48 protein-coding genes (1 of these 48 running past the window's edge) are annotated in these 57,671 nt (G+C 57.0%); 13 read left to right on the top strand and 35 right to left on the bottom strand.

Annotation, left to right across the window (positions count from 1 at the left end; genetic code table 11):
- From R6W86_RS02480 to R6W86_RS02470, 3 genes are all read right to left on the bottom strand, one after another.
- On the bottom strand, nucleotides 1-1,016 hold the 5' portion of the coding sequence (locus tag R6W86_RS02480) for a TRAP transporter substrate-binding protein (protein ID WP_410327815.1). It extends 61 nt beyond the left edge of the window; only the first 1,016 of its 1,077 coding nucleotides appear in the window; the start codon lies at nucleotides 1,014-1,016; its stop codon lies beyond the left edge, outside the window.
- Between the two features lie 150 nt (nucleotides 1,017-1,166).
- Nucleotides 1,167-1,625, bottom strand: a complete 459-nt coding sequence (locus R6W86_RS02475; protein ID WP_410327814.1) for an ATPase — start codon at nucleotides 1,623-1,625, stop codon at nucleotides 1,167-1,169.
- Nucleotides 1,626-1,681: 56 nt separating this feature from the next.
- Nucleotides 1,682-2,764, bottom strand: coding sequence for an acyltransferase family protein (locus tag R6W86_RS02470; protein WP_410327813.1), 1,083 nt, complete (start codon nucleotides 2,762-2,764; stop codon nucleotides 1,682-1,684).
- Nucleotides 2,765-2,916: 152 nt separating this feature from the next.
- Here R6W86_RS02470 and R6W86_RS02465 point away from each other — a divergent pair, with 152 nt between their 5' ends.
- On the top strand, nucleotides 2,917-3,984 hold the full coding sequence (locus tag R6W86_RS02465) for a beta-N-acetylglucosaminidase domain-containing protein (RefSeq protein ID WP_410327812.1): 1,068 nt from the start codon (nucleotides 2,917-2,919) through the stop codon (nucleotides 3,982-3,984).
- 15 nt (nucleotides 3,985-3,999) lie between these two features.
- On the opposite strand, the gene R6W86_RS02460 is transcribed toward R6W86_RS02465, so the two are convergent.
- A complete protein-coding gene (locus R6W86_RS02460; RefSeq protein ID WP_410327811.1) occupies nucleotides 4,000-4,710 on the bottom strand; it encodes an SIMPL domain-containing protein in 711 nt (236 codons plus the stop codon).
- Nucleotides 4,711-4,808: 98 nt separating this feature from the next.
- On the opposite strand from R6W86_RS02460, the gene R6W86_RS02455 reads away from it, so the two are divergent.
- Nucleotides 4,809-5,333, top strand: a complete 525-nt coding sequence (locus tag R6W86_RS02455; RefSeq protein ID WP_410327810.1) for a macro domain-containing protein — start codon at nucleotides 4,809-4,811, stop codon at nucleotides 5,331-5,333.
- A gap of 4 nt (nucleotides 5,334-5,337) precedes the next feature.
- Here R6W86_RS02455 and R6W86_RS02450 read toward each other — a convergent pair whose 3' ends face one another.
- Together R6W86_RS02450 and R6W86_RS02445 are read right to left on the bottom strand one after the other, a co-directional pair.
- A complete protein-coding gene (locus R6W86_RS02450; RefSeq protein ID WP_410327809.1) occupies nucleotides 5,338-6,336 on the bottom strand; it encodes a ChaN family lipoprotein in 999 nt (332 codons plus the stop codon).
- Nucleotides 6,337-6,359: 23 nt separating this feature from the next.
- The gene (locus tag R6W86_RS02445; RefSeq protein ID WP_410327808.1) at nucleotides 6,360-6,542 is read right to left on the bottom strand and encodes a CopG family transcriptional regulator; all 183 of its coding nucleotides are present in this window, start codon (nucleotides 6,540-6,542) and stop codon (nucleotides 6,360-6,362) included.
- Nucleotides 6,543-6,662: 120 nt separating this feature from the next.
- Between R6W86_RS02445 and dauA the strand changes: the two genes are divergently transcribed.
- Nucleotides 6,663-8,393, top strand: coding sequence for a C4-dicarboxylic acid transporter DauA (gene dauA / locus R6W86_RS02440; protein WP_410327807.1), 1,731 nt, complete (start codon nucleotides 6,663-6,665; stop codon nucleotides 8,391-8,393).
- A 30-nt stretch (nucleotides 8,394-8,423) separates the two neighbouring features.
- On the opposite strand, the gene R6W86_RS02435 is transcribed toward dauA, so the two are convergent.
- Nucleotides 8,424-9,668 (bottom strand): hypothetical protein, encoded by a 1,245-nt coding sequence (locus tag R6W86_RS02435; RefSeq protein ID WP_410327806.1) that lies wholly within the window; start codon nucleotides 9,666-9,668, stop codon nucleotides 8,424-8,426.
- A gap of 67 nt (nucleotides 9,669-9,735) precedes the next feature.
- Here R6W86_RS02435 and R6W86_RS02430 point away from each other — a divergent pair, with 67 nt between their 5' ends.
- On the top strand, nucleotides 9,736-11,682 hold the full coding sequence (locus R6W86_RS02430; RefSeq protein ID WP_410327805.1) for a CASTOR/POLLUX-related putative ion channel: 1,947 nt from the start codon (nucleotides 9,736-9,738) through the stop codon (nucleotides 11,680-11,682).
- Between the two features lie 20 nt (nucleotides 11,683-11,702).
- On the opposite strand, the gene R6W86_RS02425 is transcribed toward R6W86_RS02430, so the two are convergent.
- Genes R6W86_RS02425 through R6W86_RS02415 form a run of 3 tightly spaced genes read right to left on the bottom strand, consistent with a single transcriptional unit; the run spans nucleotide 11,703 to nucleotide 13,940 of the window.
- Nucleotides 11,703-12,092, bottom strand: coding sequence for a CBS domain-containing protein (locus R6W86_RS02425; protein WP_343812219.1), 390 nt, complete (start codon nucleotides 12,090-12,092; stop codon nucleotides 11,703-11,705).
- Nucleotides 12,093-12,105: 13 nt separating this feature from the next.
- Nucleotides 12,106-12,456: a P-II family nitrogen regulator gene (locus R6W86_RS02420; protein WP_410327804.1), complete on the bottom strand. Its 351-nt coding sequence runs from the start codon at nucleotides 12,454-12,456 to the stop codon at nucleotides 12,106-12,108.
- Nucleotides 12,453-13,940, bottom strand: a complete 1,488-nt coding sequence (locus R6W86_RS02415) for a DUF1538 domain-containing protein (protein ID WP_410327803.1) — start codon at nucleotides 13,938-13,940, stop codon at nucleotides 12,453-12,455. The genes R6W86_RS02420 and R6W86_RS02415 overlap by 4 nt, the downstream gene beginning before the upstream one ends.
- A 300-nt stretch (nucleotides 13,941-14,240) precedes the next feature.
- On the opposite strand from R6W86_RS02415, the gene R6W86_RS02410 reads away from it, so the two are divergent.
- The 3 genes from R6W86_RS02410 to senA all read left to right on the top strand — a co-directional run bounded on the left by R6W86_RS02410 (nucleotide 14,241) and on the right by senA (nucleotide 19,292).
- The gene (locus tag R6W86_RS02410) at nucleotides 14,241-15,833 is read left to right on the top strand and encodes an isocitrate lyase (RefSeq protein ID WP_410327802.1); all 1,593 of its coding nucleotides are present in this window, start codon (nucleotides 14,241-14,243) and stop codon (nucleotides 15,831-15,833) included.
- Nucleotides 15,834-16,029: 196 nt separating this feature from the next.
- Nucleotides 16,030-17,826, top strand: coding sequence for an SLC13 family permease (locus R6W86_RS02405; protein WP_410327801.1), 1,797 nt, complete (start codon nucleotides 16,030-16,032; stop codon nucleotides 17,824-17,826).
- A gap of 119 nt (nucleotides 17,827-17,945) precedes the next feature.
- Nucleotides 17,946-19,292 (top strand): selenoneine synthase SenA, encoded by a 1,347-nt coding sequence (gene senA, locus R6W86_RS02400; protein WP_410327800.1) that lies wholly within the window; start codon nucleotides 17,946-17,948, stop codon nucleotides 19,290-19,292.
- On the opposite strand, the gene R6W86_RS02395 is transcribed toward senA, so the two are convergent.
- The 11 genes from R6W86_RS02395 to R6W86_RS02345 all read right to left on the bottom strand — a co-directional run bounded on the left by R6W86_RS02395 (nucleotide 19,262) and on the right by R6W86_RS02345 (nucleotide 31,932).
- The gene (locus R6W86_RS02395) at nucleotides 19,262-20,833 is read right to left on the bottom strand and encodes a cation:proton antiporter (RefSeq protein ID WP_410327799.1); all 1,572 of its coding nucleotides are present in this window, start codon (nucleotides 20,831-20,833) and stop codon (nucleotides 19,262-19,264) included. The genes senA and R6W86_RS02395 overlap by 31 nt on opposite strands.
- Before the next feature lie 30 nt (nucleotides 20,834-20,863).
- Complete coding sequence (gene purD, locus R6W86_RS02390; RefSeq protein ID WP_410327798.1) at nucleotides 20,864-22,150, bottom strand: phosphoribosylamine--glycine ligase; 1,287 nt, start codon at nucleotides 22,148-22,150, stop codon at nucleotides 20,864-20,866.
- Between the two features lie 152 nt (nucleotides 22,151-22,302).
- Nucleotides 22,303-23,883 (bottom strand): bifunctional phosphoribosylaminoimidazolecarboxamide formyltransferase/IMP cyclohydrolase, encoded by a 1,581-nt coding sequence (gene purH, locus R6W86_RS02385; RefSeq protein ID WP_410327797.1) that lies wholly within the window; start codon nucleotides 23,881-23,883, stop codon nucleotides 22,303-22,305.
- 120 nt (nucleotides 23,884-24,003) lie between these two features.
- On the bottom strand, nucleotides 24,004-24,321 hold the full coding sequence (gene fis / locus R6W86_RS02380) for a DNA-binding transcriptional regulator Fis (protein WP_410327796.1): 318 nt from the start codon (nucleotides 24,319-24,321) through the stop codon (nucleotides 24,004-24,006).
- Entirely contained in the window at nucleotides 24,318-25,316 is a 999-nt protein-coding gene (gene dusB, locus R6W86_RS02375) for a tRNA dihydrouridine synthase DusB (protein ID WP_410327795.1), read from the bottom strand. The genes fis and dusB overlap by 4 nt, the downstream gene beginning before the upstream one ends.
- 224 nt (nucleotides 25,317-25,540) lie before the next feature.
- Nucleotides 25,541-26,788: a DUF3426 domain-containing protein gene (locus tag R6W86_RS02370; protein WP_410327794.1), complete on the bottom strand. Its 1,248-nt coding sequence runs from the start codon at nucleotides 26,786-26,788 to the stop codon at nucleotides 25,541-25,543.
- 62 nt (nucleotides 26,789-26,850) lie between these two features.
- Complete coding sequence (gene prmA / locus R6W86_RS02365) at nucleotides 26,851-27,747, bottom strand: 50S ribosomal protein L11 methyltransferase (protein WP_410327793.1); 897 nt, start codon at nucleotides 27,745-27,747, stop codon at nucleotides 26,851-26,853.
- A 2-nt stretch (nucleotides 27,748-27,749) separates the two neighbouring features.
- Nucleotides 27,750-29,096 (bottom strand): acetyl-CoA carboxylase biotin carboxylase subunit, encoded by a 1,347-nt coding sequence (gene accC / locus R6W86_RS02360; protein WP_410327792.1) that lies wholly within the window; start codon nucleotides 29,094-29,096, stop codon nucleotides 27,750-27,752.
- Between the two features lie 18 nt (nucleotides 29,097-29,114).
- The gene (accB, locus tag R6W86_RS02355) at nucleotides 29,115-29,576 is read right to left on the bottom strand and encodes an acetyl-CoA carboxylase biotin carboxyl carrier protein (protein ID WP_410327791.1); all 462 of its coding nucleotides are present in this window, start codon (nucleotides 29,574-29,576) and stop codon (nucleotides 29,115-29,117) included.
- Between the two features lie 27 nt (nucleotides 29,577-29,603).
- Complete coding sequence (gene aroQ / locus R6W86_RS02350; protein WP_092003655.1) at nucleotides 29,604-30,044, bottom strand: type II 3-dehydroquinate dehydratase; 441 nt, start codon at nucleotides 30,042-30,044, stop codon at nucleotides 29,604-29,606.
- Nucleotides 30,045-30,315: 271 nt separating this feature from the next.
- Entirely contained in the window at nucleotides 30,316-31,932 is a 1,617-nt protein-coding gene (locus R6W86_RS02345; RefSeq protein ID WP_410327790.1) for a diguanylate cyclase, read from the bottom strand.
- Nucleotides 31,933-32,126: 194 nt separating this feature from the next.
- Between R6W86_RS02345 and R6W86_RS02340 the strand changes: the two genes are divergently transcribed.
- Complete coding sequence (locus R6W86_RS02340) at nucleotides 32,127-34,130, top strand: EAL domain-containing protein (RefSeq protein ID WP_410327789.1); 2,004 nt, start codon at nucleotides 32,127-32,129, stop codon at nucleotides 34,128-34,130.
- A 7-nt stretch (nucleotides 34,131-34,137) separates the two neighbouring features.
- Nucleotides 34,138-35,190, top strand: a complete 1,053-nt coding sequence (locus R6W86_RS02335) for a DUF2333 family protein (RefSeq protein ID WP_410327788.1) — start codon at nucleotides 34,138-34,140, stop codon at nucleotides 35,188-35,190.
- Nucleotides 35,191-35,265: 75 nt separating this feature from the next.
- Here the strand turns inward: R6W86_RS02335 and ppa are convergent, their stop codons facing one another.
- The 3 genes from ppa to rpiA all read right to left on the bottom strand — a co-directional run bounded on the left by ppa (nucleotide 35,266) and on the right by rpiA (nucleotide 38,210).
- A complete protein-coding gene (gene ppa / locus R6W86_RS02330) occupies nucleotides 35,266-35,793 on the bottom strand; it encodes an inorganic diphosphatase (protein ID WP_410327787.1) in 528 nt (175 codons plus the stop codon).
- 460 nt (nucleotides 35,794-36,253) lie between these two features.
- Entirely contained in the window at nucleotides 36,254-37,393 is a 1,140-nt protein-coding gene (locus tag R6W86_RS02325) for an acyl-CoA dehydrogenase family protein (RefSeq protein ID WP_410327786.1), read from the bottom strand.
- A gap of 136 nt (nucleotides 37,394-37,529) precedes the next feature.
- Nucleotides 37,530-38,210: a ribose-5-phosphate isomerase RpiA gene (gene rpiA / locus R6W86_RS02320; RefSeq protein WP_410327785.1), complete on the bottom strand. Its 681-nt coding sequence runs from the start codon at nucleotides 38,208-38,210 to the stop codon at nucleotides 37,530-37,532.
- Between the two features lie 65 nt (nucleotides 38,211-38,275).
- Here rpiA and ilvA point away from each other — a divergent pair, with 65 nt between their 5' ends.
- Together ilvA and R6W86_RS02310 are read left to right on the top strand one after the other, a co-directional pair.
- Nucleotides 38,276-39,883, top strand: coding sequence for a threonine ammonia-lyase, biosynthetic (gene ilvA / locus R6W86_RS02315; RefSeq protein WP_410327845.1), 1,608 nt, complete (start codon nucleotides 38,276-38,278; stop codon nucleotides 39,881-39,883).
- Nucleotides 39,884-40,282: 399 nt separating this feature from the next.
- Nucleotides 40,283-40,447: a hypothetical protein gene (locus R6W86_RS02310; RefSeq protein ID WP_410327784.1), complete on the top strand. Its 165-nt coding sequence runs from the start codon at nucleotides 40,283-40,285 to the stop codon at nucleotides 40,445-40,447.
- On the opposite strand, the gene R6W86_RS02305 is transcribed toward R6W86_RS02310, so the two are convergent.
- The 4 genes from R6W86_RS02305 to R6W86_RS02290 all read right to left on the bottom strand — a co-directional run bounded on the left by R6W86_RS02305 (nucleotide 40,417) and on the right by R6W86_RS02290 (nucleotide 45,051).
- On the bottom strand, nucleotides 40,417-41,064 hold the full coding sequence (locus R6W86_RS02305; protein ID WP_410327783.1) for a 5-formyltetrahydrofolate cyclo-ligase: 648 nt from the start codon (nucleotides 41,062-41,064) through the stop codon (nucleotides 40,417-40,419). The two genes, R6W86_RS02310 and R6W86_RS02305, sit on opposite strands and share 31 nt — an antisense overlap.
- A gap of 156 nt (nucleotides 41,065-41,220) precedes the next feature.
- The gene (locus tag R6W86_RS02300; protein ID WP_410327782.1) at nucleotides 41,221-42,330 is read right to left on the bottom strand and encodes a helix-turn-helix domain-containing protein; all 1,110 of its coding nucleotides are present in this window, start codon (nucleotides 42,328-42,330) and stop codon (nucleotides 41,221-41,223) included.
- 6 nt (nucleotides 42,331-42,336) lie between these two features.
- The gene (locus tag R6W86_RS02295) at nucleotides 42,337-42,981 is read right to left on the bottom strand and encodes a hypothetical protein (protein WP_410327781.1); all 645 of its coding nucleotides are present in this window, start codon (nucleotides 42,979-42,981) and stop codon (nucleotides 42,337-42,339) included.
- Nucleotides 42,982-43,275: 294 nt separating this feature from the next.
- Nucleotides 43,276-45,051: a retron Ec67 family RNA-directed DNA polymerase/endonuclease gene (locus tag R6W86_RS02290; protein WP_410327780.1), complete on the bottom strand. Its 1,776-nt coding sequence runs from the start codon at nucleotides 45,049-45,051 to the stop codon at nucleotides 43,276-43,278.
- Nucleotides 45,052-45,497: 446 nt separating this feature from the next.
- Here R6W86_RS02290 and R6W86_RS02285 point away from each other — a divergent pair, with 446 nt between their 5' ends.
- A complete protein-coding gene (locus R6W86_RS02285; protein WP_410327779.1) occupies nucleotides 45,498-46,133 on the top strand; it encodes a recombinase family protein in 636 nt (211 codons plus the stop codon).
- Nucleotides 46,134-46,154: 21 nt separating this feature from the next.
- Here R6W86_RS02285 and R6W86_RS02280 read toward each other — a convergent pair whose 3' ends face one another.
- The 7 genes from R6W86_RS02280 to R6W86_RS02250 form a co-directional block, all read right to left on the bottom strand.
- Nucleotides 46,155-47,045, bottom strand: coding sequence for an ADP-ribosylglycohydrolase family protein (locus tag R6W86_RS02280; RefSeq protein ID WP_410327778.1), 891 nt, complete (start codon nucleotides 47,043-47,045; stop codon nucleotides 46,155-46,157).
- A gap of 69 nt (nucleotides 47,046-47,114) precedes the next feature.
- Nucleotides 47,115-48,392 carry an HNH endonuclease gene (locus R6W86_RS02275; protein ID WP_410327777.1) on the bottom strand — a complete coding sequence of 426 codons (1,278 nt, stop codon included), beginning with the start codon at nucleotides 48,390-48,392 and terminating at the stop codon, nucleotides 47,115-47,117.
- An 84-nt stretch (nucleotides 48,393-48,476) separates the two neighbouring features.
- Nucleotides 48,477-49,187, bottom strand: coding sequence for a M48 family metallopeptidase (locus R6W86_RS02270; protein WP_410327776.1), 711 nt, complete (start codon nucleotides 49,185-49,187; stop codon nucleotides 48,477-48,479).
- Nucleotides 49,188-49,219: 32 nt separating this feature from the next.
- A complete protein-coding gene (locus R6W86_RS02265; protein ID WP_410327775.1) occupies nucleotides 49,220-52,354 on the bottom strand; it encodes a type I restriction endonuclease subunit R in 3,135 nt (1,044 codons plus the stop codon).
- Nucleotides 52,355-52,372: 18 nt separating this feature from the next.
- Nucleotides 52,373-53,578 (bottom strand): restriction endonuclease subunit S, encoded by a 1,206-nt coding sequence (locus R6W86_RS02260; protein WP_410327774.1) that lies wholly within the window; start codon nucleotides 53,576-53,578, stop codon nucleotides 52,373-52,375.
- Nucleotides 53,571-55,295, bottom strand: a complete 1,725-nt coding sequence (locus R6W86_RS02255; RefSeq protein ID WP_410327773.1) for a type I restriction-modification system subunit M — start codon at nucleotides 55,293-55,295, stop codon at nucleotides 53,571-53,573. The genes R6W86_RS02260 and R6W86_RS02255 overlap by 8 nt, the downstream gene beginning before the upstream one ends.
- A 162-nt stretch (nucleotides 55,296-55,457) precedes the next feature.
- Complete coding sequence (locus tag R6W86_RS02250; protein ID WP_410327772.1) at nucleotides 55,458-56,177, bottom strand: hypothetical protein; 720 nt, start codon at nucleotides 56,175-56,177, stop codon at nucleotides 55,458-55,460.
- Nucleotides 56,178-56,368: 191 nt separating this feature from the next.
- Between R6W86_RS02250 and R6W86_RS02245 the strand changes: the two genes are divergently transcribed.
- Complete coding sequence (locus tag R6W86_RS02245) at nucleotides 56,369-57,595, top strand: hypothetical protein (protein ID WP_410327771.1); 1,227 nt, start codon at nucleotides 56,369-56,371, stop codon at nucleotides 57,593-57,595.
- Nucleotides 57,596-57,671 lie beyond the last annotated feature (76 nt).

The raw sequence follows: 57,671 nt of genomic DNA, 5'->3' as shown, positions 1-57,671 counted from the left end.
CTCTGTTCCAGGTAGCTCTGCTGGGATTCGATGATCTTGGCAGCCATATCGCTGTCTTCAGTCGCTTCCTTGAGCAGCTTCTTGTTGGCGTCGTACATGGCCTGGAAGATGTCATCCGGGAACTGCTTGATCTGCACGTTTGGATAGTCTTTCTTGATGTTGGCCCAGGCTTCAGCATTGGCGTGCTGGGAATGAACCAGCATGTCGTAGGACGCAGTGCGCATGGCTACACGCATGATTTCCTGAAGATCTTCCGGCATCTTGTCCCAGACCCGCTGGTTGATCAGGAACTGCAGCTCGGTGGCCGGCTCGTGCCAACCGGTGTAGTAGTATTCAGCGATCTGCTGGAAGCCCAGACGCAGATCCAGGGCCGGACCTACCCACTCAACCGCGTCGATGGTGTTTCGCTCGAGTGCGGTGTACAGCTCGCCCGGGGCAATGTTGGTCGGGTTGACGCCAACCTCGGCGAAGACTTCACCGGCGAAGCCCGGGATACGCATTTTCAGGCCCTGCAGGTCTTCCAGGGAGTTGATTTCCTTGCGGAACCAACCGCCCATCTGGACGCCGGTGTTACCGCCCGGGAAGGACAGCATATTGTGCGGCTCATACACTTCCTGCATCAGTTCCATGCCGCCGCCGTGGTAGAACCAGGCGTACTGTTCCATGGCGTTCATACCGAAAGGCATGCTGGTGAAGAATAGGGTTTCGGGAACCTTGCCTTTCCAGTAGTAGGATGCGGAGTGGCCCATGTCGTACTGGCCGGCCTTGACCATATCGAAGACGCCCAGCGGTGCCTTGTGCTTATTGGCGGAGTCGATGCGAACGGTGATGCGACCGTTGGACATTTTCTCGACGGTCTCGGCAAAGCGCTTGGTGGTGTCGCCGAAGATGGGGAAGTTGGGGCCCCAGGTCTCTGCCAGTCTGAGGTTGAATTTTTCCTGTGCGTGCGCCTGTGTGGCCGCAAAGGTAGTTGCCACAGCCAGCACAGCCGCGGAAAGAACAGAACGGATCTTCATTGCTCTTCTATCCTCTTGTCATTTTTATCGGGTGTTTTGGGTGTTTTGTTCCCTGTAGGGATGAACAACTCCAAATGTTAGTTCACGGTAGCAATTATTGCGCCCGAACGGAATGAATTAGTCTGGATCATTATACTTAGGTCGTACCTGTCAGACGTCGCTCATCCGTCCTATCTGGCTGGCCAGACGCATTGCCTCATGCTCCTCCAGGGATTTCAGGTCTTCCAGCAGTGCCTTGGCCTCGGGGATTTCGGCCTTGCCGATCAGGGAGTCGTACAGGTCCATGACCTGATCGTGGAAATCGAAGATTTCCTTTTCGATGCCGGTGAAATCCAGATCCTTGTAATGGATATCGCAGGTGCGGTTTGACTCGATCGGCTTGTGGACACCGTAATCATACAGCCTCGTCTGCATTGCTTTCGGATCGGCCTGCTTTTCGTACTCGGCTACCGCTGTTTCAAGCAGACTTTCATGGGTGCTGACGTAGTCCAGCAGTGCGCTGGCCCGCTCGTTCGGGTGTTGCCCGGCGGATTCCTTCAGGCAGCGGGCAAGGTGGGCGTGCAGCTGGCGTGTCCAGTCAATCAGATCGGCAAAGGTCTTGATTTCCATGGGGAGTTCCTCTCATACAGGATGTCTTTATATGTCCATGAGTCTAGTAGAGATTCTCACCGCTCGCGCTCAGGAGAAGCTTGACCCATGTCAGGGAAAGGGGTGTCAGGACGTTTTGTCATACTGGTCCGGTAATCCCGGAACCAGGCAAGGCAGGGCTTTTCCACCCCATGGTGAATCAGGGCCGCCAGTGTCAGTGCTGTGGCCAGGGCGAGGCACACGCCGATCACTCCGTGTAAACCGTTGGCATAGGCCAGCTCAATGATCCCGTACCCGATGTTCTGGTGAACCAGGTAAAGGGTATACGACAGGCTGCCGAGCCAGAGCAGGGGGCGACAGGCAAGAAACTGCAGGCGACCGGAGGCCGCGAGGGCAAAGGTGCCATAGCAGCCCAGAACGAAGAAACTGTACGGCGCTTTGTAAGCCAGGAGGCTGTGGACGATGGCCAGCATGAGCAGAATCCGATCTCCGGCTGGCAGTGTGCCGCGGCTATGCCAGCGATACATGACCATGCCACTGATGAACAGCGGAGCGTATTTGACAAACAGCAGGTCCTTGACAGGAAACTCCAGGTATTCCGGTAGCGATTTCCACCAGATAACGCCGACGTAGCTGACTGCCAGCCAGAGCCAGAGCGCGATCCTCAGGTGGCGCCACTGCTTCAGCCCGTAAAACAGGGACCCGATCCAGGCGTAAAAAGTCACTTCCACCACCAGGCTCCAGTAGGCGCCGTCGACATGGGGCAGCCCCAGATACTCGTGCAAGAGCACCGTATTGAGCAAGGCATCAGAAAGGCCGACTGCGCGATCCTGAGGGCCGAGCACATGAATGCTGACAGAGGTCAGGATGATGCCGGCCCACAGAGCGGGTAACAGTCGCAAGGCTCGTGCAAGGGCAAACCAGCTGGCACTGCGAGTTCGCTCCAGGGTCATGAAAATCACGAATCCGCTCAGAATAAAAAACAGGTGGACGCCGTACCGTCCGAAATGCAGCGCGTTATCAAGACCTGTGGGAAGGATAAACTGGTGAGTGTAGAGCTGGTCGTAATAGGGCAGATAGTGAAAGAGTACGACTCCGAGCGCAGCAAGACCCCGGAGGGCATCAAGACTTTGAAGACGGGCTGACTGGTTGGTTGGCATCGCTGCCGGCTCCCGGGAAGTGTGGGTGCATCATAGCGCCGTCCCGGAGCCACTCCTATGGTGCTCGTATACCATTTGCTTGCCCCGGGTATACCATGTGGTAATGCAGAGCCATTCGGCAGATCCGGTTTTTGATCAGGAGAGGGATCACCATGACGACACCACTGGGCATTATCGAAGGGTTCTACGGTCCTCTCTGGACCTGGGCGGAGCGTCGCAGCCTTCTGAAGTCACTGGTTCCGCACGGTTACGAATTCTATTTGTATGCCCCCAAGGCCGATCCCTTTCTGCGCCGTCGGTGGCAGGACCCACATCCACCGGCAGAAGCCGCTGAGCTGGCTTCATTCGGGCAGTTCTGCCGGGAGCGCGGGGTGCGCTTCGGTGTCGGGCTCAGTCCCTACGAGGTTTTCAATCGGTTCGATGATGCGGCGCGCAGCGCTCTGGAACGGAAGCTGGTGGGCCTGGAAAAGCTGGGTCTTGACGAGCTCGCCATCCTCTTTGACGATATGCGCTCGGATACTCCGGATCTGGCACGGGTTCAGGCTGAAATCGTGCGCTGGGTCCGGGACCATACCGACATTCCCCGTCTGAGTGTCTGTCCCAGTTACTACTCCGATGATCCAGTGCTGGACCGGGTCTTTGGCGATCGGCCGGCCGATTACCTGGTTACGCTGGGCCGGGAGCTGGACCGGGACATCAATATCTTCTGGACCGGCGAGGAGGTCTGTTCCCGGGAAATTTCCCCCGGCCACCTGAAGCGGGTCGGTGACCTATTGAGGCGGAAGCCCGTGCTTTGGGATAACTACCCGGTCAACGACGGGGACCGGATGTCACAGCACCTGCACCTGCGTGCCTTCACAGGCCGGCCGGCCGCCAATGCCGCCCACCTCGCCGGGCATGGCATCAACCCCGCGCTGCAGCCCACCCTGACCGCCATCCCGGCGATCACCCTGGCGGAATCCTACCGGCGAGGGCCCGACTACCAGTATGGACAGGCCTTCTTGCAGGCCGCCCGGGAGCTTCTTGGGGTCGAGCTTGCCCACCAGCTGCAGGCCGATCTCCTGGTTTTGCAGGACGGTGGCCTCGGGCGGATCGGCGACGAGAAGCGCCAGAGTTTGCTGCATACCTATGACGCTTATGACCACCCCGCCGCTATCGAAGTGATGCGCTGGCTGATGGGGGAATACCGGGTCACTGACGAAATGGTGGCGACCCAGTGACAGCCACCGGCATCGTCAGCGCAGATAGTATTCGATGGTGGACACGACACGGACGGTTTTGACCGGCTGCTGATCTTCCCGGATGCCGGGTGCCTGGTCCCGGGCCAGAATCTGGAACACGCCCTGGTTGGCCCGGCGCAGGCTGCCCAGTTCGGTCTTGGCATCGCGCGCAAACTGCTGGGCCGCTTCACGGGCCGCCGCCGTGGCCTCGGCAATCATGGCCGGCTTGATCTCGTTTAGGCCATTGAACAGGTAGGTGGGGCCTCCGGGGCCGTAATCAGAGGAAAGCACCACGCCGGAGTCCACCAGGTCACTGACGTTCTGGGCGGCCTGACGGATTCGGTCGATGTCTGTGCTCCGCACCATCAGGGTCTGATTGATGATGAACTTCTGCTCGGTGTTATTGCCGGGATAGGGGTTGGCACGGGTATCGGTAACGTCCAGCCGTAGCAGCTCCACGGACGACTCGTCGACAGCCTGCAGTTTGAGAAAGGCCATGATGGCCTCCCGACTGCCCCGGGCCCGTTCCTGGGCTTCACTGAGGGTTCCCCCCGTGGCCACAAACCGAATTGGCCACAGGGCCAGGTCTGCGCGGACTTCCTGCTCCGCAACGCCTTTGACTGTGACGAAGCGGTCGGCCGTACCCAGGCCGGTTAATCCGTCACTCAGTAATGAGGCCGCGACAATGGCGGTAATGCCCAGAATCAATGCCGAGACAACTTTCATGCCTGCTCCTTGTATTCCGAGGCCCTCGCTTGCGGGCCTGCTATCCTGATTATCAGGCAAGACTACCGGGAACCGGAGAGCCGGAAAAGGGGAGTTTCATGACACAGGTTTCCATTGAATGTGTGCGGGGCAATATTGCCAACCAGCCGGATATTGATGCCATCGTCAACGCCGCCAACGCACGGCTGATGCCAGGCAGTGGCGTGGCCGGAGCCATTCATTCGGCTGCCGGCCCTGGTCTGGCGCAGGAATGCCGGCAACTTGCACCCATTGAGCCGGGGCAAGCGGTGATCAGCAGCGGCCATGCTTTGCCCAATTCCCATGTAATCCACTGTCTGGGTCCGGTTTACGGCGTTGATACGCCATCGGACGAGCTATTGGCGGATTGCTATCGCAACGCCCTTGAGTTGGCGGACCGGCATCGCCTGTCGTCCATTGCATTTCCCGCGATTTCGACGGGGGTGTTCGGTTACCCGATTGAAGAGGCCGCAAGGGTTGCGGTGAGCGCCATCCGAAAGGCCGTGCCCGGACTCACCTCAGTGCGCCTGATCCGGTTAGTTCTGTTCAGCGAGGACGATCTTGCGGTGTTCCGGGCGGCCCTGGTGGGCTCGCCCGGGACGTGAAGGATCACTTACAGTCGGCCGACTTCCGGTCGGTGAAGCGGGCCTCCATGGCCTTGCGCTCGCGCTCCGGGTCGCGGAATTCCTCGGGCAGTGGCTGGATGAAGTACAGATAGTCGCCTTTGCCACGGTTGGCCTCCAGCGGCACATTGTCTTCCTCATCGGGCCAGAACACCGGGGTGATCACAGCGATGGAGAGCTCGGGTGCGCGCTTCGCCAGCACGGCCACGGTGCCGAGCCGTTCTTCGCTGTGAAAGGTGCCGGTGGTATGCAGGATCTGGTGGCCCGGGTGGTTTGACTGTGCCTCCAGAATGGCCCTGGCCATAGTGTTATCGCGGAGCAGTTGGGCGTGATAGGTGTTGCGCATGCGCTCCGAAAGCTCGTCGGTCTCGGTGCCATGGCTGCCGCCGATGGCCTCGACAAACTTTTCCTTATAGGCCGGCGTGTCGAGAAAGGGAGTCTCGGGCAGCAGTGCCCGGGTTTCGGGGGGCAGGGCCTTCAGGTAGTCCGGGCCCTTGCGTCCGACGCAGCGCACCACATCCGCCGGGGCGTTGGCGGCAATCACCGGCAGCCGATTTTGCCGGGCAAACTCCATCAGCGGGCGGTAGGAGGCGCGGTAATTGTTCCAGGCTTCGGCGTCCTCGATCATTTCGGTCTCGCCAAGGTCTCCCGCCAGGAAACGGTTGAGAATGTCCTGATGATCCAAGTTGAACTGCTCCATGGTCAGAATCTGGCGGGGGGTCTGGCGGAACAGGGCCTGCTGGAGGCGAGCCTGCAACAGGTGTGAGGCATGATGGCCGTGATACTCGCCCACCACCACGACATCGGTGTTGGCCAGTTGCCCGGCCAGCTCCCGGACGGTCAGCGGTGTGCCGGTTTCCGCGTCGAACACGCGGGCGTCATACTGGCTCTTGGGTGGCGCAACGGGATTCTGTTCGGAAGGCATGGCAACACATCCGGTGACGGCTAGCAGTATCAGGGACAGGGCAGACAGGCGAAGTTTCATAACCAGAGTATAAGACCTTTGGCTCAGTCGGTTTTCTGCTGTTCCTGTTCCCGCCAGTCCGGCCCCAGTTTCGATTCCACGTATTCGCGGATGAACTGGCGGACCTTCTGCGATGGGGTGACGTCTTCCTGCTTGCAGAGGGCTTCAAACGTGGCCTTCTTTTCCGGATCGATCAGGAGTGTCAGCCGTGCGGTGCGGTTTTCCATGGTGTGTTCGGACCCTGTTTCAGCGATTGAATTGTTGGCATGTTAATTTGATTAACATTGAATGTACAGATTATGAGCATATAATGTAAACAATCCATTCCAGGAGTCGAGTTACCGTTCATGCCCCACCGCGCCCATCTGTTCTCCCTGCGAATTGCCCATGCCTTCCGCGAGGCCTGTGTGAACGAGCGGTATAACGGGCGACGCTTCGGCCGGGACGTGATGGCGGGCATTACCGTGGGGATCATCGCAATTCCCCTCGCCATGGCCCTGGCCATCGCCAGCGGCGTCGCGCCCCAGTATGGTCTTTATACCGCGTTCATTGCCGGTTTCATCATTGCATTGACCGGCGGTAGCCGTTATAGCATTTCCGGCCCGACCGCGGCGTTTGTGGTCATCCTGTATCCCATTGCCCAGGAATATGGTCTGGGTGGCTTGTTACTGGCGACCCTGATGTCCGGCATCCTCCTGGTGATCATGGCCATCATGCGGCTTGGCCGATTTATCGAGTATATCCCCGAGTCGGTCACCCTGGGATTTACCGGCGGCATCGCCGTGGTCATTGCGACCCTGCAGGTGAAGGACTTTTTCGGCCTGCCGGTGGCCCCGATGCCGGAACATTACTGGGACAAGCTGGCAGTGCTGGCGGAGGCGCTGCCTGCTGTGGATGGCATGAGCACCCTGGTGGCGGTTGCCACCCTGGCGGTCATGCTGATCTGGCCCCGGCTCCGCACACCGGTGCCGGCGCACCTGCCGGCGGTTCTGGTCGGTAGTGGCCTGGCCCTGTGGTTCAATGCCAATGGTGCGGGTATCGAGACCATCGGTTCGCGCTTCAGCTATCTGCTGCCCGATGGTACCGAGGGCGCGGGTATTCCACCGTTCCTCCCGGAGCTTGCCTGGCCCTGGCATCAACCGGGGCCTGACGGTCAGGCCCTGGGGTTTTCGTGGGATTTATTGCGGGAGTTGTTGCCCGCCGCCTTTGCCATCGCCATGCTGGGTGCGATCGAATCGCTGCTGTGTGCGGTGGTACTTGATGGCATGTCCGGAAAGCGGCACAGCGCCAATAGTGAGCTTATGGGGCAGGGTCTGGGCAATATGGTGGTTCCCTTCTTCGGCGGGATTACCGCGACCGCCGCCATTGCCCGGTCTGCCGCCAACTTCCGTGCCGGTGCCGAATCCCCGGTGGCGGCGATGATCCATGCCGGCGTGGTGTTGCTGGCGCTGGTATCGCTGGCGGGGGTTCTCGCTTACCTGCCGATGCCGGCGATGGCCGCCTTGCTGGTGATGGTGGCCTGGAATATGAGTGAGGCGCCCAAGGCGGTGCACCTGCTGAAAACCGCCCCCCGCAGTGATGTGTTGGTTTTCCTGACCTGTTTTGGCCTGACCGTGGCCCTGGACATGGTGATAGCCATTACCACCGGCGTCCTGCTGGCGGCGGTGCTGTTCATGCGCGAGATGGCGCAGATGACCCGGGTGACCGATATCACCAAAAGCGAGCGTATCGCCCGAGAGGAACTGCCCGAGGGCTGGCAGGTTTTCAAGATCAACGGCCCGCTGTTCTTTGCCGCTGCTGACCGGATTTTCGGAGAGTTGGCGGAGTTGTCACGCCAGGCCCGGGGCTTCGTTCTCTATATGGACGGTGTCACCATTCTGGACGCCGGTGGTCTTTCCGCACTGACCAAACTGATCGATACCTGCCGTGACAGTGGCAGCCAGGTGGTGATCGCCGACCTGCAGTTCCAGCCACTGAAAACCCTGGCCAGGGCCGGTATCAAGCCGGAGCATGGAGTCAGTCGGTTCTATCCGACCCTGGATGCGGCGTTGGCCGCGGTGCGGACCGAGCGGGGGTGATTGCGCTTTCGACCCGGACCGTGGTCGCGGTTACAGCGGCCAGTGCAGTTGCAGGTTGCCGCCACCGAATTGCGATTCGTGAAGGTAGAACGTCGGGTTCAGGGTCAGTACGGCCCCCTCTTGGCGGGAGAGAACCATCGCGAAGGGCAGTGCCAGCTTTCCGATAAAACCGTCAAAGTCCTTGTCGGTTTCCTCTTCAAAGGTCTGCCGGATATGGGCATGTCCCAGGTACACCGCCGGTCGCAGGCTCACGCCGGTCGTGAGAGGCAGGGAAAATTCCCCGAACACCGTCGGTTCACGCCGGCGAATCCGGCCCTCATCGTTCAGGGCCCGGCCGAAAAAGCCGTGTTCGTCGAGAGCCCGGTAGGCGAGCCCGAACCCCGGCTTCAGCCGGTGGGCGGTCCAGGTTGAACCGGCCAGGAGCTGAAAATGGTTCCGGTCGAAACCGGTGGTCTGGCCTTCGCCCTCGGCAAACAACCGGTAATCCCGGCGTGTGCGTTCCCCGTCCAGCTCCAGTGAGATCCGCCAGTCGGCAATCTGTTGACGGTGGCTGAAGGCGGCCCTGACACTTTCGCTGTCCACCTGCAGGCTTTCCTGCCGGCTGATAAAGGAGGATTCGGGCGTCAGGGTCATGGATGCCGTCGTGCCCAGTCCAGGTTCGCCACCACTGCGGTGCCACTGCAGAAACCAGGAGCGGGGGAAAGTCTCGAACGCGTCCGGGGAGTCGGTCTTGCTGTTGAAGTAGGCATCCGGGAGGATCCAGCTGGCATGAATCCAGTGGTTGTCCGCGAACCGGTGGCGGGCGCTGAAATAGACATCGGACACGGATTTGTCCGAATACACGTCGCCCTGCAGCCAGAGTTCGGTATCGTCGGTTACGGCTTGCCGGAATCCCACGAGCTGACGCTGATAGGCACCGTCCAGATCCTCGCTGCGCTGGATGTCCAGCAGGAAGCCGTTGCGGTCATTCCGGAACCCGAAATCCTGTCGGAAACGGAAGTCATAGTAGAGGCGCCGGCTGCTCACACTGCCGCCGGTACCGCGGATGCCGTTATCGACCGCAGCGGGTAGGGGCTGGCTGTGCCTGAACGTGAGTTCATTCAGAAACCGTTCCTTGTCGTAGGCTTCGTCCCGGCCCTCTACCACAGCGTCGGCCCGCCACGGCTGGGTAATCTGACCGCTATCCGCCCAGCCGATTACCGGCAGCATCACCAGAATCGACAGAAGGGATACCCAGCCTGTTGATTTCAAAGCGTGAATAGCTGAGGCTTCCATGGCTCACCTCCATGAGCGCTTTGCTCTATCCTAAGGGAGCATGACTGAATCAGGCAAAGGGAATCCCATGCTGCCATTTCGTGTTGTTGATCGCGTCAAGTTCATTGTAGAGCGCCAGCTGGTGAAGGGTGCGGGTTTCCAGTTGCTGGTGGTCGGGATTTTTATCGGGTTGATCTCGCTCATTGGCGGCATGCTGGTGGTGCCCCAGGGCGGCGAATTCGAGGATGCCGGGTCGGCGATCTGGTGGGCATTCCTGAGGCTGACCGATCCGGGCTATCTGGGTGACGATGTCGGCACCTGGCAGCGAATCGTTTCCACCCTGCTGACGGTGTCCGGCTATGTGGTGTTCATGGGCACCCTGGTGGCCATCCTGACCCGCTGGCTGATTGCCAAGATGCAGGATCTGGAGCGTGGGCTGACGCCCGTGACCCTGAAGAACCACATCGTCGTGCTTGGCTGGACCGCTCAGACACCGCCGCTGGTTGCAGAGCTGTTTGGCTCTTCAGGTCGGATGCAGCGCTTCCTGGAAAAGCACGACGCCCAGAAACTGCGCCTTGTGGTCCTGTCGGAGGAGGCCAGCGCCGGACAGGTCCACGAGCTGATCAATGAGCCTGGCGTCGGTCGACGAGCCCGGGAGGTCATCTTCCGAAGCGGGAACGCCATCCAGCCGGAAGCCCTTCACCGGGTCGCCTGCCTGGATGCGGCCGCGGTGATTGTGCCCAGTCAGGTGCAGGATACCGGTAGCCTGCTGACCCCGGATGTGGGCACCGTCAAGGCATTGCTCTCGATTGCTGCTGAAGCCCGCCACCTGGGGGGCTCACTGCCCTTCGTGGTGGCGGAGATCCAGGATATGCGTAAGCTGCAGGTGATTGAAAGGGCCTATCCTGGAGCAGTGGAGGTGGTTGCTGGTGATGCCACCATCAGTCGTTTGATGGTGCAGAATGTTCTGCATCCCAACCTGTCAGAAGTATACAATGAACTGCTCACCGCCGGAGAGGGCAATGAAATCTATGTGCGCGGTGGCGAGACCGCCGAAGGGCTTACACTGGGCGAACTGGCTTCCCAGCGGCCGCATGCCATCGTGCTGGGTCTTTTGCATCCTGGCGCAGAACATCGCTGGCAGGTCAACCTGATGGCGCCTTCGGACACGGTCATTCGGCCCGATGATCGCATCGTGCTGCTGGCCAGGGATTATGCCCACACTGGCCCCGATCTGAAAGCCGAGGCTCTGGCCAGGATTGAAAGAGCTGCTGGAGTACCGTCTGTCAGAACCGGATCCGGTTTGCACCGAGTGCTGGTGCTGGGCTGGAACCGACGGGTGGCCAGTCTGGCCGCGGAGTTCGCCAGCTACCGGGATCGAAGGTTCGAGCTGGATCTGGTTTCGGCCATTCCCATGGAAGAGCGTCAGCAGGAAATTGCCCTTTATGGCATTGATCTGGCAAGTGTGAACGGGCGCTTACTGGAAGCGGACTACATGGTTGAGGAGGATCTCAGGAAACTGGATCCGGCCTCTTATCACACGGTGATGTTGCTGAGCAGTGATCGGATTGGTTCGGGTGAGGAGGCGGACGCCCGGGCCATGGTGGGCTACCTTCAGCTGGAGGAGATCCTGGCCGAGTCTTCGAGTCGTCCTCAGGTAATCATGGAGCTCAGTGATCCGGACAACCGACACCTGCTCTATGGCCATAAAAGTGAAATGCTGATCAGCCCGATGATTCTCAGTCACGTACTTGCCCAGGTTGCGTTGCGCCGGGAATTGAGGGTAGTGCTGGACGAGTTGTTTACCGTCGGTGGTGCGGAAATCCAGTTCCGGGATCCAGCGGATTACCCGTTACCCGCAAGCACCGATTTCCGCTTGCTGGAGAAAATCGTGGCTGACAGGGGGGAAATAGCATTGGGCCTGTTCCGGGAAGAGCCGGATGAGCGCGGGCGTCATCTCATGATGAACCCTCCCCGCAAGCAGTATCTGGACATAAAGGCAGGGGACCGGCTGATGGTCATGAGCAAGACCTGAGGACAGGGAAGCGACTGTGGTCATTCGATGGTCTCCAGAAGTGCCTGCATGATGTCATCCATGACCACAAAACCTTTCAGCTCGTTGTCCGATAACACCAGCAGGCGCTTGACCCCGTGCTCGGTCATCAGGCTGGCGGCATGTCTGAGCGCCAGGCTCTCCCCCACACTGATGACCGGCTTGGCGCAGACATCGTAGACGTTCAGCAGGTCAATGTCCCCGTCTTCTGCCACTACCGCCTTCAGGACATTGGTGTAGGTGATCAGTCCCCAGGCGTCGTGCTCACTCTGGCGCTCAACCACCAGTGATTTCACGTCGTGGCGCTTCATCAGTGACAACGCTTCCCGCAGGGTGGCGAAGGGGGAAATCCTGATGATGTCGCTTATCATCACGTCTTTGACCAGTTTCATGATGTCTCTCCGATCAGAGTGAGTCTTTCAGGTGTTGTTCGAATTTCTCCACCTGGGCCATGTCTATGCCGCCCAGATGCTCCAGCGGTACCGTGAAAATCAGCCCCTGGGAGTCCTTGGGGTCGGGCATGACGACTTTTTGCAAGGCTTTCAGAACCTCCAGTGACAGCGCCCTCTCCAGCACCATGAGCAGCACACTCTGGCTGCCGTCGTAGGTCAGGCCAAAGAAGGTTTTTCTGGTCGTGTTGCTGATACCGCGACCGGAGAGCACGGTCATGCCACCGGCACCCAGGTCCCGTGCCGCATCAACGCATTCCTGTTCCAGATCCTCTGGAACGATTGCTACCAATGCCGAGAATTTCATTGGGTTACCTTCCTGCGATCAGAAATGAATTGGGAAACGATGGCATAGGCCATCACTGTAACAATAGGGAAGATCGAGGCGAATGCGATCAGGCCAAAGCCGTCAATCAGGACATTCCGACCGTCGATGCTCGAGGCAAGCCCGATACCCAGCGCTGTCACCAGGGGAACTGTGACCTCGGAGGTGGTGACGCCGCCGAGATCGTAGGCGAGGGCGACGATATACCGCGGCGCCAGTACAGTGAGACATATCACCAGCATATAGCCCGCCATGATGTAATAGTGGATGGAATCCCCGGTAATGATGCGATGCACGCCTATGGTAATGCCGACAGCAACGCCGAAGGCGACCAGTATCCGTATGACGTTGCCATCGAGTGCGCCGGCCGCGGCCTCTTCCGCCTGTTTTCCGATAGCGATCAATGCCGGCTCTGCCATGGTAGTGGCAAAGCCGATCATTAATGCAAACAGATAAATATAGGCATAGTCCCCACGCGCTGTCAGTTGCTCGGCCATGCTTGCACCAATCGGGAAAAGACCCATTTTCAAACCCACAACAAAGGCATACAGGCCGAGAATGACCAGGGTGAAGCCGAATACTACCTTGCGGGGATTGCCCAGTTTCCGGCGCAGCACCAGGTACTGGAAAATCAGGACGGTTAGAATGATGGGCAGCACGTCCCGGACCATTTCCACGAGATCCCGCAGAATTCCGGTTATGCCGGTTGATGCTGGTGTATCTGTCTCATTGGTGAGTATGAGTTCTCCGGTATCCGGATTACCCGAATAAACCAGCATGCCATAGACCTGAACGGTGATCATGGGCACCATGACCGCCAGGGCCACCAGCCCGAAGCCGTCGATCAGGGGGTTCCTGCCCCGGATGGAGGCGGCAAGTCCGATGCCCAGGGCTGCCACCAGCGGCACGGTAACAACGTTGGTGGTGACACCGCCGGAATCATAGGCCAGACCGACAATCTCTTCCGGTGCAAACCAGGTAACAATGACCACAATGATATATCCGGCGATCATGAACCAGTGGAGGGGATAACCGAAGATCGTCCGGAATATCCCCAGTGCCACCACCAGACCGACGGAAACCGCGACGAGTCCTCTCAGTGTCAGGCTGTCAATCCGCCCCCCGCTGATACGTTGAGCCTGTTCAGCGACTGCAATGAGGGCCGGTTCGGCAATGACTGCCGAGAAACCCATGGCAAATCCGAAGGCGAGCAGGACTGCGACCGATCCTTTTCTGGCAAACTGGTTCGACAGGCTCTTGCCCACCGGAAAGATGCTCAGTTCAAGCCCCTGGAGGAACAGCGCCACGCCGACAGCGACGATCAGCAGACCCAGCGCCATGCCGGCGAGATTATCCGGGATCTGCTGCAGGATAATCAGTTGAAAGAAGGTGACGACGACAACGATCGGAAGCAGGTTCTTGAGGGCATGCAACAACGAATGGGTAAACGCACGAAGATAGAACACTGAGAATTCCTTTTGCCCTGCGCTGCTCGTGGTACTGATCGTTCAGATCAATACTAGCATTCATCGACTGCGTGGTAATGACGGAACTCAACAAACTGGTGAGTTTCGGAGTGAGCTGCGACATTCACCGTAAAAATGCCGAAAATACATAATATAAATTTCAATTATAAAATTGAACGTACTAGAGTACTCCTCATCGCCAGCGAGCTGATCATAAAGTGAGCAGGAGGCTGGCTTCGGCTGACGCTGGAAAGCGTCTCCGCATATGATCAGAAAACCAACGTAGAAAGGATGAGACCCATGCCCTACGCACAAGACGTTGACCAGATCGCTTCCCTGTTGAAGCAGCACCCGACCTGGAATGCCATCAACCCGAAGCACGCCGCTCGCATGCGCGCCCAGAACAAGTTCAAGACTGGTCTGGACATCGCCAAGTACACCGCCAAGATCATGCGCGAGGACATGGCGAACTACGACAAGGACACCTCCCAGTACACCCAGTCCCTGGGCTGCTGGCACGGCTTTATCGGTCAGCAGAAGATGCTGTCCATCAAGAAGCATTTCGGTACCACCAAGCGTCGTTACCTGTACCTGTCTGGCTGGATGGTTGCCGCCCTGCGTTCCGAGTTCGGTCCGCTGCCGGACCAGTCCATGCACGAGAAGACTGCCGTTTCCAGCCTGATCGAAGAGCTGTACACCTTCCTGCGCCAGGCAGACGCATGGGAACTGAACCACCTGTTCCGCGCTCTGGAAGAAGCCGAGAATGCCGGTGACACCGCCAAGGCTGAAGAGCTGATCAAGCAGATCGACAACCACGAAACCCACATCGTGCCGATCATCGCTGACATCGACGCCGGTTTCGGTAACGCCGAAGCGACCTACCTGCTGGCCAAGAAGATGATCGAAGCCGGTGCCTGCTGCATCCAGATCGAGAACCAGGTATCTGACGAGAAGCAGTGTGGTCACCAGGACGGCAAGGTTACCGTTCCGCACGCTGACTTCCTGTCCAAGATCAACGCCGTTCGTCTGGCGTTCCTGGAACTGGGCGTGGACGACGGTGTTATCGTTGCCCGTACCGACTCCCTGGGCGCTGGCCTGACCCAGAAACTGGCCGTTACCAACGAGCCGGGCGACCTGGGCGATCAGTACAACAGCTTCCTCGATGGCGACTACATCGACGACGCTTCCCAGATCGATAACGGCGACGTTGTAATCAAGTCTGACGGCAAACTGATGAAGCCGAAGCGTCTGCCTTCCGGTCTGTTCCAGTTCCGTCCGGGCACCGGCGAAGACCGTGTTGTTCTGGACTGCATCACCAGCCTGCAGAACGGCGCTGACCTGCTGTGGATCGAAACCGAGAAGCCCCACGTTGGCCAGATCGCCGGCATGGTTAACCGCATTCGCGAAGTGGTGCCCGATGCCAAGCTGGTCTACAACAACAGCCCGTCCTTCAACTGGACCCTGAACTTCCGTCAGCAGGTATTTGACGCATGGAAGGAAGAAGGCAAGGACGTATCTGCCTACGACCGTGACAAGCTGATGAGCGAAGAGTACGACAGCACCGAGCTGGCACAGCTGGCCGATGAGTGGTGTCAGAACTTCCAGCGTGATGCGTCCCGTGAAGCGGGTATCTTCCACCACCTGATCACCCTGCCGACGTACCACACCGCGGCCCTGTCCACCGACAACCTGGCCAAGGGCTACTTCGGCGACGAAGGCATGCTGGCCTACGTTGCTGGTGTACAGCGCAAGGAAATCCGTCAGGGTATCGCCACTGTGAAGCACCAGGACATGGCTGGTTCCAACATCGGTGATGACCACAAGGAATTCTTCGCTGGTGAAGCGGCTCTGAAGGCCGGTGGTAAGGACAACACCATGAACCAGTTCGGTTAAACGACCGGTTCTTGTTGTCACGGTGAGGGTTCAGGTTCTCATCGGCCACAAAAACCCCGGGTAGCGAAAGCTGCCCGGGGTTTTTGTTTGTCTTCCCCATCGGCAATGCCCCTTTGTGCGAGGGGAGGTCCTGTCAAACCCCCTGATGTCGGGCTATGGTTGCTGAAAGGACTTTGCATCTGGATGCTGCTTATTCATGTTGTCTGAACAATGGCTGGTTTTTCTGATCCTCGGGATCACACTGGGCCTGTTCATCTGGAACCGGTTACGATTCGACATTGTCGCCATGCTGGCCCTGCTGGCGGTGGCCATAGCCGGCCTGGTGCCCGCCAATGAGCTGTTTGCCGGTTTCGGTCATCCTGCGGTGATTACCGTCGCGGCAGTGCTGGTGATCAGTCAGGGGTTGGTGAATGGTGGAGTGGTGGATGCGGTTGCCCGGTTACTGGCCCGGGTCGGTCGCAATATCATCCTGCAGGTGGTGACGCTGACCCTCGTTGTCGCCCTGTGCTCGGGATTCATCAACAACGTCGGCGCTCTGGCGCTACTGATGCCGGTGGCGGTCTGGATGTCCCGGCAGGCCGGGCGTTCTCCTTCTCTGCTATTGATGCCGCTGGCATTCGGTTCCCTGCTGGGCGGCACCATGACGCTGATCGGTACTCCGCCGAACATCATTATTGCCAGTTACCGGGAAGCCGGCTCCTTTGGCCTGTTCGATTTTGCGCCGGTGGGCCTGGCTATTACTGCTGCGGGTATCCTGTTCATCAGTCTCATTGGCTGGCGGCTGACGCCCAGGCGCGACGACCCTGCCGAGGGCGAGAAACTGTTCAGTGTGGGTGACTATGTGACCGAGCTGCAGGTTCCGCAAGGGTCCGACTATGCCGGCAGCACCTTACACAATCTACTGACCTCCGGAGATTCCGAGAAAAGCCTCGTGGTCTTGGCGCTGATCCGGGGCGACAAGACGTCACCGGCGCCCTCAACCTTTACCGTGCTCAGGGAGCACGATGTGTTGTTAGTGGAGGCGGATACCGAGAGTCTGCAGGAATTTGTCGATCATACCGGTCTGATACTGCCCCATGCCGTCCCTGAGGAAGAGGAAGGTGAGGGCAAGCGGGATCCCGAGATGCAGCTGGCCACCGGCGATGTGCAACTGGTCGAGGCGGTCATCAGCCCTTCGTCCCGGTTGATCGGCCACAGCGCAAACCGTCTGAACCTGCGTGAGCGTTATGGTCTGAATATTGTGGCGGTGGCGCGCCAGGGTCATCGGCTGAAGCAGCGCCTTGCGGATATTCGGCTGCGCTCCGGCGATATCCTTCTGGTCCAGGGTTTTGAAGACAGCCTGAACGGTGCCTTGCAGACCCTGGGATGCCTGCCGCTGGCGGAGCGTGGGCTGACCTTCGGACGGGAAAAGAATCTGATGCTGGCCGGTGGCCTGTTCGCCGTCGCCATCCTTGCCATCATTACCGGGTGGCTGACACCGCCCGTGGCGCTGGTGGCCTGTGCCGTTGCCATGGTACTTGCCCGCCTGATGGATGCCTCGGAAGCCTACCGTGCCATCGACTGGTCGGTGATTGTCCTGTTGGCGGCGATGATTCCCGTGGGTCGAGCCCTCGAAACCACCGGAGGGGCCGAGGTCATCGCCACGCAGATACTGGCGATAGCCCAGGGGCAGGCGCCCTGGATAGTGCTGACCATCATCCTGGTAGGCACCATGTTGCTGTCCAATGTGGTCAACAATGCCGCGGCGGCAATTCTGGTGGCTCCCATTGCGCTGGGCATCGCGGCCCAGCTGGGACTGGCCTCCGATGCCACACTGATGGCGGTGGCAATCGGCGCCTCCTGTGCGTTTCTGACCCCCATCGGCCACCAGTCCAACGCCCTGGTGATGGAGCCCGGAGGTTATCGCTTCGGAGACTACTGGCGCCTTGGACTGCCTCTTTCAGTGATCGTCACCGCAGTTGCGGTTCCAGTGATCCTCCTGGTCTGGTCTTAGGTCATCTGCAAGACATGAGCCTGTCGTATCGATAGTCAGCTGAATGCTGTTGGCTTTTGCCACCGGTAGTTTCATGTCTGTTATCCTTTTCCAAAGCATTTGCCCAGGGATTCGAATCCATGCGACCTGACGATGAAAAAGCCAAACTCCTGGCAGAACTGGAGCAGGCACGTTCCCGGACCGAGCGCCTGATCTGCACCTTGCCGGAAGATAAACTTGATGTGCCGTATCACCCCGGCGTTAATCCTCCGCTCTGGGAGATGGGACACTCCGCGTTTTTCTATGAGGTCTTCGTATTCAATCTGTTGGATGGCACCCGCAGCTACGATCCTTCCATGGACGATCTGTGGGATTCCTTTCACGTCGAACATCGCGACCGCTGGCGGTCCGACCTGTTCCCGGGTCGGCACAAGACCCTCGCCTACTTCCGCACCATCTATGACCGGATTGCGGAACGCATCCAGAGTAAGCCGCTGACTGACGGGGACCTGTACCTTTACCGCTATGCGATCCTCCACCAGAACATGCACATTGAATCGTTGATCTGGTGCCGGCAAACGGTGGCGTATCCGGCGCCACCGGACTATGTCGGCGATCGGCCGGCCCCGTCAGAGCATGTCTCGGGAGACGTCGAGGTGCCGGCCAGTCGCTGGCTTATTGGCATGCCGGGAATCTCGGAGGCGTACGCCAGCGAGGACTTTGCCTTTGATAACGAGAAGCCGCGCTTTGAAGTGAATCTGGATGCCTTTCGGATCAGCCGGACACTGGTCAGCAACCGGGAATTCCGGGCTTTTGTGGACGATGGCGGATACCAACGGCCCGAGCTCTGGTCCTTCGGCGGACGCAAGTGGCTGGGAACAGAGCAGGATTTAAGCCTGATTCACGGTCTGGAAGAACCGCTGATGCGTGCACCCAGGCATCCGCTGTACTGGCGCTGGCATGAAAAGCACTGGCAAGAGCGGCTGTTCGACCAGTGGCAGGCATTGAACCCGGACGCCCCCGTGACCCATGTTACCTATTGGGAGGCCGAGGCCTGGTGCAATTGGGCGGGACGTCGCCTGCCGACGGAATATGAGTGGGAGGTGGCGGCGCTGGCTAACCGGTCGGGGGAGGCCTTTCGCCGCTTTCCCTGGGGCAACGAGGCGCCGACTCTGCAGCATGCTGACATGGACGGCCGTAATCAGGCCAGAAACCCGGTCTGGGACTATCCGGCGGGCGAGAGCCCGTTCGGCTGCCGGCAGATGATCGGTTCGGTCTGGGAGTGGACCAGCAACCAGTTCCTGCCCTATGACGGCTTCAAGGTGGATATGTATCCGTTCATGTCGACTCTGCAGTTCGGCGACCACAAGGTGACCAAGGGTGGCAGCTGCGCTACCTCATCGAATCTGATTCGCGGCACCTACCGGCAGGCTTACCTGCCGCAGCGCAATGATGTCTATACCGGATTCCGGACCTGTGCGCTCTGATTGCCGGACTCATCCATGAGGTGGCTCGCCAGGGCCACCCCGGTCTCGCTCATGGTCAGATAGGCTTCATTGGCTCCCGCCTCCCGGATTTTCTTGGCTTCGTCGGCAAACATGGTGTGCGCCACGATGTAGCCGGTAAATCCGAGTTTGCGTAGCATGCGAGCGGCGATGAGCTTGCCCTCGATATCGCTCATGGCGAGTACAACCGATTGCAGTGCGGGCATGTGCAGGCCTTCCCAGAACGTGGTGTCCTCGGCATCGGCAAACACCACATTACGCCCCTCTTTCTGGTGTTTTTCGGTTTTCGCCGGATCCGAGTCCAGTCCCATAATCTGTGATTCGTGGGGCTGCAACCAATCGTAGGCGGCGGTTCCGGTGCGCCCCATGCCCATCACCAGGACCCGGGTGTCCCCGAGGGAAATCGGCTGCTCGTCCCGGTGTCGTTTACGGCTCTCAAACCGTATGATGCGACGACTGATCTTCTCGAAGATGCCATGGGCGAACCGGTTTGCCGGTGCCGACAGAAGGAAGGACAGGGAGACCGTGATGGCCAGGGGCACCAGCCACTCGGGCAGGGCGACACTGGCAACGATCAGACCGAATTCACTGTAGTTGGTCAGTGACAGGGAGGTGAGGAAACTGCTCCGTGCCCGCAAGCGGAAGGCCAGCAGCAGAAAATAGAACAGAATCCCTTTCAGGGGCAGAACAAGACCCGCCGCTAAAGCGAAGATCAGGGCCTGCTGGTCGGGCAGGCCACCGATCCCGATCTGCAGGAAAAACCCGACAAGAAAGACTTCCTTGACGCTCCAGAGGGACTTCGCCAGCTCCTGGGAGCGTGGATGATTCGCCAGCATGGCGCCGAAAATCAGCGCGCCCAGCTCTGAGCTCATGCCCACGGCCTCAAAGCCCAGCCCCCCGAGAACCAGCGCCAGCAACAGGCCGAGCAGGACCAGCAGTTCATCATGCCCACTTGCATCCAGTAGCCGGAAAAGCAGGGGCCGGAGAAGCGGCAGGCCGAAAATCATCAGCGCCCACTGCGACGGGGTTTTGCCGGCGGCAAGGCTCATGACCACCAGGGCAATCAGGTCCTGCATGATCAGGATGCCGATAGCGACCCGGCCATGAAAGGCCCTGAGCTCCCGTTTACTTTCAAGAACCTTGGCCGCGAGCACAGTACTGGAAAACGACAGGGCAATGGCCAGCATGACTGCCGTCGTCCATTCCAGTTCCAGCAGCCAGTAGAGGGGCGGCGCAAATACCACACAGGTAATGGCGAAATGCAGAAGACTGCCGCCGATCACCTCCGGAGAGACAATCGAGCGCAGCTTCAGCTTGAGGCCGACGGTGAACAACAGCAAAAGCACACCCAGGTGTGCAATGTGCCCCAAGGCATCGGTGGCCTCGATGGTCAGGCCGGTGGCGGAGGATAACCCGGCCAGAACAAAGCCGGCAGTCAGATAACCTACCAGTGGCGGTAACCCGACGGTTTTGACCATCAGGCCCAACACAAAGGCAAAGGAAATCCAGACTGCTTCAGGCATCTTGTGAGCTCTCTTCGGGCCGCCGGGAGATCAGGCCTGCTCGCGGGCAATCGCCCGATAAGCGATGTCCTTGCGGTAGAACACACCATTCCACTGGAGCTTGCCGGCCAGCTCATAGGCCCGCTTCTGGGCCTCGGTGACCGTGTCGCCAAGGGCGGTGGCGCACAGCACGCGGCCACCGCTGGTGACGACCTGGCCGTCAGCAAGTCGGGTGCCGGCGTGGAACACTTTCTCGCCGTCGACTTCCGTCTCCGGCAGGCCGGAAATGACATCACCCTTGTTGTAGCTGCCCGGGTAACCCCCGGCCGCCAGCACGATGCCCACGGAGGCGCGGTCGTCCCACTCGGATTTGCACTGGTCCAGCTTGCCGTCGACAGCTGCCTGGCAAAGCTCCACCAGGTCGGACTTCATGCGCAGCATGATCGGCTGGGTTTCTGGATCACCAAAACGGCAGTTGAATTCGATCACCTTGGGGGCACCGTCGTTATCGATCATCAGGCCGGCGTACAGGAAGCCTTTGTAGGGGTGGCCCTCGGCGGACATGCCTTTCACCGTGGGATAGACCACCTCTTCCATGATGCGCTGGTGCACGTCGGCGGTGACCACCGGTGCCGGGGAATAGGCACCCATGCCACCGGTGTTGGGGCCGGTATCACCATCGCCAACCCGCTTGTGGTCCTGGGAGGTGGCCATGGGCAGCACGTGCTCGCCGTCCACCATCACGATGAAGGAGGCTTCCTCGCCATCCAGGAATTCCTCGATGACGACCCGGCTGCCGGCATCGCCGAAGGCATTCCCAGCCAGCATGTCGCGGATGGCGTCTTCGGCTTCCTCGAGCGTCATGGCGACAATCACGCCCTTGCCGGCGGCCAGTCCATCAGCCTTGACGACAATCGGGGCGCCCTGTCCACGCACGTAGGCGAGGGCTTCGTCGACATCGGTAAAGTTGGCGTAGGCGGCGGTTGGAATCTGCTGGCGCGCCAGGAAGTCCTTGGTAAAGGCCTTGGAGCCTTCCAGCTGGGCGGCACCGGCGCTGGGACCGAAAATGCGCAGGCCGCGCTCTTCGAACTTGTCCACCACGCCGGCCACCAAGGGGGCTTCCGGGCCGACGATGGTCAGGTCGACGTTGTTGTCGGCGGCGAAGTTGGCCAGGCCCTCGAGATCCATGACGTCGATATCGATATTTTCCAGGCCCCGCTCCCGGGCCGTGCCGGCGTTGCCCGGCGCCACGAAGACCTTGTCCGCATCCGGAGACTGGGCAGCCTTCCAGGCCAGGGCATGCTCGCGTCCGCCACTGCCGATTACCAGAATGTTCATGAGCTTGTACCTTGTTAAAGTCGGGGTCAGAAGAAGGCTTTCTTCAGACCCCAATTTCATCCTGTCCCCGGGGTCAGATGAAAGCCTTCATCTGACCCCACTTTCATTCCGTCTCGGGGTCAGAACGGCCGTTCAGACCTCAATTCCAACCATCAGTGCCGGAAATGCCGCATACCGGTAAACACCATGGCAATGCCATGCTCGTTGGCGGCGTCAATCACTTCCTGGTCACGCATGGAGCCGCCGGGCTGTATCACCGCGGTGATGCCGGCAGCCGCCGCAGCGTCGATGCCGTCCCGGAACGGAAAAAACGCGTCCGATGACATTACCGAGCCCTTCACCTCAAGGCCTTCATCCGCCGCCTTGATACCGGCGATTTTGGCACTGTAGACCCGGCTCATCTGGCCGGCACCGATACCAATGGTGCGGCCGGCCTTGGCATAGACAATGGCGTTGGACTTGACATACTTGGCCACTTCCCAGGCGAACAGCAGGTCATTCAGTTCGGCTTCGCTGGGCTGGCGCTCGGTGACCACTTTCACGTCTTCCATGGCGACCATACCCAGGTCGCGGTCCTGCACCAGGAGGCCGCCGGTCACACGCTTGTAGTCCAGGGCCTTGGCCCGCTCGCCATCGAACTCGCCGCAGGCCAGCAGGCGCACGTTCTTCTTCGCGGCAACAATCTCGACCGCTTCCGGTGCCACCGTCGGCGCGATGATCACCTCCACGAACTGGCGGTCGATGATGGCCTTGGCGGTTTCGGCGTCCAGCTCACGGTTGAAGGCAATGATGCCGCCAAATGCCGAAGTGGGGTCGGTGGCAAAGGCCAGATCATAGGCCTGGTGGATGTCGGCGCCGATGGCGACACCACAGGGGTTGGCGTGCTTGACGATCACGCAGGCCGGATCGGCGAAGGGTTTGACGCATTCCAGGGCAGCGTCGGTATCGGCCACGTTGTTGAAGGAAAGTTCCTTGCCCTGCAGCTGCTCGGCGGTTGCCACGCAGGCTTCCTTCGGGTTGCGCTCGGCATAGAAGGCGGCGCGCTGGTGCGGGTTCTCGCCGTAGCGCATGTCCTGAACCTTCACGAACTGGGCGTTGAAGGTGCGGGGGAAGTCGGCGTTGTCGTTGTCCGGGGTGCGGCCACCCAGGTAATTGGCAATCGCGCCATCATAGCTGGCGGTGTGCTCGAAGGCCTTGACGGCCAGGTCGAAGCGGGTGCTCCAGGTGAGTTCGCCGTCGTTGTCATCCAGCTCGTTCAGGACCCGACGGTAATCGGAAGCGTTGACCACGATGGCGACATCGTTGTGGTTCTTGGCCGCGGCGCGAACCATGGTCGGACCACCGATGTCGATGTTCTCAATGGCGGTGGCCAGGTCGCAGTCCGGCTTGGCCACCGTGTCCTCGAATGGGTAGAGGTTCACCACCACCATATCGATCGGGTTGATGCCGTGCTCGGACATGACGGCGTCGTCAGTGCCCCGGCGGCCCAGGATGCCGCCGTGGATTTTCGGGTGCAAGGTCTTGACCCGTCCATCCATCATTTCCGGGAAACCGGTGTAATCGGATACTTCGGTGACCGGGACATTGTTTTCCTGGAGCAGGCGGAAGGTACCGCCAGTTGAGAGCAGTTCGATGCCGCGGTCGGTCAGGGCACGGCCGAAATCGACAATGCCGGTTTTGTCACTCACGCTGATGAGCGCGCGACGGACGGGGGTGTTAGCCTGGTTTGCCATGGGTCACTTTCTTCGCTGGTCAGATAAGCCGGATGACGTTGCGAGATTGCAACGACCTCGTTGGAACGAACAAGGGCCTCGCGAACGTGATCCGGGAGGCCCTTTCGGGGTCAGGTCAGATTATAGCAGACCGTACTGCTTGAGCTTCTTCCGCAGAGTGCCGCGATTCAGCCCCAGCATGGTGGATGCCTTGGTCTGGTTGTTGCGGGTGTATTTCATCACCTGCTCCAGCAGCGGGGCTTCCACTTCCGACAGTACCAGCTGGTAGACGTCGGTGACGGGTGTGCCATCCAGTTGTGCAAAGTAGTTCTTCACGGCAACTTCGACGCTGTCACGCAGGGTGACGCGGTTGCCGCTGCTGTTCACCGTCTGCAACTGATGAAGGTCATCGTTGGCCGGGGTGCTCAGGTTGTCGTTTGCCAAAGTCTCAGCGGTCATGCTGCGAATACCTCTCCATTTCGTAAGCCTGCAAAGTACTGTTCGATACTGTCTTTCTGCTCCAACGCGTCTTCGATGGCGTTGAAGCGCTTGCGGAACTGTCTGCTCTGGTCGTGGGACTGTAGGTACCAGCCCACGTGTTTTCTGGCGATACGCACGCCCATCTTTTCGCCATAAAAGCTGTGCAGCTCGGCCAGGTGCCCGGTGAGGATCTGTTCCACCTCGTCCAGGGTCGGCTCGGACAGGTGCTTTCCGGTCTCCAGGTAATGGAGTATCTCCCGGAAAATCCAGGGCCTGCCCTGGGCGCCCCTGCCAATCAGCAGGCCATCGGCGCCGGTGTGGCTGAGCACCTGCATTGCCTTTTCCGGTGAAGTGATGTCGCCGTTGGCGAACACCGGGATCTGCACCTGCGATTTGACTTCGGCAATGGTGTCGTATTCCGCGTCCCCGTTGTATTTGTCCGCGCGGGTACGACCATGGATGGCCAGGGCCTGAATGCCGGCATTCTGCGCCATCCGGGCAATGACCGGCGCGTTGCGGTTGCCCGAATCCCATCCTGTGCGCATTTTCAGCGTCACCGGAACGTCTACCGCCTTGACGACGGCCTCCAGGATCTCGCGGACCAGTGCCTCATCCTTCATCAGTGCGGAGCCGGCGGGCTTGTTGCACACCTTCTTGGCCGGACAGCCCATGTTGATGTCGATGATCTGGGCGCCGAAACCGGCGTTCTGTCGCGCGGCATCGGCCAGCATCTGCGGATCACCGCCGGCGATCTGGACCGAGCGTGGCTCCGGCTCGCCTTCATGATTCAGCCGCGTCCTGGACTTGCGCGTATGCCAGAGTTTGCTGTCCGCTATGACCATTTCCGATACCGCAAGGCCCGCACCCATCCGTCGGCAGAGTTGCCGGAAGGGGCGGTCGGTCACACCCGCCATGGGTGCAACGATGAGCGGATTGGGCAAAGTGTACGGCCCGATTTTTGCCGTTGGCAGCATGATCTGAGTCCGTGTCACAGCGGATTGAGCAAGGATCGGAACGGAGCGATTGATCAATTAGTGATCGGCCCGATTCCGAAGGGCGCTAATGATACCGTCGGGGGCCCTTCGATTGAAGGGGCTTGACAGTGAAAAAAGCTGATTATTTTTCGTTCTTTCTGGTTGACTTTTGTTCGTTCTGGTGGCTGCGCAGCCATTCGCCAAGTAAATACTTGCTTACGCAATCAGGGCGCGTAGGGACGGAAGTTCAGGTTGTAATTGACCGCATCCCGACCCGGATCACGGATGCTGATGGCGATGCGCACCGGCGTATCCGTTGGCATGCTGTCCAGTTCCCGGCTGTCACCAGCGAGATATTCGTCAGGGGTGAACACGCTCTGGGCAACCACGTCGCCATTGAGGTTGGAGAAGGTCAGTGCAATAGCCGGAAATGGTTGCCCGAAATCCGCCCGGTTGATGATCACGGCATCCACCAGCAGCTGACCCCGGTTCTCGGGATCGGTGCGAACTACCAGCTTGCGGCTCTGGATGACGTCAACATTGACCAGGGGCTTGAGTTCACAGCCCGCCAGTTCACAGCCTTTCTCGTAAAATGGTCGCAGCTCGGGAATGGCCGACAGGCGATCGAACTGGAACCATGTCACCTGCGCCACCAGAACACCGAGCAGGGCAATCACAACCAGGCTCCAGAGGATGGTCCGGGCCTTGCCGCCGCGCCCCTTGTTGACCGAGACGGGTTCACGCCGGAGATCGCTGAATGGAGCCGTCGCGCGCATGGATTCTGGGGCGGGGGCCTCTGTGCGTTCGGGATGGAAGCCGGACTCTACCGGCTCCTCGCCGGAGGTGTCGGTGGCGCTGAAGGTCGGCTCCGGCGCGGGTCGGGAGGCGCTCCGGCGTGGTTCACGGGCCGGTTCCGGTTCAGATTCAGGTTTTGCGGGCCTTGGTTCGAACTTTTCAGGCTCAGGCTCGCGGGCAGAGAATGTCGGGGCTGCTTCATCCCGGTAAGGTTGTGACGGGGCCGGCTGTTCGGGCTCACTGGGCTGCCGAGGCTGTTCGTCCTCTTCCAGAATCGCGTCGGCCCAGCTTTCGTCCACTTCCTCCGGCTCGGAGTCCGTATTGGCATCCCGGAAGCCCGGCTTCTCGTTCTGGTTGATGGAAAGGAAGCTGTCGCTGAGTTCGTCATCCGAGAATGACAGTTTTGAGCCGGCGTAACGGCCCTCCTCGGCATCCTCATCGGGGTTGTCGGCAAACACGAAGTCTTCTTCGGTAGTCAGGTCGGAGGGCTCGGCTTCTCCGCCTGAAGGCGCCGGAGGCTGAGGAGAGGAGGGCATGACCCGGTGTTCAATGGCGTTGAAAACCTCCATGCAGTTGCCGCAGCGGACTTTGCCCTTGGCGACGCCAAGCTGTTCATCGGAAACGCGGAAACGGGTATGGCACTTCGGGCACTGTGTCTGCAGGCTGCTCTGGGTCATGCTTCGTTCCTGAAAGCGGCTGTACTACGAGTGTCGGAGTTTAGTCGCTATCGTCCGGTTCGTCATCTGTCCTTGCGCTGTCCTGTGAGGCGTATCCATTCTTCGCGCTGTTCGGGCTCGTCCATGATAAACCAGGGTTCATAGGCCTCCATGACTTCCCGGGCCTGGTTGGACAGGATGCCCGAAAGCACCAGATCGCCGCCGGGCCGGGTCAGGGCTGCCAGGTGGGACGCGAGGCCGATCAGAGGTTGGGCCAGGATGTTGGCCAGCATCACGTCACAGCGGGTGTCCGGCTCGTCTTCCGGCAGGTACAGGTCCAGTCTGGATTCCTCGACGCCGTTGCGCCGGGCATTCGCACGGCTGGCCTCCAGTGCCTGGGGATCGGTATCGACACCAATGACGTGATCGGCACCCAGCAGCAGCGCCGCCAGGCCCAGGATGCCGGAGCCGCAACCATAATCGATGACCTGCTTGCCTTGCACGTCCTGGCCGTCCAGCCATTCCAGGCAGAGCGCCGTGGTTGGGTGCGTGCCGGTGCCGAAGGCAAGGCCCGGGTCGAGCATCAGGTTGGCCGCTTCCGGGTCTGGCGCATCATGCCAGCTGGGCACAATCCAGAGCCGCTCGCCGAATTTCAGGGGCTGGAAATCATCCATCCAGGCCCGCTCCCAGTCCTTGTCTTCCACCAGGGTGACCTCGATCTCCGGCAAGGACTGCTGGGTCTGCTGGTGCCAGCCGTCGCGGATGTCCGCGCACAGCTGGTCAATGTCTCGATCGGACTGGAACAGTCCGGTCACCGTGGTCTGGCTCCACAGGGGGGTGGTGCCGGGGTCCGGCTCGTAAAGGGGCTGGTCGGCGGCGTCTTCCATGGAGACGGCGTCAGCGCCCATCTCCATGAGCAGATCCTCCAGCTGATCCGCATTGTCCGGATCAGCCGGGATCTGGAGTTGTATCCAGGGCATGGTTATTCCCGCATCAGTTTTTCCAGGTAGTGGATAGTGAAGTCTACCTGTTTGAAGCCGCCATCGCGTACCAGTCTCCGATGCAGGAGTTGGTTGGTCTTGATGCCCTCGACCACCATCTCGTCCAGCGCGTTCTTCATGCGCCGGCGAGCGATCTCGCGATCGTCGCCCCAGGTAATGAGCTTGGCCACGAGCGAATCGTAGTACGGCGGGACCGTGTAGCCGCTGTACAGGTGGGAGTCAACACGAATGCCGTTTCCGCCAGGCGCGTGATAATGCTTGACCTTGCCCGGGCTGGGCACAAAGGTCTTGGGGTCCTCGGCGTTGATCCGGCATTCAATGGCATGGCCCTGGATGTGGATTTCATCCTGGCTGTACTGCAGTGGCAGTCCGCTGGCAATGCGCAGCTGCTCGCGCACGATGTCCACGCCGGTAACCATCTCGGAAACCGGGTGTTCCACCTGGACCCGGGTGTTCATCTCGATGAAGTAGAACTCGCCGTCCTGGTACAGGAACTCGAAGGTGCCGGCGCCCACGTAGCCGATTTCCTTGCAGGCATCGACACAGGCCTTCAGGGTTTTTTCCCGGGATTCCGGATTGACGTTCGGTGCCGGCGCTTCCTCGATCACCTTCTGGTTGCGGCGCTGCATGGAGCAGTCGCGGTCGCCCAGGTGGATGACGTTGCCGTGCATGTCCGCCAGCACCTGTACTTCCACGTGGCGCGGTGTTTCCAGGAATTTTTCCAGGTACACGGTGGGGTCGCCGAAGGCGTTGCGGGCCTCGCTTTGGGTAATCTGGATTGCCTTGAGCAGGGCTGCTTCGGAGTGGACCACCTGCATGCCCCGGCCACCACCGCCGGAGGCGGCCTTGATCATTACCGGGTAGCCGATCTCCCGGGCAATCTGCAGGGTGCGCTCGTCGTCCTCGGTGAGCGGGCCGTCGGATCCGGGCACGGTCGGTACGCCAGCCTTTTTCATGGCTTCGATGGCGGAGACCTTGTTGCCCATCAGACGGATGGTTTCGGCCTTCGGGCCGATGAACCGGAAGCCGCTCTTTTCGACCTGCTCGGCGAAGTCGGCGTTCTCTGCCAGGAAGCCGTAACCAGGATGGATGCCCACTGAATCGGTTACCTCCGCCGCGCTGATGATGGCGGGGATGTTCAGGTAGCTTTCGGTTGCGCTGTTCGGGCCGATGCACACGGATTCGTCGGCAAGACGCACGTGCATCAGTTCCCGGTCCACCTGCGAGTGTACGGCAACGGTGTTGATGCCCAGCTCCTTGCAGGCACGCAGGATGCGCAGCGCGATTTCACCGCGGTTTGCGATCAGAACTTTTTCTAACATGGCCATGAGTAACAATCACCCAGTTCAGGAAATGACGACCAGGGGCTGGTCAAACTCCACCGGCTGGCCATTCTCGACCAGGATTTCAGTTACAGTTCCGGTCTTGTCAGCCTCGATCTGGTTCATCATCTTCATCGCCTCGACGATGCAGATCACGTCACCGACGTTGACCGTCTGGCCAACTTCCACGAACGACTGGGCGGTGGGCGACGGTGCCCGGTAGAAGGTGCCGACCATCGGGGAGTTCACGGTATGGCCGGACGGGCCTGCCGGGGCGGCGGGTTCTTCCGCAGCGGGAGCCGGCGCAGGCGCGGGAGCTGCGGCCTGGGGTGCCGGTGCCGGCAAATGGCTCACGTACTGGGTGCCGGCGGCCTGCTCGCGACGGCGGGAGATGCGGACAGAATCGTCGCCTTCCTGGATCTCCAGTTCCTCGACATCGGATTCCTCCAGGAGTTCAATGAGTTTCTTGATCTTGCGAATATCCATAATTAATCCAGTCCCGTTGTGTCTGATCTATCGGTGAATTCGTTGCAGGGCCGCCTGCAGGGCGAGGTCGTACCCCTGGCTGCCCAACCCGCAGATAACGCCAATGGCGATATCGGAAAAATAGGAGTGATGGCGGAACGGTTCCCGCGCATGCACGTTGGAAAGATGCACTTCGATGAAGGGGATCCCGGAAGCCAGCACAGCATCCCGGAGAGCGATGCTGGTATGGGTGAAAGCGGCAGGATTGATGATGAGGAAATCCACGCCTTCGGCCCGTGCTTCATGGACCCGCTCGATCAATTCGTACTCGGCATTGGACTGAAGGTGGAGCAAATGATGGCCCTTTTCGGCCGCTTTCGCCTTCAGTCGGTCATCGATGTCCTTCAGAGTCTCGTAACCGTACACCTCGGGCTCACGGGTGCCGAGCATGTTGAGGTTGGGGCCATGGAGCACAAGAATGGTGGACATGATTACGCCTGCCTTGCAGTCTTTTTAACAGGATCGCCGAAAATCACGGCATTTCCCCACAATGGTGCGTGCTTGTTTTCCTTAGATCAACACTTTTTGACAATCTTCCGTGTTGGCCATTGGTCGTAAAAAGACTGCACTGGCAATCGAAACGGGATCTTTCCGCTGATGACAATCATTGTCGGCAAGGTCAGGGCCGACTTCCATACGACGTTGGTTTCATAGCAGAAGGTAGGGGCAGCGGGCCGGTCCGGCCCGCTGAGGGGACGGGTCAGGGGGTGTCTGCGCTCACGCAGTTACGACCAGCCTTCTTGGAGACATACAGCGCCTGATCGGCCCGGTCGCACAGTTCCTGGGCGGTTTGCCCCGGTTGCAGGGTGGCGACGCCGCAGCTGAAGGTCACATTGAACTCCCGGTCGCCCGCGCGCTGGCGGAGTTCCGAGAATCGCTCCCGGACCTCGTTCAGTACATTGCGGGCGTCACTGGGCCGGGTGTCCGGCATGATGATGGCAAACTCCTCGCCGCCGTATCGGCCGACATGGTCGGTCTTGCGCAGCCGCTGTTTCAGGAACATGGACAGGCTGCGCAGAACCCGGTCTCCGATCGGGTGCCCGAAGGTATCATTCACCTTCTTGAAGTAGTCGATGTCAATCATGGCGAAGGCCAGGGGCTGGTCCTTCTGGCGCGCCTTGGCGATTTCCTGGTCCAGTAGATGCAGGGTGTGGGTGTGGTTGTACAGGCCGGTCAGACTGTCACGGATCATCAGCGCCAGCAGGGAGCGGGCACGCCGGCCCCGGTTGTGGATGGTGGCGACCAGATGCTTTGGATCAATGGGCTTGGTCAGGAAGTCGTCTCCCCCCAGGCTCATGGCATGGAGCTGTTTGCTGACGTCTTCCTCCGCCGAGAGGTAGATGATGGGCACGCTGTGGAAGCGGTCCTGCTGGCGGATGACCCGGGCGATCTCCATGCCGGTGCAGCCGGGCATGTACATGTCCAGAATGATGATTTCCGGAGAGAACTCATCCAGGGCATGAATGATCTGCATCGGATCGGTGATGATATGAGCCGTCATGCCGGCCCGCTTCAGCACCGTTTCCATGTACTTGGCCTGGGCCCGGGAGTCGTCCAGCACCAGCACGCGATAGGGCTCAACGGTATTGCCGTGGGTGTAGGTCTCGATTTTCTCGATCAGCTGGCCGGGGTCGACCGCCGGGTAGAAGAACTCCTCGCCCCCGCACCGTGAGGCCCTGAGGCGAGTTTCGATGGAACCATCTTCGTCACTCACGAAAATGACCGGAATCGGTGTTTCGTGATGTTCCTGAAGATGCTCGATGATACCGATACCGGCATTCGCGCCGCCAACGAAATTCACATCCATCAGGATGGTTTCCGGTTTGCTCAGGGCGCAGGCTTCCATCAGGGCATCCGCAGTGGAAAAGGCCGAGGCCCGGAAGCCGAAAAACTCCAGCTGTCGGATCAGTCGTGCGGCCATTTCCTCATTTTCCAGCGCGACGTAGATCGGAGTCCGTCGGTATTGCCGGGGGGCGTCGGTCTTGTCCTGGTCGGTGCGGCGCAAGGTGCTCTGACACAGGTGTTCCATGGCATCCTGAAGCTGCGGCCACAGCGCCTCGTCCGGAGAGCTGTCTGCGGGCCAGCGGGTCATGAGGTCGAGCGCTTTCTGACCGGCTTCCGCGTGGCCGTCCATCTCGAAACGCTGGGCGTAGCGCACCAGTTTGTCGGTGGCGCTGACCAGTTCGGCGCGATGGGAGGCCGCCAGGCTGTGGTCGGAATGGATCTTCTGCCAGGTGTCCAGGACAACCCGTGCCTGGGTGGTTACGCGTCGGGCAAAGTGCTGTCTGAGTTTTTCTTTCTGGCTTTGGTCGTTCATGTTACTCCGGCTCGTCCCTACACATTATGTCCGCCCCGCCCGGTGGGGACGATTTTTTTAACCTTGGTGCTGTTACAGAGTCTATAGTGTTTAAAGTGGTCGGCGCAGGTGGCGCAATGTAAATGTTTGTCAACTCTGGGGTGCAGGTCACAGTTGCTGCGTCGACTGTTGCAGCCCCTCCGGAGCAATTCCTTATGGCATGGAAGCAGAGTCCGCAGTCTGCGCGGAACCAGGTGGGGATGATTACCCTCCGTACCCTGCTGCTGCTTTTTACCGGTAGCCTGCTGGTGTTTGTGCTCGTGGCTGGCTTCGTGACCAGTTTCAGCCATTTTCGGGGCTATGTGTCTGAACAGCTGACGGGCCATGCCCGGGATGGCGCCACCGCCGTCGGGCTGTCCCTTTCCAATGCCATCGACGGGAGTGATCCGGTGGCTTCGGCGTCCCTCATTGACGCAGTGTTCGACAGCGGCCGGTACCTCAGGGTCATCTACCTGGATAACAAGGGTGAAATCATAGCCGGACGCAGGAAATCCCTGGACCAGATCGGTGTGCCTGCCTGGTTCCGTTCGGTGGTGGATCTGCCGCTTCCGGTTGCCGAAGCACAAGTGGTGCGGGGCTGGCGCAGGCTCGGGACGGTCCAGGTGGTCAGTGACCCGGCCCGCGCTTACCGGGATCTCTGGCGCATTACCAACGGGCTTGTGGTTGCCATTATGGTGATCGGAATCCTGGGGCTGTTTGTCCTCTTTATGCTCCTGACACGTACCCTGCGCCCGCTGGCAGCTCTGGAAGAGCAGGCGAAGGCGCTTGGCAATCGGGATTTCCGGCGCCATGTCACCATCCGCTCGACCCGAGAGCTGAACCAAGTCACCGAGGCGATGAACCAGATGTCCGACGACCTCGGGCACCTATTTGAGGGTCAGGCCCGACTGATCCAGCATCTGCGCCGACTGAACAATGAGGATCCTGTCACCGGGCTGGCCAGTCGCAGTGCCTTTGATCAGCGCCTCAAGGTCGAAGTCGAATCGGAGGAAAAGTCGGCACCGGGAATTCTGATCCTGATCCATTTGTGGGAAATTGCCGGGTTTAATCAGGCCTTTGGCCGGGCCGAAGGGGATCGCCTTCTGGTGCGCATTGCCGGCGAGCTGGACCGTTTCATGGCCCGGCATGCGGGCAGTTTTGCCGGCCGCCGTACAGGGGCTGATTTCGCTATCTATCTGCCGGGCGCCATGCCCGCCGATGCCAGCGTCTGGTGTCGGGACCTTGTCGAAGAACTTGACAGTATCTATGCCGACCTTGCCTCATCCATGAGAGTGGCGGTGCATGCCGGGCTTGCCAGGGTTCGGGTGGGCAGAAGCGCCCGCGAGTTGATGTCTGCTGCCGACGAAGCCCTCAGAAAGGCCCAGGCGCTGGGAGACAGTGGTTACCAGTTGGCCAATGGTGAGCAGGAACATCACCACAACCTGGAAACCTGGCGGGTGATCCTGACCGAGGCGATACGCAAACAGCGGTTCTCGCTGTGGCTGCAACCGATGATCAGTGAACACACTCGGTCGCCGCTGTATCACCAGGTGTTTTCCAGGCTGGAGACGCCGGAAGGTGAGCTCAAGGCCAGCGTCTTTGTGCCCATGGCAGAGCGGTTCGGGCTGGTTGAGCAGATCGACCGGCTGCTGATGCAAAGAGTGCTGGAAAGGCTGGCCGCCAAGCCCGGCGAGGAGCTGGCGGTATCCCTGGCAGGGGCATCGGTGGCCAGCGAGGCGTTCCGCGAGGATTTGCTGGCCTGGCTGGAGCAGGCCGGTGACAGCGCCCGGCAGCTGTGGATCGGGATCTCCGAGCAGACCATCCATCATCACCGTACCGCGGCGGGTCTGCTGGTGCGGGCCCTGGGGCGGATCAATGTGCCGGTGCTGGTGGACCGGTTCGGGGTGGGAGGCGTACCCTTCAGCTATCTCAGGAATCTGAGATTTCAGGCGCTGCGTATCGATAACAGCTTTATCCACGATCTTGACAGTCACGAGGAAAACCGTTTCTACCTGGAATCGGTGATCGCCATAGCGCACCGTCGCGGTGTCCGGGTCTTTGCCACCGGCGTGGAAACGGCTGCGGAGTACTCGGAACTCTGCAAGCTGGGTATCGATGGCGCCATGGGGTACCATTTGGGTCGACCATTCGCTGCTGACCAACAACCGCAAGGGGATTAGGAGTCTTATGCCAGGCAAATTCAGACAGTTCTTCAGGGATCGGAAAGAGGACGTTCAGGATTACGCCGGGGGCAGCGGCGTAATCGGCCGGTTCATCATCGCGGCCCTGGTGATCTACCTGCTGGCGGCCATCATCGTCGGTATCTACTGGAGCGGCGAGCCTGACACCTTTTCCGTGCGCGAGAATACCCGGACGGTGGCCAACACCATGGAGCGGGAACCGGTCACCGGTTTTGCTACCACAACCACCATGATCCGGATTGCCGAAACTCTGTTGGACAAACCCGGTGGCTACATCTCCAACGACATTTTCCCGCCGGGATTATGGCTGGACAACATCGCCAACTGGGAATTTGGCGTGCTGGTCCAGCTTCGCGACCTGTCCCGGGCCATGCGCCGGGACATTGCCCGTTCCCAGAGCCAGTCCTCTGAGGATCCTGATCTGGTTATCGCCGAGCCCCAGTTCCACTTTGACAGCCAGAGCTGGGCCATCCCGTCTACCGAATCCGAGTACCGTCGCGGGATTACGGCCCTCAAACGGTATCTGAACCGCCTGTCTGCCCCGGAGCAGGCCGACGCCCAGTTCTTTGCCCGGGCCGACAACCTCAACAGCTGGCTGGCGGATCTGGAGACCCGGCTGGGTAGCCTGTCCCGGAACCTTGGGGAGAGCGTCGGCAAGGCGTCCGTTTCAGACGCGGTAGCTAACGTGGATAGCGACAACCCGCTGGCTGAAGAAACCGGGGGTAGCGAAGTGCAGACACCCTGGACCGAAATCGATGATGTGTTCTACGAGGCCCGCGGCAGTGCCTGGGCGTTGTTGCACATCTTCCGCGCCATTGAGGTGGATTTCCGCAAGGTGTTGCAGGACAAGAATGCCATGGCCAGCGTGAAGCAGATCATCATCGAGCTTGAGGGTACCCAGGGCCAGATGTGGAGCCCGGTAATCCTGAACGGCAGCGGCTTCGGCGTGCTGGCCAACCACTCCCTGACCATGGCCGCCTACCTGTCCCGCGCCAATGCGGCAATCAGCGATATGCGGGATCTGTTGTCACGGGGCTGAGGCAGTCCCGGTTCCGAGCACAAAAAAAACCGGGTTTGAGGACCCGGTTTTTTTGCATCTGAAGCGTCTTGTCCATCAGCCCTTGTAGGCGTTGATGGCATCTTTGATGGCTTTCTTGGCGGCTGCGGCGTTGTCCCAGCCCTGTACTTTGACCCACTTGCCCGGCTCGAGAGTCTTGTAGTTCTCGAAGAAGTGCCGGATCTGATCGCGGAGCAGCTCGGGCAGGTCTTCGATCTCCTTCACATTGTGATAGGAGGTGGTCAGCTTGTCGTGGGGCACGGCAACCAGCTTGGCATCACCACCGGCTTCGTCTTCCATGTTCAGAACGCCAACGGGGCGGGCGCGGATAACGGATCCAGCTTGTACCGGGTACGGGGTGACGACGAGTACGTCCAGGGGGTCGCCGTCGTCGGCCAGGGTATGGGGGATGAAGCCGTAGTTGGCCGGGTAGAACATCGGGGTGGCCATGAAACGGTCTACCAGCAGGGCGCCCATGTCTTTGTCCAGTTCGTACTTGACCGGGGAGCTGTTGGCCGGAATCTCGATGGCAACGTAGATGTCTTCAGGCGGGTTTTTGCCTGCGGGGATGTTGTCGAATTGCATGTGCGATCCTTCCTGATACGTTGAGGTGCGTTTAACTGCGGCTAAAAAGTGAGCGCAATTATACGGGAGTCTCTTGCAGTTCGAAACTAAACCTTGGTCGTTGGCTCTTGAGTTGGCTTAACTCTGACTTGGGTGCGAGCGGATCTCTGGTGGGAGCTTCCAAAAAGCGCCCGTGAATACGTCCCTGTAGGGTTCGGTCGCGCCATCCTTGGCGCTCCACGTTTTCGGAAGGTCTTGCCAGCTAGCCGCCCGAACATTCGCGGTATGCCGATGAAGCTATTCTGAAAAAGCTTTGTTATGAACGTGGCCGGAGGTTAGCACCTGTGCTGAGGGGGCCGTGTCAGTGGCTGTTCCAAAACTGTTGAGGGCCAGGGACGGCCCGAAACAAGCGCACATGGACGTGCTCGTAGCGTGTTTTGGAACAGCCACTGACACGGCCCCTTCCCCCTAAGTCAGAAGGCTACAATTTGATCTGCTTGGCGATGAGCTCTTTCATGATCTCCGTCGTGCCGCCGCCTATGGACAGGATCTTGGCGTCACGGTAGAGGCGCTCCACCACTGACTCCCGCATGTAACCCATGCCACCGAACAGCTGCACCGCCTCCCGGGTGACTTTCTCGCAGACGTCCACCGAGAAATTCTTGGCCATGGCTACCTGCTTGATCGGGTTCTTGCCGGCCTGCATCAGGGCCGCGCAGCGGTAGGTGTATTCGCGGGCCACGTCGATCTGGGTGGCCATATCCACCAACTTGTGGCGCGTCACCTGGAAACCGGCGATGCTCCGGCCGAAGGCCTGGCGTTGTTTGGTGTAGTCCAAGGCGGCCTCGTAGGCGAGTTGGGCGGTCATGTAGGCCATGATGGACAGCATCAATCGTTCAGCCAGGAAGTTGCTCATGATGGCGGTGAAGCCCGCGTTCTCGGCGCCGATCAGACGGTCAGCGGGTACCCGGCAGTCCTGGAAGAAGAGTTCAGCTGTGTCGCTGGCCCACCAGCCCATCTTGCGAAGCTTCTTGCCTGTGGAGAAGCCCGGCATATCCCGGTCGATGAGTAAGAGGCTGATCCCCCCGTGGCCGTCGCCGCCGGTACGTACCGCGACGGTGTAGTGGTCGGCACGCATGCCGCTGGTGATGAAGGTCTTGCTCCCGTTGACGATGTAGTGGTCGCCCTCCCGGACTGCCCGGGTTTTCAGGTTGGCCACGTCGGAGCCGCCGCCGGGTTCGGTGATGGCCAGGGCGGAAATTTTCTCGCCGCGCAGAACCGGTGGCACGATCTGTTCGCGGATCTCCTTTTTGGCCCATTTCGCCACCGGCGGCAGGCCGATGTCCAGGGAGCCCAGGCCCGCGACCAGGCCGCCGGAGGTGGAGCGCATCAGTTCCTCGGAGACCGCCACTTTCAGGAAAATGTCCCCTTCGCCGGTTCCGCCCAGGGCTTCCGGAAAACCGATGCCGAGCAAACCGGCGTCGCCCGCCTTTTTATACAACTCCCGGGGAAATTCGCCCGCATTTTCCCAGTCATCGATGTGTGGCAGGACGTGGGTTTCGATAAATTTCCGGGCACTGAGGCGTGCCTGTTCGTGGATGTCGTTGAAGTATTCGGGCACGGTCGGGGCTCCCTGTGGACAATCGTGAATGGGAGCAGTGTCACCCAAAATCAGTTACCAAGCAAGCGCTTGGTTTGTGGTTTGATCCAAACAAAAAGGGCTGGCCTGGAAAGCCAGCCCTTCAGGTAGTCGCCGTTCAGGCGCCCTTGCGGGGAATACTCTTGACACCTTCGCTGGTGCCCAGCAGCAACAGGTCGGCCGGGCGGCGGGCAAACAGACCGTTGGTGACCACGCCGACGATGTTGTTGAGCTGTTCTTCCACGTGGATCGGCCGGGAGATATCCATATTGTGGACGTCGATGATGATGTTGCCGTTATCGGTAACGACACCTTCACGGTACACCGGGTCGCCGCCGAGTTTGACGATTTCCCGGCCGACATGGCTGCGGGCCATGGGGATGACTTCCACCGGCAGGGGGAAGCTGCCCAGCACGCCAACCATTTTGGATTCGTCGGCGATGCAGATAAAGGTCTTGGCTACCGCTGCGACGATTTTTTCCCGGGTCAGCGCGGCGCCGCCGCCCTTGATCAGTTCCAGCCGTTCATTGGTTTCGTCAGCACCGTCCACGTAAAAATCCAGCTCCCCGGCGCTGTTGAGGTCATACACCGGAATGCCGTGGCTCTTCAGCCGTTCGGCAGTGGCTTCGGAGCTGGCCACGGCACCATCGAACTCGTTCTTCAGCTCGGCCAGCATGTCGATAAAGAAGTTGGCGGTGCTTCCGGTACCCACGCCGACGATGCTGTCGCTGTCGAGGCGGGGGGCGATGTAGTCCACGGCGGCTTTGGCCACGGTCTTCTTGAGTTCGTCCTGGGTCATGTCGGGCTCCGTCTGCAATTCGGGATGAAATGTACGGTCATTATAGCGGCCTGTGAGGTCTGCTTATAGACGGCTGCCGTGCAAACTTTCTACACTGTCGGTTTTTCCCGAACACTCACCAAGCAACCGGAACCACTATGCCGCAACGCTATATCAAGAAGATACTCGATGCGCGCGTCTACGACGTGGCCATCGAAACACCCCTGACTGAAGCCCGAAGCCTGTCCAAGCGCTTTGCCAATAACATTATGCTCAAGCGCGAAGACCTTCAGCCGGTGTTTTCCTTCAAGATTCGCGGCGCGTACAACCGAATTGCCCAGCTGTCCGAAGAGCAGAAAGCCAAGGGCGTGATCTGCGCCTCCGCCGGCAACCATGCCCAGGGAGTGGCGATGTCGGCGAAGGAACTGGGCATCAAGGCGGTGATTGTGATGCCCCAGACCACACCGGACATCAAGGTGAGGTCCGTGCGGGACCGGGGTGCCAAAGTGGTGCTCAAGGGTGACGCCTTTGATGAGGCCGCCGCCCACGCCCAGGAATTGATCAAGAAGCACGGCTATACCTACATCCCGCCTTACGATGATCCCGATGTCATCGCAGGGCAGGGCACCGTGGCCATGGAAATGATGTGGCAGTTCTCCCAGCCCCTACACGCGGTCTTTATCCCTGTGGGTGGTGGCGGCCTGATCGCCGGCATGGCCGCGTACATCAAGTACCTGCGTCCCGAGATCAAGGTGATCGGTGTCGAGCCGGAAGACTCCAACTGCCTGCAGGCGGCTATGAAAGCCGGTGAGCGGGTGATCCTGGATGAAGTCGGGATCTTTGCCGACGGGGTGGCAGTGCGCCAGGTTGGCGAGGAGCCCTGGAATGTCTGCAAGGACCTGGTGGACGAGGTGATCACGGTTACCACCGACGAGATCTGCGCCGCCATCAAGGATGTGTTCGAGGATACCCGCTCCATCGCGGAGCCGGCCGGCGCGCTTTCCATCGCCGGGCTCAAGAAGTACGTGGAGCGCGAGCAGCTGGAAGGCGAGAACCTCGCGGCGGTCCTCAGCGGCGCCAACATGAACTTCGACCGTCTGCGCTACATCTCCGAGCGCACCGAGATCGGTGAAAAGCGCGAGGCCATCCTTGCCGTCACCATTCCCGAGAAGCCGGGGGCGTTCAAATCCTTCATTAACGCTCTGCACAAGCGCAGCATCACCGAATTCAACTACCGGTATGCCGACGCCCGGAAAGCGGTGATCTTCGTGGGGATCCAGATACAGGCCGGCGGCCATGGTCGTGATGAACTGGTGCAGGAACTGCGGGAAAGCGGCTACTCAGTGGTCGACCTGACCGACAGTGACCTGGCCAAGCAGCACATTCGCCACATGGTCGGTGGCCATGCCCCGAGCATCAGCAACGAGAAGGTCTATCAGTTCGAATTCCCGGAGCGTCCAGGCGCGTTGCTGAAGTTCCTGATGTCCCTGGGCACCCGTTGGAACATCTCCATGTTCCACTACCGCAACCACGGTGCCGCCTACAGCCGGGTTCTGCTGGGCGCCCAGGTGAACGACGACGAAGAGCCGGATTTCGAGAAGATGCTCGACAAGGTTGGTTTCCGGTATGAAAACATGACCGACAATGAAGCCTACCGATTATTCCTTGGTGCCGGTAACGGAAGCCAGGAATAACTCGGAGCTGGAGCCGGGCGGCGGTCTTCCTCCCGAAACTGTGCGGAGCCATGGGTGGAGCGCGAGAGCGCTTCACGGGCAGGCCAGGGACGGCCTGCCCAGGACCCTAAGTGCGACGCAGGAGCAATTAGCACTTAGGGGCGGAGCTCAAGCGCCACAGGGATGTGTTTGAGCGTGTTTCGGGAGGAAGACCGCCGCCCGGCTCCGAAGGCTCAGCACAGTTTCGGAACGCCCCTCGCGGCATGAATCCCCTGGCTTTCGGGAATTCTTAACTAATTTTAATCAGTCAAAAATTGTAAAATAAGAGTTAAGTGTTAGTCTTTCGTCTAATTCTCGGAAACGAGAATAGAAGTCTGATTTTCCAATAGTTTACCAACCGCGTTCGAGGGAAGAATAAAAATGGGTGGCAAGCCTGACATCATCAAAGCCATTGTGCTGATTTTTGCTGTCGGCCTTGTGATAACCGGATTTACTTCTATCCATGCCTCGGAAGACAACCCCCGCTATCAGGATAACGTGACCATCAGCGCCCTTCAGGCCGGAGAAGACCGCCTGAACCGGTAACAGCGCCGGTCGGTCACCACGCTGTGCAGGGGCACGTCCCAGGGCTCTATCGGCAGCGCTTTCACCTTCTGGAAATCATGGGCCAGGCCGATCAGCTTGGGGGCCAGTCGTGGTCTCAGCCGGCTGAAGGCAAAGGTCCGGTCATAGAATCCTCCGCCCATGCCCAGGCGCCCGCCATTCTCATCAAAGCCCACCAGTGGAAACAGTACCGCATCCAGTGCCCAGGCCGGGCGACGCAGGCTTTTGCTGAATGCAGGTTCGGGAATACCGAAGCGGTTTGCGGTCAGTTCCACCCCGTCGTAGTAGGGGCTGAACACCAGTTTTCCGGTATGAATCGGATGCAGCACCGGCAGATAGAAGTTCACACCCTTGCGGCGGGCGATGTCCATGTAGAGATGGGGATCGATCTCACCGTCGTTGGGCAGGTAGACGGCCACATGCCGGGCACGGTGCAGGTCCGGATTCTTCAGCAGATTCAGCGCCAGGTACTCCGAGGCCTGCATTTGTTCTTCGAATGACAGCGAGCGCCGCCTCTGGCGCATGTGTTTGCGCAGCTGGCTTCGGTTCAGGTTATCAGGATGGGATTCGAACGGTTGGGGAGGAACAAACTTGCTCAAAATAAAGCTTCCCGGGCTGCCGTTATCGGATGTGGCCCTTGAACCCAGAGTTCAGGTTTCCGGTGAACGATGGCAGTGAAAACAATGGCTTACGGTCGCCTTTCTTCTGGTTTTGTACCAGCAGGTTGTGCATCATCTCAGTCTCCACCGCGTTCATCAAGTGACTTGTGACGGGAATGCGACAACATTGTCGTTCGTCTCCCATTGGGTATTCATCAAGAGATCGCTCGTATCGGTTAGCGTGCCTATTATCTGGCGAGATATACCCAGTCGCTCAAAAATTCCGCCAAAACTTGAGCCAAATGTTTCACCAAGAAGCTCAAAAGAATTTCTTAGTAATTCTGGCTTTTCGCGAATGACTAAGTCATCAAACTCTTCGCTCCGTGAACCTTTCTTGCTCAGCGTAATATTAGCGGTCCTGTATTGGCTGGGCGTGATCAAGTTGGCTTGCCGAAGTCGAAAGACAGTAGCCCTCATACTGATGCCCCATTTGACCTTGATCTGTTTGATAGATTGCCAGCTAATGCGGCTGCTGGGCCGGTAACTGGTTAGCAAAGCTTCCTGAGGGAAAAGGAAATAGCTTGCAAACTGATCTGCCTGGGATTCTGTGTCTCGGCATCCCGATTCAACGCCTTTGTGCATCACCATATGACCAAGCTCGTGAGCAAGGTCGAAACGCAACCTCGGTGAATTCTTTTTGCTATTGATCACAATAATTGGTCGTTCACGGTGGACAGATAACGCATCGACTTTCTCGGAGATATCACCTAAAGACGTAATGACGCCCCCTGCGTGTTCGATCACCCTTGCAACACTCTCGATTGGTCCTTTACCAAGTCCCCAGTATTCTCTGCACCTCTTCGCGGCAATTGCAGCATCCAGACTAGTTTCAATTGGTCCAAAATCAGGGAAGTTCACTTGAGGCAGCTCAAGATGTTGGCCAAGTGCGTCAACGATTTTGTGAACCAAGGTAATACGTGCGGTACATTCACGAACTGAATACATCGGAACGGAAGACAGCTTCCTGAAGTGACACTCCTCATCTTTGACGGTGTTGCCTATCGCTCGACTGAAAAAGCCAGGGGTAACGCCCAGCTCGAAACTGAGGGCATCCAAAAGATCAGCCGATGGTTTTTTATCAGCTGTTTCGAGTTGGCTCAGATACTGCCGCGTCGTTCCTACGCGTTCCCCAAGCTCCTGCAAAGAAATGCCCGACGTGAGCCGGGCAATTCTTAGACTATCTCCGAAAAATTCAGGAGTGTTCATCAGTCATTACCTTCCCGAATCATCATTCCCTGCCATGCGATTTTCCTCTGTCTCTTCATCATTTCCGGTCTTCGGTCTCGGAGTTTGCCTAATCGAGACGGAGGCAGCAGGTAGGGAAACTGGTTTGTACTCTTCATCATAAATGCTGCTCAACGGTGTGAGCATTTCGTCCACAGGGACATCTCGCTGAGCTATCACTTCTCCGAAGTCTGTTAATCCAACAAACTGCAGAGACAATACTTCTCCGCCCGGACCTGTCTCCATGGCATAGGACCAAACCACATTGGGTATATCCTCTAGTTCGGTAAAAAGCCCAAATTGTCGAAGCTCAGGATAAGAGGTGGCTCGGGATAGGATGTTTTGCTTTGGTTTGTCGGTATTGCCCCGAAACATACTCACCGGGGTACCGCCTATTGAAAAAATGAACCGCAAAGAGCCGTCGATGATTGAAAGCCAAGGAAATTCTCCACTATCAACGGCTTGGCTGACTTTGGAGCTTCTCCAGGCATAAGACCTGCAGCCAGTGCTCCAGCCGTTGTCGTATATTTCCTCTTTATCAATCACTTCGTTGTGAGCCTCAACAAGCAACTGACCAACGGTATCAATTCGTTCATTGGTCAGCTTTTCGTTGATTTCGAAGGGTTGCAGCATGCCGGTCCACTCCATCAATGATCAATCAGCAGGATTTTGATGCAAAAAATGGAATCTGTCAACTAGTTCCCGGTCTGTCAACTATTGGGGATGGTGTAAACCAGAATGGCTCATGGGCTTCTTTTGATTGGTTATGTTCGTTTTGGGTTTCATGTTTGAGTTCGACACCCGCCCGTTGGCGTGAACTCAATACGAGTAAACTGCTATTCTCAATCGACTCTCGGGAGACACGTTGGTCTATGATTTCAGGGAAGGCTCCCCTTTCGCCCTCTGCGCTTCTGAGTAAGTTTCGAACTAAGTGTGCTTAGAGTAATGCTCGATGACTGCGGAAATTCGATTCAATAAAGGTTTAAAACCATCAAAATTGATTGAGCTTTTCTTTTCTTTAACAACTCTGTTCGCGAAGATTTCTTTACCATATTCTTTGGAGGTGTCAGGCTTTCCTGGATTGAAGGATTTTCCGCCGACCTTAATACTCTTTGTCGTCGCGTCAAAAAGGTCTTCGATTGCCGTATCAGATGATCCGTTCAGTGGTGTTAAGACAAGATAAAGATTGTGCATTATATGAATAAAGTCAGCATTTTTTATATCATCTTTCTTGGTAGTGCTTGGATGAATTGTAGTGGTGCGAAGACCTTTAATAAGGTTTATTATTCCATTAGACCCCGAGTCATTATCGAGCAGCAGTATGACAGGGTTTTTAGGTTTCGGAGCCTTATAGAAAGAGTAGTTTTTTTGGAAGTTTTCAACAAATCCTTTTAAGTAGTCTGCGCCTCCAAATAGTTCCAGCAAGAATCGCGTTCTCTTTGAATAGTTGAAGAAGTGAACTATGGGTTTATATTCGCCGTGTTTAGATTTGCTTTTTGCTAACCTGGGATAATGATCTTGAAGAACATTAATCGCGCTTTTCAGGTATACATTGTCAGTTTTTCCTTCGCACAAAATGGTTGGTTTACTATTTCCATAGAAGTACCTATAAAACAAGAATCGGCTGAAAGTTTTTTCTCTGCCGGTTAGAAGGTTGCTGGTATTTTTTCTATGGTTCTCTAACTTGTAAAGAGGGTTTAGTGGTGGTTTTTGGCGAAGTCGATTGAAAAAGTCAACTTGATCAATGAAGTTTAACTGGCCTTCCAGTTCATTGATGTTTCCGATCGCCATGCCTTGGTCTGTATGTTTGTAGAATGTTCCGGTTCTAAAAAGGGAATGGCATTGAGACTTCGCAGTGCGCCAGTATTCTTTTTTAATGTTAGGCTTTTTGTTAACAATCAAGCCGGTAACATCTTGTCTTGAGTCTTTGTATTGAATTCTGGTTTTCTTTGAGTTTATCGTGAATCCCGAACTCTCTATTTCTCGTCTAAGTCGTTTCCCAGGAGTGTATTTCCCGTTATCTTCAGCCATCAACTGGTGCGGAAAAACTTCTTCTCTTGTAGAGAAAGTGATGTCGTCTGCGTACCTAGAGTAAGTGCATGAGTATCTTCTTGCCAAACTCGCAAGTTTTATGTCAAGCGAGTGGGTAATCAAATTTGTTATAACCGGTGAGCATGGACTGCCTTGCGGAAGTTTGTTGTTATAGCATGCTATCTGAGCAATCACTGTAGCGATATCTGGGTGAAGCTCAAAATTTCTATTTTTTATGAAGAAACCTCTGACGCGTCCAAAGTTGAAGCTATCGAAAAAGTCATCTAAGTCTAAGTTAAGTACATTTTTATTGTTAACGTGCATCAAGGCATTTGTGATGATCGACTTTTTTCTTGAGAAACCATGGGAAAGCATTGGGTAGGGGTGGATGCCATGCTTTGCGTTGTGCTGGTTTTTCTCTTTGCCTTTGTTTATTTCGTCAATGCAGTCTAAAAAAAGGTCTGATAGCTTAGACTGTATATCTTTGAGTCTTTTGGCTGGCGCATCGATTGTTCTGAAGCCACCGTTTTTTTTGGGGATTTGGAACTGAAAATACTGAGTGCTGGGCTTTAGAACATACAGAGTATAAGTCAAATTCGATCGTTTTATTTCCAATAAATCTGCAAGTTCTTTCTTAGTGGTTATTGATTTTAAGGTTGTAAGCTTGCTCACAGTTCAGCCTGCTCAAAGATGGGGAAAGAGAGTGGCTTATGGGCACTCCTACGCACCCTGGGGGAGACTGCAGCATTACGAGACGCAATCTTAAGGGCAATGTACTGGGACATTTTTTCCACTGATCGCGATCCGCGATCCAAAATCTGCCCATAAGCCACTTCGGAGGCTACCCCAAAGAATGCGTGATATCAAATGCTTAAGGTCGAATTTGAAGAAGCTATGGGCTGGACTGCTTTCCTGTAGGCGTAATTGATGAAACTTTTAAGTCCTGCGTCGATGCCGTTGTTTGCGTAGCAATGAAACACGAAAGGCAAACAGGGTTCATTTGAGTATACCTTTGCAGAACTGGCAGGTTGTCTCCTCATGGTTGGTTCGATAATTGGATTGCCTAATTTAAACCGAACCGATAATATGGAACCATCTAAAACGAACCGAGGGTCTCAATGCACGTCAGAGCATATTTACGCGCGTCAACCAAAGAACAGGATGCGAACAGAGCTAGGGATCAGATACAGCAGTTCGCGACAGAACGGGGTTTAGTGATTGCTGCTTGGTATTTGGAAAACGAATCGGGAGCTAGCTTGAACCGACCTGAGTTGTTCCGCCTACTCGGCGACTGTTCTCATGGAGATGTAGTCTTGGTCGAGCAAGTTGATCGTCTCAGTCGCTTGAACGCTGGCGACTGGGGGAGACTTAAAAGGTCCATCACTGATAAAGGGGTCAGGGTGGTCGCACTCGACCTTCCCACATCGTGGATGATGATGGAGCAGGGCGATGAACTGACTTCCCGAATGATGGATGCGTTGAACAACATGATGCTCGATATGTTGGCTGCGATCGCTCGGAAAGACTATGCCGACCGAAGGAGGCGACAAGCGGAGGGTATCGCTAAAGCAAAAGCTCAGGGCAGGTACCGTGGGCGTCCTGCAGATAAAGAACGGCACATGCTGATTGTCGACATGATCAAGAGAGGCATGAGCTGGTCGCAGGTTACTAAGGCCACTGGAGCCTCCCGTTCAACAATCTCCCGGGTGCTGCACAACTACGAGGGGAGCGCATCCGGTATGAGTTCGACCTGACAGTGGGAGCGACTTGCGGTGCTACGATGCAACGCCTTTTAACCCTGTAGCAAAGTTTTCGATCTGATCTCTCAGTGCCAGTGTTTCGTTCCACTCAGATGGTATTCCTTCCATTCCATAAATCGCACCGGCTAGTTGGCCATATACTGCACCAGTAGTATCCGCATCCTCTCCGAGATTCACGACCTTTAGCAACCCGGATCGAAAGTCGTCGGTAGTTGCCAATGCCCATAGCGCAGCTTCCAGAGTGTGGACGACATACCCACTGCCCCGAAATTCGGAAGGTTTTCGTTTTCGATAAGAGCCTGCGGCGACTTCAGCAATTGCCGGAGAAAGTGGGCTGCTCTCAAAAACCTCCAGCCTATCCGGATTTGTCGTCAGCACTTGTTTCTTGCTGGCACCGTTCAGCGCAAGTGCAATCAATACTGCATAGAAGCGGCACGAATCGACCGCTTCAGGCGCCGCGTGAGTTGTTTTGGAGCTCAAGGCGGCGTAATGAGCAGTCTGGATCAGATCAGTCCTCCAGCGCATTGGTATGGGCACCAGACGCATCAGAGAACCGTTACCGGCTGTTTTCGGGTCGATCGAGCCAGCGTATGGTTCGCCCCATGTTTTGAAGGTGTCTAATGCTCTGGAAGTCGCAACGCCAATATCGAAGCACTTACCTGTCGAACTCAGATAGCCCTCATCCCGCCATCGGACGTAACGGTTCATCTGATCCTGCGGATCAAAACCACCAGTCTCTAAAATGCTCTCAGCGAGACACAGCGCCATGGACGTATCGTCAGTCCACTCTCCCGGCTTTAATTTGAACGGACCACCACCGTTCATTTCGGAAATAGGCTCGAACTCCCCCGGTTGAGAAAACTCTAGGGTCGTACCGACGGCGTCACCGACGGCAAGCCCAAGCAAGGCTCCCTTGTACCTGTTTTCTAAACTCGCCTCGATTCGAGCGTCCCCCTTAACTTAAACAAAATGGTTCTATGAATTTGCCTTCGTAAAACTGAGGTAATGTTTTTCCAAAAACTCCCGACGAGGACTCACAGAGCCTGACCTCAATTCAGTCCCGTTTAGACGGCTATAGTGTGAGTCAGCCATCAGACTCGGCGCAATCTCTAGGACCAATGATTCTGGATTAACTGAAAGCAGGTAACGGTCGAAGAGCCGGTGGATGTCGACCCTCAGACACAAGCCGTTATCTGGCGTGTTGGAATGGTTCCCCATGTACGGGACTATGTGGGCAGCCTCAAGCACAGAGACTTCCCTACATCCAGTAACACAGCATTCGCCGTTATAGATTTCAAGAATTTGTTTTCTGAAGGATGCCTGTCCGTCTCGAAGCACTGATTCCCTTTGTACTTTCTGACGCTTGTCAGTTTCGAAGAAGGAGATATCAGCTTCCTGAGCAACCTTAATTTGAGACTTGCCTTCCCTTTCCTCGATGGGTAATGCGGAGAAATCAGCGGAACCTCTTTCAGGCAACAAATCAGAGAGTTCTTGAATAATAGGGTGGTTGATAAATCGAGCTGCTGGTTGAAGCTCGGGGTCTATTCCCGATCTATGTCGAAGCAGGGCAAATACTTCAGCAGCCTCCTCAATGAAATCAAATGCCTCCTCTCGTTCAGACCATAACTCTTTAAGCTCGTCAAAGCTTAGATCTGTTAGTGGGACCGGTGCTTTCGGGCTGGACGATTTGTTCGGTTTGAGTGCTGACAGTTTCCACAGGAATGCACTCTTACTGTTCAGTTCATCCTGGCTACGGATTTCCTGCATACCCGTTTGAATAAAAGGGGTAATTTCAGGATGCGAAACATACTTCTGCCAGCCTTGATAAGAAGGCACTACACCTGCATCAACTTCAAGCAATGCCAAGGCTTCAGCGGCCGCCTCTGCAGAGCCACACAACGAAGACCTGTTCTCCCAAATTGTTCTGACATCCTCAATAGATAGCTCGTCAAAATCGGAAGCTTCATACACCCACAGAGCCGCGTTCAGATCAAATCCGTCTGTCTCTTCTCCGACAGGCAACTCATCAGGAATGCTTGAATCCCCGTAAGTCTTTCTCTCTTTTCTGATGGACGGTAGATCGAACGTTGGTTTTAAAGATGAAGTAGGCGCGGACCGGGCTGATCGGTTCTGTCTTGCAAGGCTCTCTTCGATCTTGCGACGCTTCTCGGGAGTCAGGCTTGATAGGGGCTTTGGCTTTTTGGGGCTCTTTTGCTTTCTTCGCGGTTTTGACATTTTGGACAGCTCAATCAATACAGCAAATATTCGTTATCGTGGAAAAGTGCACTGCACAGAGGTAATAGTCTATTAGTTCCCAATGCTAGCTTTCGTTTTGATTCAAGCTATCAGTTTCAATGCATTCTCCCGCAACCATTCCCGACACCGCTGATACTCCGGCATCACCCGCGCCATTTCCTGCCAGAACTCCGGGGAATGGTCATGGCGGATCAGGTGGCAGAGTTCGTGAATCACCACGTAATCAACCATCCGGTTAGGTGCCATCATGATTTGCCAGTTGAATTCCAGCTTGCCCTTGGCGGTACAGCTCCCCCAGCGGGATTTGAAGGTGCGGATTCCCACGCCGGCAGGTTCTACCCCTACCACCGGCGCGAAGCGTTTCACTTTCTCGGTCAGCTTCTGTCCTGCCTGATGCTTGTACCAACGCACAAGGGCATTGCGCACCATGTGTGGTTGTTCGGTTCTACTGGGTACGGTCACCACCAAGCGTCCATTTAACAGCTTCACCGGCGCGAAGTTACCCGTTTCCACTTTGAGCCGGTAGTTGCGCCCCAGGTAGCTGAAGGCTTCGCCGGACACATAGCGTTTGCTGCTGGCGGGTGTTATTTCCTGGTGCAGGGTGATTTTTTCTTTGATCCAGCGACGTTTAGCGGCCAGCAGTTGGTCAATCTTTTCATCGGTGGTATTAACCGGCACCACCACAGAAACGGCACCATCTTCTACACGAATATCCGCAGACTTCCGGCGGTTGGTTCGGATGACTTCGGCGATGAAGCCGTGTCCGTCCCGGTACTCGGATTTATTGAGCATGGGGTGCCGTGAAAGTGGTTTCTGCGCTGCCATCATTTGAACTTGTTCTGTGCCAGTTCCATGAATCGGTCCTGAACCACGTTAACCAGGGCTTTTTCACCGAAGGAGCAGTCCAGAACCGCCCGTTTGATCTCCTTCTTCATCCGCTTCACTTCGTCCGGTTTGCTGAAAAAGTCCACAATCTGGGTGGCTTCGTCGAACATGCCCACAAGGTCCTGGCTGGTTGCCTTGATTTCGTCGTGTACGGCTTCGCTGATGGCATCTTCACCGGCATGGCTGGTTACTTCCGCCATCAGGATGTTGTAGAACGCGAATTCCGTTTCACTCAGCCCCAGATCATCCGCAGCCTGTTTGTGTTCAGACTCCATGCTATCGACCATCTGAAGCAGCAGTTCCAGTTGCTGGTCCCACTTGCCCGCCGTCTTTTCGATTATATCCCGCAGGCGAAGGCTCAGGGATTTGTAGTATTCCGGGTCATCATCCAGATTCACGGTAATGTGGTGCTTGATGGCGCTTTCGATTTCGGATGCGCGGGATTCGGGGGATTTGATCTGCTCCACCGTCTCCTTGAAGTTCGCTGCCATCAGGTCCACGGGCGGAATTTTCGGGTCTACCCCGGTGCTGATGATGTGTTCATCGACCAGCTGTCGAACTTTTGCCCCGGCATCGCTAATGTTCAACCCCGGATCACGGTAGCGGTTGCGTGCAGCATTCTGCACTTTACCCCACAGCTTCAGGTCCGGAATGAACGGCTTGGCAGCGGTATCCGGCAGAATCACATCCATCTGCTTGGCGAACTTCTTGAACGCCAGTTCGAACTGCTGGCGGGTGTCTTCATCCTTCAGGTGAAGCACATAGTCATCTACATCAGTGCCTTTCACCCCGGAAAAGATGGCAGCCACACGGGTGTGAGCCGCTTTCAGGCGCGGTATTTCATCTTTGAGCGTGTAGTAGGTGCCTTCCACGTCTTCGCTGCTGAAATCTTTCAGGGCATCGGTTAGGTAGTCTGATAAGCCGTAGTAATCCACCACGTAACCGCAGGCTTTGCCTTTGTAGGTCCGGTTCACCCGTGCGATTGCCTGCATCAAGGTGTGATCCTTCAGGCTTCGGTCGATATACATCACCTGTGCAATGGGGGCATCGAAACCGGTCAGCAGCATATCCTTCACGATCAGAAAGCTGGTGGGGTCTTCCTTCTCTTTATCCGTACCCAGTGGCTTGGTGAAGTTCCTGATCACCTGTTTCTGGTGGGCGCTGTCGGTGTATTGGCTCAGGTATGCCGGGTCGTTGTGAGTGCCAGAAATGATCACTTCGGAAGGGGGCGCTTCCAAGTCGTCCAGGGTCTTCTTGAACACCGTGGCAGCATGGCGGCTGCCCACCACGATCATGGCTTTGAAGCCGTTGGGCTGAATCTTTTCCCGGTAATGCTTGAGCAGGTCGATACACACCCAGCGGATGCGGGCAGGGGCTTCCCGTACTGCGCGCTCCACACCGTACTTCTTTTTGATTTCCCGCTTTTCGTCGTCGCTTTTGTCTTTGAAATATTCTTCAAACAGCGCGTCCAGGGAATCACCCACCACATCGCTCTGAACCTGGCGACCTTCGTAGATGATGCGCACGGTGGCACCGTCTTCCACCGCTTCGTTGATCTTGTACTTGTCGATGTAGCCGCCGAAGGCTTTGTCCATCTTCTGGGATTTCAGCAGGGGCGTACCGGTAAAGCCGATCTTCGGGGCGTTGGGCAGGGCGGCATTGATGGTCATTGCCAGCCCGCCAAACTGGGTGCGGTGGGCTTCGTCCGCCAGCACAATGATCTTTTCGCTGGGGTTCAGGTCGGTAAAGTCACCTTCCTGTTCTGCTTCCTGAAACTTCTGCACCATGGCGGTCACAATGTCAGAAGAATCCTTGGAAAGCAGTTCCTTCAGTTCCGCCACCGATCCGGCGTTATAGATCGTTTCATTCTGGGCATCCCGGAAGGTTTTCGATAGTTGCCCGTCCAGCTGGGTACGATCGGTGACGAACACCAGTTTGTACTGCTTCAGCTCCGGGTCGCGGCGCATCTTCACAGCCAGCATGACCATCGTCAGGGATTTTCCGGACCCTTGGGTATGCCAGACTACCCCGGACTTTTCCTTGCGCGTGGTGCCGTTCTTGAGACGTTCTATGACCTTGTTCACTGCCCGGTATTGCTGATACCGCGCCACCTTCTTGATCAGGCGACCGTCCACCGGTTCAAACAGGGTGAAGTTCTGCATCACGTCCAGAAAACTGGCGGGGTTGAATAGTCCGGCAAGCAGTCGCTGTTGCGGAGTGACTTCACCCGAACCGGTCCCGGCACCTGACGCGACTTTTTTAGCGGCAACGAGATACTCTGGTGAAGGCACGTCTCCGGTCTTGTGGCTGGATGCTGTCGAGCCTGTAGAGATGAAGGCGGGCTGTTGCACCAGCGCCTGAATATCCGCATCCGTGAACGGGTAAGCATCCTTCCAGTCCCCGTAATGCTGGGCACTGGAACTGATCGTGCCTACCTTCGCCTGATCCCGGCAGGTAGAAACCATCAGTTGGTTGTACCAGAACAGTTTCTGGGCACCTTCGTCGTCTTCCGGGTTGCGCAGGTTGGCGTAGCGGCGCAACTGGTTAATGCCTTCGGCTACCGCGTCCGCAATATACGGCGATTTGCACTCAATCACAGCCAGCGGCAAGCCGTTCACGAAGCAGACAATATCCGGGATGATGTTCTGGTTGATGCCTTCAACCTTGAACTGGTTGGTGCACAGGAATTCGTTGTTTTCAGGGTTATCGAAGTCGATGACCTTGACGGTCTGCCCCTTGCGACCGGCACCCAGGTCCTGGTCGACCGACAGGTAGTTTACCAGCAGGTCATAGATGAACTGGTTGTATTCCATCAAACCCGCGTGATTCGGGTGGGTGAACTCCCGGACCACTCTGCGAAGGTTCTCGTCACTGATCCATGGATTCAATCGAACCACGGCAGCTTCCAGACGTTTGGATAGCACTACATCTCGGTAGTAGCCCCTTTCACCAACCGGTGCGCCATCTACGGGCAATAGCGGCGCGAGGTCTGCACCGGGTACGTAGGTCCAGCCAAGACGAGTCAGTTGCTCAATGGCGGGCAATTCGACTTTTTCGACTTCATCCTGAAACATATCGGGGCAGGTGCCGGGTTAGGCAACCGCTGACTCCTTTTGATCGACTTTGACTCTGACCTTGCCAGTCAGTAGGTCTTGCATGAGGGCTTTTTTGAGGGAGTTCGCACTTTGTAACTTACGCTCCAAGAGTGAAGTTTGACTGTCAATGCTAGCAAGAGAGTTCCCAATTTCGACCTGCTCATCATATCCGGGCAATTGAACTGGAAGAGCACTGAACGAAGATTTGTTGATGATAGGGACTGCTTGGGTGCCTGCCTCAGCTTTGATGACTTTTGAATAATAGGTTAACAAGTAGTAGACGAATTCCGGATGAGTCCCCCGGCAAATCACTGCGTTCACTTGTTGGTTGGTTGCACACCTGAACGTTGTAATCCCTGTTTTTCCAATTGTGGAGCCAATGCAAACCACGCACACTGTTCTTGGCGGCAGTTCCCTTGTCTCTTTCAGACCAGCTTCAGTTAAGCTGTTGACTGTGTCCTGAATATACATTGAATGATTTATATCGGATGGCGAAATAAAGGGGATGCTCCCTCCGTAATATTCACGACTAGCTGTTTTGGGGGTGCTCCCAGTCACCACGGAACCTAGGTCCCCAATCATTTTAACAGCCCATGACGCAGGTATCCGCCCCACCGGCGAATCCTTGAACTCCGTATGCCCAATCCCTTTGGTCAACAACTCCTGCATCATGCCGGTTTTCAGGTCTTTCAGCTTGTCGATCTGTGCGCGTGTTTTTTCGATCACGTCATCGACGGATGACAGGATGGCTGCGATTTTTTGTTGTTCGGGGAGTGGGGGGAAGGGAGCCAGTATATTCTTCAGGTGCTCTGTAGTGATAACACCCTGAGCTGATCCAGAAGACCCCATTCTCAATCGTTCAACATGCTGTTGCATGAAGTTGTACAAGTACAGAGTCGACGTTTTTTCAGGGCGAATAGCTGCCACACTTCGACCGATGGCACAGTCAATGCCCAGATTCAATTTGCCGGCTGTTGCTCCAACGACGCAAATGAGGACATCGCCTGACTTCGCTAATTTGTGAGGCGCGGTAGTCCATTCGCGGATAACGGGGTACCTAGCTGTAAACTCTCCCGCCTTTACAAATGGGATTCCCGTTCCTTCCTTATTACAATCAGCTCCGGCTGGAGCCTGCCCCATGACGAACGTCGCCACATCCGCCAGTGACTGTAACCTCCATCCAACAGGAACAGTGTTACTCATATCCCAGCTCCTTCAAATATCCCTTCATCACGTTCTCAGCTTCAACCACCTGCGCATCCAGTTCATTCAACGATACCCGGTACTTGTCCCACCAACTTTCCAACTGAGTAATCACTTTGGCATCCACATCACCCACGGCTTCCCGAATGGCTTCTTTGGTGTCGATCTCTGGCTTGAAGTCGTAGTAATCGGCATCCCGCTTCACAAACACTGAGGACACATCGAAGTCTTCCAGAATTTCTTCCTGGATGTACTCGCTTTCCACTTCCCGAACCGGAATGCCCCCGTGCAGGATGGCGCGTACGTCGAAGATTTCCGGGGGCGGGCTGGTGTCGGCGTAGCGGCGGATATTCAGGTTGTAATCGTTTTCGGCGATTTCAGCGAGGGTGACGACTTTTGAATAGCGTTTGATTTCAGCGAAGTCGTCGAAGGTCTGGACGATCTTTTCAATGTCCTGCTGGCGGAGTTTGTTCTGATTCTTGCCTTCTTCGTATTCCAGTTCGCTGTTGATGAACAGCACCTTGCCCTTGCGCTCTGCCGGTTTGTTCTTGTTGATGATCAACAGACATGCGGGAATGCCGGTGCCGTAGAACAGGGCAGCCGGTAATCCCACCACGGCTTCCAGCAGGTCATCGTTCAGGATGCCCTGACGAATGGCTTTCTCGCTGGAACCCCGGAAAAGTACACCATGAGGCATAACTACGCCCATCATGCCTTCATTGTTCAGGCTGGCGATCATGTGCTGGACGAATGCCAGGTCACCGGAATCCTTGGGTGGGGTTCCATAAGGGAAGCGACCGTAGGAATCACTGTCCGCTTCTTCCTTGCCCCATTTCTTAAGGCTGAAGGGCGGGTTGGCGATCACCCGGTCAAAGGTCATCAGTTCGCCGGCTTGGGTGTGCTGCGGATCACCGAGCGTATCGCCCTTGCGAATATCCGCGCTGTAGACCCCGTGCAGGAACATGTTCATCTTGCAGATTGCCCAGGTGTTCAGGTTCATCTCCTGACCAAACAGGGACAGGTTGGACGGGTTTTCACCGTGGGTAGCCAGATAGTTCCGGGTCTGTACCAACATGCCGCCAGAACCAGCGGTGGGGTCGTATATACGCATCCCGGCATGGGGCTTCAGCAGGGCAACCAGCAGCTGCACCACTTCAGACGGGGTATAGAATTCACCGCCTTTCTTTCCGGCGCTGTCCGCGAACATCTTGATCAGGTATTCGTATGCAGTACCCAGCAGGTCAGGGCGCTCGAAGTCTTCGTTGCGCAGACGGTAGCGGCTGAAGTGGCTGAGTAGGTCGCGCAACTTTTTGTCAGACAGCTTGTTTTTGATGTTGAAGTCGATGGAAACCAGCACCCCTTCCAGAACGGGGTTGAACTCTTCAATGGCTTCGGTAGCAGTGTTCAGTTCAGAGCCAATGTCGTGCTTCAGGTCTTTGATTGCGCCCCAGCGGGCAACGGGCGGTATATAAAAAGTCTTGTCGTATTCGTCTTCGTCGTCCGCCAGCTCGCGGGCTTGTGCTTCGGTCTTGCCCTTGTCCATGTAGTACCGGACAACGCCCTCCTGTGCTTCTTCAAAGGCATCGGACAAGCGTTTCAGGAACATCATTCCGAAGATATAGTCCTTGTATTCGGATGCGTCCATGTTACCGCGCAGGATATCGGCGGCTTCCCACAGGAAGGATTCAAGTTGCTGAAGGGTGATGTTGTGGCTCATTCAATGGGTTCCATATACTTCGATGAACACGGGGAGGCGACATATGTCCCGATCAATCCATTGACGGTTGTCAGAGGTCTGATTGGAAGGGCGCTATGCTCCCCTTAGCTTGATAATTTATCGAGTGTAGTGATCAGCTGTCAGAGCAGCAATGTCGATCCCCTAAATGTAATTCGAGAAAGTGTTTCTTTTTTTATACAGGCGCTTAGCCTTGGGACCACCGGTTCGATAAAGGTCTTTGTTCTTCTCCCACTTTTCTCCCAAAAGGTCCGGTGCCTCGGATTCATATTCCTCGATCAAGCCACGACCTTTAACTTCCCGTTGCCGATCACCGCTACCCATGGTGTACCGGTCCAACATCATCCTCGCAAGCATAAGGGGGCTAGAAGGCTTCTCACCAGTGAGCGCGTAATAGGCGGCTGCAAGCTCCTTATGATCGAAGATGTCCGGTAACAACCCCAACAAATGGATCAATCCACGCTTGTTCAGTCTGGATTGCATCACTTGGTCAAGGTCGTTCTTAAGGTCTTTGACAACGTCGATCACTATTCGGTTATGAGCAGGGCTCAGTGTCTCGCCAGCTTCGGTGACGGATACCCGGTTTATGCGTTCAGCCGGCTCACCTTGAAGCCTTTCCTCCGTCAGCAGCTGGGTGTAAATCAGCGTTAGACTGTCTGTATTGGTCTCGGCTGGCGAGAGAAAACCGTGACGCTGCACTCCTTCAGATAACCCTGAAAGCTCAGTTGCAATGGTGCATGCAACCTTATCAGGATCGCCACTAGTCACTTGTGACGAGGGCAATCCCCCAGAGTCTTTCGGTAGTAGCACGTGCAGCTGAGCATGACTCATCGTCAATGCGATCAGTTTGATTTGTACATCCATAGCCGTCTCACATCGTCGTTGGATGCGTAGAGGATACTGTATTCTTAATTAAGAATTCACTCTCTCAAAGACGTGATCTCCATAGACCCCCAATGATCCTGATCTTGTTCCTCCTATTAATCAACGTTATTGATACAGTATTGCCAACCGATTAATGCAACTGTATTCTTAATTTCAAATAGGAGACGAGCATGATCTTCATCACCGAAGAACTGGATTTCGAGAATCTGTCATCCGACCAGGTTCACCATCTTGTACCTAAGCGCCCTTTGGGCGAGTTTTCGTGGGACACCCCCATTCGCCCCTTGCCGTTAATGGATTATGACCTCACAAGCTATCAGGCTGCGGTCAAAGGCTTCCATCAACGGCTGACCCTGCTTCGTTGTGCCAGGAACACGAGACATTCCCCGACGGATGCCCAAATCGAAGCGTTCACGCGATACCTGGTCGAGAATCAAAGGGACAACCCGAAACTCCACTTCGGTCACGGCTCCTGGGCTATTCCAGAAGACACCGCCATGCCTAGTGATGCAGCTGTCGACTTTGCGTTCGTACCTTCGTACCTCGCCGTTGCTTGGTTGGTATTGGTCACGGAAAGGTATCCACATGTCGCCGGGAATGTGACAGGGATGGCGAAGTCTCTCCGTCGTGGACTGCGCTTCATCTTTATCAAGGACCTGAAAGGTTCAGGTTACGATTCGAATCGCGAACTACTGAAGGCGGTTGAATATCTTTCCCTCGGCGGAGTGTTCAGTTTCATTGCGGATCACCGGAACGAATATCCGCGACTGGTAGAAAAAGTCCGGGCGATTGAGACCAACGTCATGGGTACACTTGCCAGTGCGAAAGATTACAGTGCGACCGACACCTACAGTCGTCAGAAAGCCCTTCAGCTCATCCGTGGCAGTGATAAGGACGATAGCCTAGTTTGCCCTCCAGTTTGGCATCAGTGGCAGCTATCGCAGTCTGCATGGGCTTACAATCGCGTTCTTGAAATCGCTCCTTCGATTGCCGCCCGTACGATCTTTCCGTTAGTGAAAGAAAAAACCGTTGAAGTGGTTCAGCGACTCCGGGAAGCATTTCATGCCGTGAAGCCGAAGCATGCTGTCTTCGGACAACGTCGGCAGGTGACATCCGATCCCATCGAACTGAAGTTAGACGTATCGTTTGACTCAAGCATCGAATCAGTCATAGGACAGGTAGGGATCGTTCCGTGGGTAAATCATCTGTCATCACAGGGATTCATGAAGGCTTTGGGACAAACGTTCCTCAGTCGATTCAGCGTGGAACTAAGTGATCTCTATGCGAACGACCCTGACTTCAGTGAAGAAGAGTTCGCATTGGTGATTCAAAACGTCCGACCAGTCAATGCCATAAATAGCCTCAGATATCGGTTTGCGTTGGTAGGAAAGGGATAATCTGAAATAAGAACTCCTAATCTACTTAGTAATGGACGTGCAAGTGTTCATCTTGATCAGTGATCGCTCTTCACAT

The organism is Marinobacter sp. (genome assembly GCF_046484525.1).
GTDB lineage: Bacteria > Pseudomonadota > Gammaproteobacteria > Pseudomonadales > Oleiphilaceae > Marinobacter.
Note: the sequence above shows the minus strand (reverse complement) of the source record. Positions and strands in the feature narration are given on the sequence as shown.

Coding starts and splice junctions, on each gene's coding strand:
- R6W86_RS02245 (WP_410327771.1), top strand. CDS start 56,369: ATGATCTTCATCACCGAAGAACTGGATTTCGAGAATCTGTCATCCGAC.
- ppa (WP_410327787.1), bottom strand. CDS start 35,793: ATGCAATTCGACAACATCCCCGCAGGCAAAAACCCGCCTGAAGACATC.
- prmA (WP_410327793.1), bottom strand. CDS start 27,747: ATGCCCTGGATACAACTCCAGATCCCGGCTGATCCGGACAATGCGGAT.
- R6W86_RS02450 (WP_410327809.1), bottom strand. CDS start 6,336: ATGAAACTTCGCCTGTCTGCCCTGTCCCTGATACTGCTAGCCGTCACC.
- R6W86_RS02295 (WP_410327781.1), bottom strand. CDS start 42,981: ATGCTGCAACCCTTCGAAATCAACGAAAAGCTGACCAATGAACGAATT.
- R6W86_RS02445 (WP_410327808.1), bottom strand. CDS start 6,542: ATGGAAAACCGCACCGCACGGCTGACACTCCTGATCGATCCGGAAAAG.
- R6W86_RS02420 (WP_410327804.1), bottom strand. CDS start 12,456: ATGAAATTCTCGGCATTGGTAGCAATCGTTCCAGAGGATCTGGAACAG.
- R6W86_RS02255 (WP_410327773.1), bottom strand. CDS start 55,295: ATGAGCCACAACATCACCCTTCAGCAACTTGAATCCTTCCTGTGGGAA.
- purH (WP_410327797.1), bottom strand. CDS start 23,883: ATGGCAAACCAGGCTAACACCCCCGTCCGTCGCGCGCTCATCAGCGTG.
- R6W86_RS02250 (WP_410327772.1), bottom strand. CDS start 56,177: ATGGATGTACAAATCAAACTGATCGCATTGACGATGAGTCATGCTCAG.
- R6W86_RS02285 (WP_410327779.1), top strand. CDS start 45,498: ATGCACGTCAGAGCATATTTACGCGCGTCAACCAAAGAACAGGATGCG.
- R6W86_RS02370 (WP_410327794.1), bottom strand. CDS start 26,788: ATGACCCAGAGCAGCCTGCAGACACAGTGCCCGAAGTGCCATACCCGT.
- R6W86_RS02300 (WP_410327782.1), bottom strand. CDS start 42,330: ATGAACACTCCTGAATTTTTCGGAGATAGTCTAAGAATTGCCCGGCTC.
- R6W86_RS02405 (WP_410327801.1), top strand. CDS start 16,030: ATGTTGTCTGAACAATGGCTGGTTTTTCTGATCCTCGGGATCACACTG.
- R6W86_RS02475 (WP_410327814.1), bottom strand. CDS start 1,625: ATGGAAATCAAGACCTTTGCCGATCTGATTGACTGGACACGCCAGCTG.
- fis (WP_410327796.1), bottom strand. CDS start 24,321: ATGACCGCTGAGACTTTGGCAAACGACAACCTGAGCACCCCGGCCAAC.
- purD (WP_410327798.1), bottom strand. CDS start 22,150: ATGAACATTCTGGTAATCGGCAGTGGCGGACGCGAGCATGCCCTGGCC.
- R6W86_RS02345 (WP_410327790.1), bottom strand. CDS start 31,932: ATGAACGACCAAAGCCAGAAAGAAAAACTCAGACAGCACTTTGCCCGA.
- R6W86_RS02335 (WP_410327788.1), top strand. CDS start 34,138: ATGCCAGGCAAATTCAGACAGTTCTTCAGGGATCGGAAAGAGGACGTT.
- rpiA (WP_410327785.1), bottom strand. CDS start 38,210: ATGACCCAGGACGAACTCAAGAAGACCGTGGCCAAAGCCGCCGTGGAC.
- R6W86_RS02470 (WP_410327813.1), bottom strand. CDS start 2,764: ATGCCAACCAACCAGTCAGCCCGTCTTCAAAGTCTTGATGCCCTCCGG.
- R6W86_RS02460 (WP_410327811.1), bottom strand. CDS start 4,710: ATGAAAGTTGTCTCGGCATTGATTCTGGGCATTACCGCCATTGTCGCG.
- R6W86_RS02455 (WP_410327810.1), top strand. CDS start 4,809: ATGACACAGGTTTCCATTGAATGTGTGCGGGGCAATATTGCCAACCAG.
- R6W86_RS02340 (WP_410327789.1), top strand. CDS start 32,127: ATGGCATGGAAGCAGAGTCCGCAGTCTGCGCGGAACCAGGTGGGGATG.
- R6W86_RS02410 (WP_410327802.1), top strand. CDS start 14,241: ATGCCCTACGCACAAGACGTTGACCAGATCGCTTCCCTGTTGAAGCAG.
- R6W86_RS02265 (WP_410327775.1), bottom strand. CDS start 52,354: ATGTTTCAGGATGAAGTCGAAAAAGTCGAATTGCCCGCCATTGAGCAA.
- dusB (WP_410327795.1), bottom strand. CDS start 25,316: ATGCTGCCAACGGCAAAAATCGGGCCGTACACTTTGCCCAATCCGCTC.
- R6W86_RS02270 (WP_410327776.1), bottom strand. CDS start 49,187: ATGCTCAATAAATCCGAGTACCGGGACGGACACGGCTTCATCGCCGAA.
- R6W86_RS02260 (WP_410327774.1), bottom strand. CDS start 53,578: ATGAGTAACACTGTTCCTGTTGGATGGAGGTTACAGTCACTGGCGGAT.
- R6W86_RS02310 (WP_410327784.1), top strand. CDS start 40,283: ATGGGTGGCAAGCCTGACATCATCAAAGCCATTGTGCTGATTTTTGCT.
- R6W86_RS02430 (WP_410327805.1), top strand. CDS start 9,736: ATGCTGCCATTTCGTGTTGTTGATCGCGTCAAGTTCATTGTAGAGCGC.
- dauA (WP_410327807.1), top strand. CDS start 6,663: ATGCCCCACCGCGCCCATCTGTTCTCCCTGCGAATTGCCCATGCCTTC.
- R6W86_RS02425 (WP_343812219.1), bottom strand. CDS start 12,092: ATGAAACTGGTCAAAGACGTGATGATAAGCGACATCATCAGGATTTCC.
- R6W86_RS02465 (WP_410327812.1), top strand. CDS start 2,917: ATGACGACACCACTGGGCATTATCGAAGGGTTCTACGGTCCTCTCTGG.
- accB (WP_410327791.1), bottom strand. CDS start 29,576: ATGGATATTCGCAAGATCAAGAAACTCATTGAACTCCTGGAGGAATCC.
- accC (WP_410327792.1), bottom strand. CDS start 29,096: ATGGCCATGTTAGAAAAAGTTCTGATCGCAAACCGCGGTGAAATCGCG.
- aroQ (WP_092003655.1), bottom strand. CDS start 30,044: ATGTCCACCATTCTTGTGCTCCATGGCCCCAACCTCAACATGCTCGGC.
- R6W86_RS02435 (WP_410327806.1), bottom strand. CDS start 9,668: ATGGAAGCCTCAGCTATTCACGCTTTGAAATCAACAGGCTGGGTATCC.
- R6W86_RS02395 (WP_410327799.1), bottom strand. CDS start 20,833: ATGCCTGAAGCAGTCTGGATTTCCTTTGCCTTTGTGTTGGGCCTGATG.
- senA (WP_410327800.1), top strand. CDS start 17,946: ATGCGACCTGACGATGAAAAAGCCAAACTCCTGGCAGAACTGGAGCAG.